The organism is Streptomyces sp. LUP47B (genome assembly GCF_001746295.1).
GTDB lineage: Bacteria > Actinomycetota > Actinomycetes > Streptomycetales > Streptomycetaceae > Streptomyces.
On the sequence record NZ_MJAH01000035.1, the window covers coordinates 1 to 51,854 of the forward strand.

Here is a 51,854-nt window from a genome sequence, read left to right on the forward strand (position 1 = left end):
CGGCGGTGCGGGAGCGACGGGCGCCGCGGGCGGTGCCGTAGGAGGAGTGGGCGGCTGAGGGTAGCCGTAGCCGCTCTCCGGGTTCGGGGGCGCGGGGGGGTGCGGGTAGCCGTAACCGCTCTGGGGGTTCGGGGGCGCGGGCGGCTGAGGGTAGCCGTAGCCGCTCTGCGGGGGCTGGGGGGCCGCGCCGGGGTTTCCCGCCCACGGCGGCGGCGGAGGCGTCGCGCCGGCCGGGCCCGCGGGCGGGGCGAACTGCGGGCCGGGCACGGGAGCCGACGGTGCGGAACCGGACGTATCGGGGTAACCGGGGTGCGGTGCAGGCGCGGTGGGGGCAGCGGCGGGCGCGGGAGGTTCCGCCTCGGCCTCGGGCGCCGCGCTCTGCGTGTACCAGGCAGGCGCGGCGTAGTCGATGGTGAACTCGCCCGTCACCTCGGTGGCGGACTCCGCGTCGGACTGGTCGTCGCTGGGCGTGGTCCAGCCCGCGCGCAGCCCGTCCCGATCGCTCTGCACAATTCCTCCTGGTGTGGGGTCGAGCACCCTCGTGCCGTGTGCGCACTCATGTGCCGGGCTGGGGGCGACCGTTCCTGGTGTCCGATCCGTCTGAAGTCCCCTGGACGCGAACAACCCACCCGTGGGTTCTTACGCCGCACCCGCATCAAGCGTAAACGCCACCGGCGTCGGCGGGGCAGGCCCGTCCGCTGTGCGCTCGCGCCCAACGGACCGGTGCCTGCCCTGATGTCGGCCTTGTGACGGTTGTCTGTCTCTTGAGCCCGGGTAGCAGCGCCTGCTCGGCTGCCGCGCTACTCCGCGGTGAGCCCACCGTTGTGCGGTGCGGCCTCCAGGTCGAACTCGCCGTCGCGTGCGCCGAGTACGAAGGCCCGCCACTCCGCCTCCGTGTACCGCAGCACGGTGTCCGGATCCAGGGAGGACCGCATGGCCACCGCGCCCTCGGGCAGGTAGGCGATCTCGACGCGCTCCTCGTGCTCCTCGGTACCGGGCGCGCTGTGCCACTCGACGCCGGAGATGTCCAGGCCGTACAGCTCGTCCCGTTCCCTCGCCTTTCGCGCCTTGACGTCCTCGTCCGGTGTCTTTGCGGCGATGTCGTCCGCGTCGGTCATGGTCGGCGGGCCCTTTCTCATGAGCGAACCTCGTGCACGAGCACCCTACTTGGCCTGGGCCCTCTCACACGGCGCAACGGTTCGGCTACGAACTCGTATGAGGGGCCGACGCCTTGGCCGCGTCACGAGCCCGCCCGTCAGTCCATCCGGCGGGGCGCCCCGAGGAGACCGGTCTCCGCGTCGGTGGGCTGGGTCATCACGTACTGCCGGTGCTTCTGTGTGCACCACAGGGCGACGTTGTCGGCGAGGGACGGCAGGGACGCGGCATCGCCCTGGGGCAACCGCATGGACTTGCCGACCACTTGGGACTCCTGCGGAGAGATCCGCTGGACGCCGACGACGTCCGCGTTGGCCAGCAGCCGCGGCGCGGTGGGGCCGAGGTAGGGGAGCAGGGTCAGCACCGATTGCCAGGGCGCCGTGGTGAGCCGGCTGCGCGGCGGGCGGATGCCCAGGTCGCGGATGATGAGCACCGGGCTGGCCGGGGACGGGCCCTGCGGGGCGATCCGGCCCACCTGGTGCACCGTCACGCACTGCTGGCCGCCGCCGGCCGCCTGCGCCATCGGCGCCCACAGCTGCGGACGTGCCGTCTCCACGGCCACGCGCGCGCCGATCGCCGCCGCCCGCAGGGCGATGACCTGGGCCATCCAGGTACCGCCCACCAGCACCATGTCCAACCGCGTGGGGCGGCACAGCCCCAGCACCGCGGGCTGGTTGTCCTGGTCGATGCCGAGGATCAGACCGTCGTCGCCGACGGGCAGCGTCAGCTGCGCCAGGACGTCGGCGTCGACGAGGTGACGCTCACGCCGGGGGCCGAGCAGACCGAAGGCCTCGCGCAGACGCCGCTCGGGACCGATCCGGGCGGGCTCGGGGGAGCGGGGCAGATGCCCGGGACGCTGTCCGGGGAAGCCCGGCGTCGACGAGGATCCGAAGCCGGAGCGGCCGGAGGGACGGACGGTGGGAGCGGACATCAGCGGGTACCTCCCAGCGGCAGGGTGGCCAGAACTCCGGGCAGCTGCTCACGGTCGAGCCGTACGAGACCGACCTTGAACGCGGACGCCGCCCGCTCCAGGTGCTCGGCCGCCTCGCCCAGTTCGTTCTCACCGCGGCCGGTCAGGCGCACGTGCCCGGACAGGGCGATGACCTTGCCCCGGCGCCTGCTGATGGTGAGCGAGAAGGTGCTGGCCAGCGTGGGCGCGGAGGTCAGGGCGCCGACCAGCCGGGGGAACGCCGGTCCGCCGCCGCCGAACTGCGGCCACTTGGAGATCCAGTACGTGGTGTGCAGCCGGTCGTCACAGCGCCAGGTACGGGTGCTCTCGGCCGTACGGCGGCCCGAGCGACTCCCGTCGAGCGCGGCACCGCCGGTCGTGGCCATCGGGTTGACGCAGCTGGAGGTCGCGATGGCGCCGCAGATGTCCGACTCGCTCAGCACCTTGGCCCGCATGCCGACTCCCATGAGACGGCTGGCCAGTTGGTCGGCGACCCGCAGCAGCGCCCGCCGGGCCCCCTGCATACCGCCGCCGCGGGCCTCCACGGCCTCGGGGCACAGCTCCGGGTCGAACTTGAGCGCGACCCAGGTGATGCGCAGCCCCGGTGTCATGCTCTGGGCCTGCAGCGGCCCGTAGGAACGGACCGCCATGGCCTGCGGAGGCAGATGCGGGGCGGGCGCGGGCTGGGTGTGCTGGACGACCTGGACCGAGGCGAGCCGGATGTCGTCCACCTCCAGCAGGCCCTGCAGCAGATCGAGGGGGATGTCCCCGGTGCCGTAGGAAGGACGCAGGGGGGTGTCGGCGGCCTGCACCTGCACCAGCGCGGTGAGGAAGGTGCCGTCACCGAGCATGCCGATCTCGCGCTGCTCGCGGTCCTGGAAGCTGTAGGTGCGCAGCGCCGGGTCGCACTCGACGGCCGGGGCGAAGCCGGGGTCGGTGCCGGTGGGCACGGGTTCGGCGTTGCGCCTGCGGCGGTCGCGGAGGGCGCGGGCGGTGCTGAACCACTCGGGCAGCGGACGCCCGCGCCGGCGCAGCAGTCCGGCCAGGACGAGCGGTACGGCCAGCACGATGCCGACGGTGAGACCGATGGGGCGCAGCAGCCAGCCGATCAGCAGGACCGCGGCGGCCAGTTCGAAGCCGACCAGGTGCTGGACGCGGATGGGGCCGATGCTGCCGGGGCGCCTGGCGAGCGACGGTGACGCCGGACTCGGGGGCGTGGACGGCTGTGCCGGTTCCGGCACCTGCCCTGGCCCCTGGTTCTCCTGGGTACGACGGCTGCCGTTACGGCGCCGGGACCTGGTCGCAGTGCTCATCCCCCGGTACAACCCCTTTGCATTGTCTGGCCGCGACTTGAGCTGGCGGCGGATCACCGTACCCCGTACCGTACGGTGCGATCGTCACACGGCATAGTAGAGGCCCCTGCAGGAGCAAACGCCACGGACTACCGGGCGGCCCTGGGGAGTTCCGCATTCGGCAACAAAGCGAAAAAACGGGGAGTTGACCCATCGATGGCGACACGTCGGGATGAGCTGAACGCTTACTCCTTCGCGCGCAGGCGCACGGTGGCGGCGTTTCTTCAGCCGTCTCCGCACGGTTCGGAAGAGGCGGCACCGCGGCCCCTCAAGACCGTCCTGCCGAGTCTCGGTGTGGCGGTGCTGGTGCTCATCGGATTCGGCGCCTGGGGCATGCTCAGCCCGACCGCGCCGAAGGGCTGGGACGACCAGGGCAAGAACATCCTCGTCGGCAGCGAGTCGACGACGCGCTATGTACTGGTGAAGACCAAGGGCGAGAACAAGCTCAGCCTGCACCCGGTCCTCAACCTGGCGTCCGCCAAGCTGCTGTTGAACGGCGAGAACCCCCAGGTCATGAAGATCAAGGAGTCGGTGCTCGACAACAGCAAGTACCCGATGGGCGCCACCGTCGGCATCCCCTTCGCCCCGGACCGGCTGCCGTCCGCGTCGGACGCGGAGACGGTGAAGACCTGGGCGCTGTGCCAGTCGCCGGGGCAGGACGGGCAGCCCGTCAGTGCCACGTACGTCCTGGACAAGAGCGACTACAACAAGCTGCTGCACACGAAGGGCGAGCTGAAGCCGGGCCACGTCCTGTACGTCGAGGGCCCGAAGGACCCCACCTCGATCAGCGGCAACGGTCCGCGGTACATGGTCACCGAGGACGGGAGCGCCTACCTGATCGGTGGCAAGGACTGGCGGCTCGACAGCAAGAACACGCTGCAGGACATCGAGCGGGCAGTGTTCGGAGTCGGCAAGCCGCAGAGCGTCAGCCTGGACTTCCTCAAGACGCTGAACACCGCGGGAACCCTTGAGTTCCCCAACATGGGGGCGGAGGCGGGGACGCAGGCGAATGTCGAGGGGCTCGCTCCCAACCTCTCGAAGGTGGGCATGATCCTCGAGGCCGGCTCCGGAGCCGGGGAGCAGAAGTACGTCGTGCTGAAGGACAAGGTCCAGCCGGTGTCCGACTTCGCGGCGCAGATGTGGATGCGCAGTCCTTTCATCAACTCCGTGTACGCGGGCAAGACCCCCGAACCGGTGGAGGTCGGCTTCAACGACATCCACCCGGACACCGGCGAGTGGATGGACGAGATGAGGTGGCCCGACGAGCCGGTGGTCCAGGCCAACACGCACTGGGAGCGGGGCGGCGACAAGATCTCGTGCAGTGTCTGGCACGGCGGTGAGAAGAACCCGAGGACGGGCTCGGAACTGATGACGGTGTGGACCGGCTCGGACTACCCCAAGGACCTCTCCCAGAGCGGTTCCCGGACCTACGTCTCGCCCGGCAGCGGCCTGCTGTTCAAGCGCCTCACGGGTGCCGACGCCGGTGGCGGCAGCACCTTCCTCGTCACCGACACCGGCCTGCGCTACTCGGTCCCCGCACGCAACGACAGCGCGGTCACCGGCGGCGAGAAGGCAGACACCCAGCAGACCAACACCGCCCAGGTCAGGCTCGGTTACGGCAAGATCAAGCCGGTCGCGGTGCCGGCCGCGTGGGCCGATCTGCTGGCGGCCGGGCCGGAGCTCAGCAGCGGGAACGCGGAGCAGGCGCAGGGGTCGTAGCCAGGCGTCCGTACCGAACGAGGGCTCTCCTGCTGGCTGTTGGGGCCGGGGGAGGGCCCTTGTCATGTCTTCTACGGTGTCTTCCTACGTCGCCCTTGTTGGCCGCTCTGTTGGCCGCGCGCGTCGCGCGCGCATAGCAAACATCTTGTGAAAAAGGTGAGTTGAGTTCATCGCGATCTTGCTACAGAACCCTTCGGATGTTCGTTCTGTCGGCGGATGCGTCTAGAGTGGTGCCAGACCAGACTGGCTACGCCTGCCGCCCCTCGGCGGCGGTGTGCCGTGTGTGGGTCTATCTCGAACTCCTACGTCTCATGGGGGACACAACATGGCTGGACAGCAGTTCACCATGACCGAGGAGGAGATGGTCGCGTTCAGCGGCAAGATCTCCTCGGTCAACTCCTCGATCCAGGGCGAAATCTCCCGCCTGCAGACCGTGATCGACACGATCACGGGCGGCTGGAAGGGCTCGGCGGCCACCGCGTACAACAACCTGCAGTCGCAGGTGAACCAGGATGCCAACAAGATCAACCAGATCTTGAACGACATCAAGGAAGCGATCGACCAGAGCACCAAGGCCTATGCGGCGTCGGAAGAGGAGCAGCGCGCGTCCATCCAGAACATCGCGGCCTCGTCCCCCTTCGGATGATCGGACCCGTGCGCCGCGGCGCACGTCCGTGACCGACCATCCACAGATCCGAGGAGACATAGAAGAGATGTCCGGGCAGATTCTTGTAAATTTCGCCACGATCTCCCAGGCCGCGCAGGACGTCCGCAGCACCGCGGGCAAGATCCGTACGCAGCTTGACGAGCTGGAGAGCGGCGTCAAGCGCATCTCCGCCAGCTGGGAAGGCACGGCGCAGGAGTCCTACCGCGCCAAGCAGGCCGAGTGGGACCAGCGCGCCGCCTCCATGCAGCAGACGCTGGAGGCCATCGCCAAGGCCCTCGACAGCGCCGCCCAGAACTACCAGGCGACCGAGTCGAAGAACGCCCAGATCTGGGGCGGCTGACGTGACCGCTTGATGGGGGCGAGTGCGCTGTCGCGCACTCGCCCCCATCGGCAGTTCACGGGGCGTATGGACTTTTCCGCTCATAGCTGGTTCATGCGTCCCGTACAGAAACAAAACGGGAGGACGTAAGACAGTGGGATCCGGGGCATCGCGCACCGCGCGTCGAAGCGCCGCAGGCACCGCCGCCGTCGCGGTACTGGCCTGTGGGCTGCCCTTGGCGGGGGCCACACCGATTGCCGCCGCCGAGCGCGTGCGGACCACCTTGGCCGACGACGACGTGCGCTTCCAGGTCGACGACACCAGCTGCTCGTTCCCGTCCGACATCATCAAGGGAACGCCCTGGTCGCTGCAGCGAGTCGTCCTGGACCAGCTGTGGCAGGACACCAAGGGCAAGGGCGTCAAGGTCGCCGTCATCGACACCGGCGTCGACACCGTCAACGCGCAGCTCAAGAGCGCAGTCGCCAACGGCACGGACTTCCTGCACAAGGGCGGCACCGGCAAGACCGACCCCACGGTGGGCCACGGCACCAAGGTCGCGGGGATCATCGCGGCCAGGAAGCTCGACGGCACCGGTTTCGTCGGCCTCGCCCCGGAAGCGACGATCATCCCGATCCGGCAGAACGACGACAAGGGCAGCGGCAACGTCGGCACGATGATCAAGGCGATCAAGTTCGCGGCCGACGCCGGCGCCAAGGTCATCAACATCTCGCAGGACACCGCGTCGAAGATGGACCCGACGGTCGACACGGCTTTCCGGGGGGCCATCAAGTACGCCCAGGAGCAGCATGACGCCCTGATCGTCGCGGCGGCCGGCAACGACGGTGCGGACGGCAAGGTCAAGGAGACGTACCCGGCGGCGTACCCCGGTGTCCTCGCGGTCGCCGCGACCGACCGCAACAACGCCCGCGCCCCCTTCTCCCAGTCGGGGCCGTTCGTGGGCGTCGCGGCACCGGGCATCGACATGGTCTCGACCGTCCCGGTGGGCGGCAACTGCGTCGACCAGGGCACGAGTTTCGCGGCGCCGTACGTCTCGGGTGTCGCGGCACTGATCCGCGCGAAGCACCCGGACTGGAGCTACAAGCAGGTCATCACCCAGATCGAGCAGACGGCGGACCGGACCAAGGCGGGCCGCGACGACTTCGTGGGCTGGGGCGTCATCGACCCGGCCGCCGCGGTCAACGACGACACGACGGCGCCCTCGGCCGACGGCCCGAAGCCGGACTCGGCCGGCCCCGCGGGCGACTCCGCCGACGTCCAGGCCGCGACACTCGTCCTCGGCGAGTCCGAACAACAACGGACGGAGCGGTACGCGCTGTACGTCCTGGCGGCCGGATTCGCGTTGGTGCTCCTTCTGTTCGGGGGCGGGCGGGTCCTGAGCGACTGGCGACGTAAGCAGGGTGTGGGTAACAACGTGGAGTCAACGGGGAGCTGAGCATTATGGCTGAGCAGTACAAGGTCGATCTCAGTGAGATCGAGGGGACGATCACCAAGCTCAACGGCGTCATCAGGGACATGACGACGTCCAAGTCGAGCTGCATGGGCAACACGTACCTGCCGCAGGGTGCGCTGGGTACGGGCTTCGGCGAGGCGAAGGCGCTGTACGACGCCCACGAAGCGATGAAGGAGCGTCTCTACGAGATCGTCGCGCACCTGGAAGAGGTGCTGGACGACTTCGGGAAGAAGACGAAGAGGACGCATGACGCGTTCAGCGACGCTGAGGCGGAGAACTATGCGGCGTTCAACAGGAAGTAACGGGATGTCCTGCTACGTGGGTTTGAGGGGGCTGTAGACATGGGCGACAAGGACATCGACGACTTCGAGTACGTCGAGACGAATCAGTGCATTTCGGCGAAGCACAGCACGCCGTTCGGGCTCAACTACGACATGGACCAGATGAAGGACATGGTCCGTGACGCCGACCCGGGCACCGTGACGAGGGTCGCGACGGCCTGGGAGGCTCTGAGCAAGGACCTGGTCGGGCCGGGCGGGATCAAGGAGGCCCTTGACGCCGCCGTCGAGCACGTTCTCGCCCACTGGGAAGGACAGAGCGCGGATCTGTTCAGGGAGCGGGCGCAGGTGATCAGCAAGAAGATCACCGACAGCTCCACGTACGCCTCCCACACCTCGGTCTCCCTCAAGGGCGCCGCCGCAACGCTCTCGCAGATCAAGCCCGAGGTCCTGGCGATGGAGAAGCCGGGCAAGGTCTCCAGCGCGCTCGACTACATCGGCAACATGGGCGACCGGGACGACTCAGGCGCGAACAACGCCCTCAAGGGCGGCGCCGGCTCCCAGGAGGCTCTCGACGGCAACGCGGGCAGCCTGTCGGAGGGGCGCGAGGCGCAGCTTCGGATGGCTGTGAAGATGGAGGCGCTCGGGGCGGCTTATAACAGTCGGGCTGCGGAGATGGGGTCGTGGAAGCGTGGCAGCGTGAACGACAGTGAGGACTATCCGGGTGACCCAGGCGGTGTCGCTCCCGCTCCCGTGGTTGTCCCCACCGAGACCGCGACGCGTAGCCCGCAGCGGGTTACGACGGGTACCGCTCGTAGTGGTCAGACCAGCACCATCGGCTCGTCCAAGGCAGTAACTCCCCCCTCGGGCATCACGGGTGGCGCACACAAGCCGACCGTCTCGGAGCCTCAGGTCGGCACGGCCATTGACGGCATCTCTGGTGGTCGTACCGGTGGGCCGACGGTCGGTGCTGGCGGGGGCACGGTTAGTGGTGGCTCTGCTGGTGGCGGTGCCGTCGGCGGCGGAGGCTTCATCGGCGGCGCGGCTGGCGCCACGGCGGGTGGAGCCGGAGCCGCTCGTGGTGGCACGATCGGTCGCGCCGGCGCCGCTGGAGGTGTGGCAGGTCGCGCAGGTGCTGGCGGCGTGGCTGGCGCAGGTGCCGCCAAGGGTGCAGCCGGGCGCGTCGGAGGCACCGCTCGGGGTGGCGTAGTCGGTGGCACGCCCAAGTCCGGTGCGGGTGCGGGCAGGGGCACAGCCGGTGGCTCGGGCCTGCACAGCAGTCGCGGTGCCGCAGGAAAGGGGGCCAGCGCTGTCCGCAAGGGCGGTATTGCAGGCGCCCCCGGTTCACGCACTGGCCGTCGCAAGGAAGACGAGCAGCGCGAGGGCGAGCGTCCCGACTACTTGGTTGAGGACGAGGAGACCTGGACGCCGCAGACCGACGTGGCGCCTCGCGTCATCGAGTAGTCGTTTGGTGCTCACCGGCACGTGACAGGATGCGTGGGCGTGGCTTCCGGGCCACGCCCAGATTCAGTAACGGGATAGGGAAGACGGAATGGCCTTGAAGCGAACGGTGCACGCGTTGAGTGCCATGGCGCTGGGCGGCGCGCTGATTCTTGCCGCCGCCCCTGCTGCTTCCGCTGACCAGACCAGACGTGACCAGTGGGCACTGGACGCACTGCAGGCCGAGTCCGCGTGGAAGATTTCCAAGGGCAACGGTGTCACGGTTGCCGTCATTGATGGAGGAGTGAACGCCAAACACGTGGATTTGGAGAACAATGTCCTCAACGGCAAGGATTTTGTCGACGGGGATGATGATCCTTCACCTGAATCTTCGGAGGATAAACCCACTCACGGCACGCAGATGGCTGCACTCATCGCAGGTCACGGGCATGGCGCAGGTGCCGCAGACGGGGTCATGGGGCTGGCTCCGGAAGCTAAGATCCTTCCCATTCGCGCCGATCTAGCAGGCTTCGCCGATGAGATCCGTTACGCGGTGGATAATGGGGCCTCCGTGGTAAATATTTCTATGGACATCCGCGACCAGTACTCTGACCGCGGCGGATCCTCCGAAGATCTTGACGCGATCTCATATGCGCTAAAACATGATGTCCTCATCGTGGCTGGAACTGGAAACGATGGAAAGCGTCGGGTCGGGTTTCCTGCCATGGCGCCGGGAGTTTTGGCGGTGGGAGGGGTTGATCAGAGTGGATCCATCTGGCAGGACTCCAACTACGGACCCGAAGTTCTGCTGACCGCCCCTGCCACACGCATCGTCAGTGCGGGATGGCCCGGAAATAATCTGCAAATTGGTGACGGGACGTCGGACTCTACGGCCTTCGTGTCTGCTGCTGCAGCTTTGTTGCGATCGAAGTTTCCTGACCTTACGGCAGGGCAGGTTGCTAATCGCCTCGTGAAAACCGCCGTACTCCCGGAATCCGCCAAGGGTATCTCTCTCCCCGATGAGAAGTATGGATACGGAGAAATTCGCCCGCTTGCCGCGCTGACGGAGAACATCCCTGCCGGATCCAAGTACGGACCGCTCGCAGCCCCAGGGTCGGAGAGCCCGTCTGCTGCTGCAAGCACCGGCACCTCCGACAGTGACTCCGCTGCAGAAAAGGAAAACGCAGACCAAAAGCAAATGCTCTTCTTCGTCGTGCTCGGAGTTGTTGCCCTGGTCGTGATCGGTCTCATCGTTCTTCTGATTGTGAAGCTGTCTCGGCGCAACAAGAACAAGAATGGCGGGCCTGGTGGCCCGGCCGCCTACCCGCCGTACGATCAGCAGGCCTTCCCTCCGCAGCAGAACCCGTACCAGCAGCCCGCTCAGCCTCAGCAGAATCCATACCAGCAGCAGCCCACCCCGCCTCACAGCCAGTGGCCGCCGCAGCAGTAGCGGTGCGGGACTCGGTCCCGCTCATATCGAGTTAACCCTGCGTGAGGGGCTTCCGCGGCCATGCCCACGTTCGGTACTGGAAGAGGGACGACGGAATGGCCTTCAGGCGAGCCATGGGCGCGTTGGGCGCCACGGCCGTGACTAGTGCGCTGATCCTGACGGCAGCTCCTGCTGCCTCTGCCGACCAGACCAGAAATGACCAGTGGGCGCTGGAGATACTACAGGCCGAGTCCATCTGGAAAATCTCTGAGGGCAAGGGCGTAACTGTTGCCGTCATTGACACTGGTGTGAATCCCCAACATGTCGACCTCAAGGGAAATGTTCTCGAGGGCAAGGATTTCGTTGATGGTGACGGTGACGCTTCCCCTTCAGCGTCAGATGACGATCCCACCCACGGCACGGGTATGGCTTCGATCATTGCTGGTCACGGTCATGGTTCAGGCGCGGCCGACGGCGTGATGGGTCTGGCGCCTGAGACCAAGATCCTCCCTATTCGGGATAATCTTGACGTAGACCTTAGTTTTGCTGATGAAATTCGTTACGCAGTCGACCGCGGGGCGTCAGTCATCAATGTCTCCGGATTCACAGGTAACGATGACCCTGCCGATCGTGCAGCAGTTGCATACGCTCTAAAGCACGATGCGTTGATCGTTGCTGGTGCCGGAAACCAAAATAAAGATCCAAAAATTGAGTACCCTGCAAAGTATCCAGGTGTTCTTGCAGTCGCTGGAGTGGGGGAGGACGGGACCTTCTGGAGCGGATCAAACTACGGTCCGGAAGTTCTTCTAACTGCGCCCGCGACGCGTATTGTGAGTGCATCATGGCCCGGTAGTAAGCTGCGTATCGGCGATGGCACTTCCGATGCCACTGCATTCGTTTCTGCCGCGGCGGCTTTGCTCCGGTCAAAATTTCCCAATCTTACAGCGGGTCAGGTCGCCAATCGCCTTATAAAGACGGCAACCTTGCCAGACTCGGTTAAGGGTATTTCCCTCCCCGATGAAAAGTATGGATACGGTGAAATCCGTCCGCTTGCCGCGCTGACGGAGAACATCCCTGCCGGATCCAAGTACGGACCCCTTGCGGCCCCAGGGTCGGAGAGCCCGTCTGCTGCTGCAAGCTCTGGTACCTCCGAAACTGACTCCACTGCAGAAACGGAAAACGCAGACCAGAAGCAAATGCTCTTCTTTGTCGTGTTCGGAGTCGTCGCCCTGGTCGTGGTGGGCCTCATCGTCCTCCTGATCGTGAAGCTGTCCAGGCGGAACAAGAAGAACAACAACGGCGGGCCCGGGGGGCCGGCTCCTTACCAGCAATATGGTCAGCAACCCTTCCCACCCCAGCAGAACCCATACCAGCAGTCCGTTCAGCCTCAACAGAACCCGTACCAGCGGCAGCCCACCCCGCCTAACAGTCAGTGGCCGCCGCAGCAGTAGGCGCGACCCCTCGGTTCTCCAGCAGACTGCACGGGCCGCCTTGGGACTGGTGACTATTCGCTGTCAACGCCGCCGAACGGTTCTGTGATCTGCGGCTCTCCGCCACGGAATGTGTCGGCACCGTCGACATCTCGGAGAAGGGTTCCTTCGAGATCATCCGCAAGGGCAACGATATTTGGGCCATGCCTGATTCGACGTTTGCCAAGGGCATGAACTCCGTCTCGGAGACAACGCGTTCTCCACCAAGAAGTGGACCCATGGCACGTCGAGCAACGCACTCATGGCGAAGCTGGCCAGCTGGTGTCACCAGGAGCAGCTCAGTGCCCCCGACACGCTCGACGCCGGCAGCAAGGCGACTAAGGGCAAGGTCACCACGGTGGACGGCCAGCAAGCGGTGCCGGTCGTCCTGGCGAAGAAGGGCGAGTCCGTCACCTGGTACGTCGCGACCACAGGCAAGCCGTACTTCATCAAGCAGGACAGCACCCGAGACGACCTGCTGACCTCACGGACCTCCGACTTCGGCGGGGCGGTGAGCGCGAAGGCGCCTTCCGGGGCGGTCGTTGAGGCACCGGCGGCCTGATCTTCGGCGAGCGGTGAGCAGTGAGCGGCTCGGTGGGCAGGTGCCCGCCGAGCCGTCGCGTTCGCGTTCACTTTCGCGTCCCACAGTGCGGCCAACACTGGGCCGCGCAAAGGAAGATCCGGTATCTTTCGGCCTGCTGATTGGCATGTCCTTGCCTAGGTCGCCGGGCGCGAGGCTCGGCCGGAGTGGGCACCTCACGTCGTACGGGCGCAGCGAAATCCGTGGTCGTGTGAACGAACCGGGCATGTCCACCACTTTTACAACGGGGATGGGACAAGGGATGAGTACTCCCTTCGATGCACCGCAGCACAGCGGATCCACTCGGACGCGGCTGAACTCCGTGCCCGCAGAGGGCGGTGGCGGTGGCGGCACCAACGTCGACACCCAGCGCCTCGACGAGGCCGCCAACGCCCTCGTCGAACTGCGCGGTGACACCGAGAACGTCGACAACGGCGCCGACGACGACTGCCTGAGCGCCTCCAGGGGGCTGAACAAGCACAGCGCCGGGGGCATGGCCGAGGCGGGCTCCTGGGCCACCGCCGGCTCCCTGGTGACCATGGACGTCCGCTGGGGCTCGCAGGTCCTCAACCTCAAGAGCCTGCTCCAGGACATCAGCGACAAGCTCCACACCACCTCCGGCCACTACACCAGCACCGAGCAGGAGGAACAGGCCAGGCAGCGCGCGATCAGCACACCCTTCGGGTGAGCCCGGCCGCCCAGGTCGCCGTCGCAGCACCGCGCCCGGGTGAGCCCATCGAGCCGGACCTGAACCCCCTCACAAGGAGCAGCCGCACATGGTGTCCATTCCCTACCTCGACAAGGCCGACCTCGGCCCGCTGGCCGACGCCGCCGCGTCGTGGAAAGCGTTGCCGGCCAAGTACGACGCGTTGCAGCGGGAGTTCGAGCAGCGGGTCATCAACCACCTCAAGGGTCACTGGGAGGGTGACGCGGCCGACTCCGCCTTCGTCACCATGGGCAAGGCCCGTACGGAGTACGAGAACGCCGCCACCGAGGCGGAGCGCATCGCCAAGTTGTTGCTGGACGCGCACGGCGAATTCACCGCGTCCCAGAAGCAGTTGCACGCACTGCTCGACGAGGCCCGCAACGACCACTACAAGGTCTACGACGACGGGCGCGTCGAGGACGTTGACCCGCGGCAGGACAGCCCGACCGCTTCCGCCTCGCCTGGTCTTGCCGAGGAGCGCAAGAAGAAGCTGGACTCGCTCGTCTCCCGGCTGACGCGGGTCCTGGAAGTGGCCACCGCCGCGGACGAGGCCGCCAGTTCGGCTCTGGAACGCGACGCCAACGGCGACAGCCAGTCTTTCAACACCAGCGTCTACACCACCCTCGACTCCGTCGAGGCCGACCAGGCTGCCGCCCTGATGAACAAGAAGGGCCGGCTCTCCGACGCCGAGATCACCAAGCTCAACCTGCTCCTCTCCGCCAACAAGAACGACCCCGAGTTCTCGAGGGACTTCGCGGTCAAGACCGGTGGCGAGAACATGCTGAGCAAGTACAACGAGCTCATGAGCCCGCCGGCCGGCACCACGCTCTCCAAGGCGCAATTGGCCCAACTCAAGGAGCTCAAGGCGAACCTGGGCACCACCATCGGAACGGCGACCACGTCGGACGACCACCGGAAGGGCGGTCCCGACCCGGAGATCACCAAGTTCCAGAACGACCTGCTCAAGGCGGGCCAGCGCGACTTCAACGCCAACCCCACCGAGTCGCCGTACGGCCTCACCGGCTACCAGCTCACCAGCAGCCTGATGAGCGAGGGCAAGTGGGACAAGGACTTCCTCCAGGGTTACGGCGACGCGCTGATCACCGCGGAGAAGAACGGCGCCAACGCCGGGCAGAACCCGGACGCGTACTGGGGATATCCGCGGACGCTGGGCACGACCAACATCGGGGCGCTCGACCCGATGGCGGGGTACATGGACGCCCTGGGCCACAACCCGGAAGCCTCCACGGAGTTCTTCGGTTCTGAGACCTCGGTCAACGGCGAAAAGGTCGACCACTACGACTACTTGATGAAGGACAGGCACTGGCCCGAGGGCGCGGGCTACACCGGTGACGACAAGAACCCCAACGGCTACAACAACCTCGGTCACGCCCTGGAATCCGCTGTGACGGGACACTCGTACGACAGCAGTCCCTCGGCGGACACCCCAGCGCACAACGAGCAGCAGGCCGCTCTCATGGAGAAGGTCGTGCACGACGTCTCCAAGGACGACGGACTGGCCCACGACGGGATGCAGGACAGTCTGGGGCGCATGGCTGGTGAATACATGCCGGACATCCACCAGTCCCTGACGAACGACCAGTCCGACAACAAGGGCGAGTTCTATCCGCTCTCGGGCACACGAGCAGTGTTCGACGAGCGGGACACTTCCCGCTTCCTGATGACCGTCGGGAAGGACCCGGACGGCTACGCCGCGGTCAACCTCGGCGAGAGCGCGTACACGTCGAATCTCATCGACTACCACCTCCAGCACCCGGACGCTTTCAAGGGGTCCACGGACACTGCGCTCAGAGAGATCGCCAGGTCCTCCGGCGAGGTCCAGGGCAGCATCGCGATCGGCCGACGGGAGTCGGACATCGGCACCGGTGTGGAGGCCGACAAGTCGTACAACGACGCCATGGGGCGGGCGGGCGGATACGCGGCGGGCATCGTGGGCACCGGCATCGGCGTCGGCACTTCCTTCATCGCCACGCCCGCCGTCGGCGCCGGAGTGGGCGGCATCGCCACCACGGTCACCGGAGATCTCATCAACCAGATCGTCCAGGGGTCCGAGCGGGACACCCTGGGTGACACGGTGTACTCCAGCGGCGCGGACTGGGAGAACTCGAAGCACTCCACCACGGCGGTGCTCCAGGACGCCTACCAGAACTCGGCGGCGGCCCAGGGCAAGGGTGACGTCGCCGACTACAACAACATCCTGGCCAACGAGGTCGAACAGGGCTTCCAGTCGGCCGAGAGCAACCTGGATGGTTACGGCCAGGACAAGAGGGGCACGGGCCAGGGCTGACCCGAGAAGCCCGAGGCGGCCCGGCGGTCGCACGCGGTAGATGCAGGTTCGGTCGTTCGTCACGCAGACAGGGATCACGTCGGATGAAGTGGGACTCTCGGGCTCTGTTCCGAGGAAAAGGGAGACGTCGGCTGATCGGCTCCGTGGTGACGCTGGCCGTCCTGGGGGCCGGGTACTACGGATTTCAGCTCCAGTACCCGGCTGCCAAGACCGCACGGGCCTGCAGTGGGATGCTCGCAGTCGACTCGGTGCTGGACCTGGCGGGGAAGTCGAAGCTCTCCCTGCTCGGTCCGGGATTCGACGTCTCCACTCGGCAGTTCGACGTGTCGGGCGATGTGAAGGAGCCCGCTGGCCTGGCAACGCGATGCACGGTCGACGGCATCGAGATCGCCATCGAGACCACGGCCGGTGCCCAGAACGCGTACGGCGCCTACCAGGACGATGAGAAGACTTCCCCGGTACCTCTGAACGGCGGCTGGCAGGGGCTCATGGTCACCAAGAACGAGGAGGCAACCGCGTCGGTGCTCCTCAGCTGCAAGAACTGGTCGCCGAAAGAGGGCAGCGGAATCCTTGTGACGGCCGATTCGCCGTACGACGCCGAGGCCACCGAGTCCATACGTCTCAAGCTCGCTCGAGCCGCCACCGGCACGGCACAGCGCGCGGCGGAAAAGACGGACTGCCAGACGGAATCAGGAAACACGGGCAAGCTCGCCGCCCCCGAGGCCACCGCCCGCACGATGCCGGCCGGCACAGCCACCGGGACCTGCAAGGGCATGACCTCCGCGCAGACCGTGCGGGAGACCGCCGCGGCGAAGTCCCCGGTGGAGGAGTGCATCCTTGTCGGCAGCCTGCGACTCGTCTCCGCGTACGGCCCGTTCAGCGACGCCTCAGACGCGGTCGTCAACGGCAAGTACGGCGGCCACGACACCCCCTCGGGGGTCGACAGGTCCACGGCCTGGACGGCAGCCACCTGCCAGGGCGCCCTGGGCATCGGTTACTACCACGCTTCGCCGGTCGAGGGCAGCGACCGGAAGTTCACCTCGGTTCCGCTCACGAAAGAGGAGCGCGCGGACCTGGAGCACTTCGCGGAGCAGTCGGCGGCCCGCCACGGGTGCGCGGCACCAGCGGCCCTGCCCTCTTGAAGCACGGACGTTGAATCACAGGCACTACGGGGGATTTCAGTGGTCCAGAGGTCTTGGCGGCCGGGCAAGCCGCTGCTCATCGGGTTGCCGCTCGTGTTGTTCGTCGGCGGGGTGGTCGGTCTCTTCCTCGCCCAGGGGCCCGGCGGCGGACATACGGCGACCAACAGGGCGCAGTTGAAGAGTGCTTGCGGCGGACTGCTGCCGTATGACGAACTGAGGAGTCTCGTACCCGACGAGGTCGAGGGCGAGGTGAGCCAGTACGGCACCGTGCTGGAGCCCGGCGAGGAGAGCCGTTCGCTCGTGAACTGCGCCGTGACCTGGCCGGGGCACGGGTCGGTCCGGGTGCGGGCTGCCGCGCTCGTGTCGCCGATGCCGATGACGGTGAAGGTCGAGGACATCATGGCGGGCGCCGAGAAGGAGTCGTACGAGGTGCCCGGCGTCACGGGCAGAGCGGGTGTGGACGGGCCTGCGTGGATCGTCGCCGAGTGTGCCGACGGGCTCGCCCGTCAGGTGCGCGAGGTGTCGCAGATGTATGTCACCGCCGATGTCGACCTGCCCGTACCCGGCAAGGGGAAGCAGGGCCGGGACCTCATGGGGATCCGTACCGCCGTTCATGTCGCGAACGGCATCACCGGCAGACAGAAGTGTGGGGGTTCCCCGCTCATGGAGCCCACGCGGATCATCGACACCTACGAGGCCGACGTCACCGCGGATCCTGACGGCAGCAACATCAGGACCGTACGCGTCGACGAGCCGGGACTGGGTGCGAAGAAGTGCCGTGGGCTGGGCAGGCGCACCGGCTTCCCGGGGAACTGGACCGCTGTCGGCGACCTTCAGAAGTCCCGGCTGCTGAACGTCTGCACGGCCACCATCCTGGACCGTAAGGACTGGACGGAGACCGATCCGATGCCGCCGGACGCGGTCACCGATGTCTCGGCCGCGAGTTGGGCCGGAGAACTGGGCCGGTCGGCCGTCGAGCAGTACGACTACACGGGCGACAGTTACGGCTTCCAGAAAGGGCGCCGTACGAGGGTCATCAGTGAGGGCGAGAGGACCGAACTCGCCCTGTGGGCCAGGTCGACGTGCGCCGCGGGCAGCACCTACCACCGTGTCACGGTGACCATGAAAACCGGCAGTACTGACGAGCGCACGCTCAGCGAAGCGCAGCGGGCCACCTACTCGCACAACGCCCGCGAGCTCATGGACGCCTATCTCACCGATCCCCAGGGCTGGCCCCGACAACAGCGGTGCCACGACAGCGAGGTGCTGGGAGAGGCGGAGGGATGGCAGTGAGACGGATCGTCCTCCGGGTGGTGGCCGCTCTGGCCGCCGCGGCCGTCGCCGTCGCCGGATTCCTGTTCTTACACGGGGATTTCCAGCGCTGGAAGGACGAGTCGGCGCTTGACAGCGCCTGCGACGGCCTGCTCGACCGGGACGTGGTGCGTGACGTCCTCGGTCCGGGAGCGGTAGATGTCGAGAACACTGAACGGGCCGACATAGGCCTGGTGCGGTGTGAGGTGCAGATGGACGGTGGCGGCAGCGCGGACGTCCGAGTCCTCGACACCGCCCACGTGGGGGAGGACCGCCTGGACTCCCTCTACACGGGGTCGCCCGGAGAGGCGGCACTCTCCGTGCCGGTGGGACAGGGCTGGACAGGGCTATTCGGGGCGAGGCCGAAACACGTCGTGGACCCCTTCGACACGGACGAGGCCGAGGACGTCACTGTGAGCCTGGTCCTCGGGTGCGCCGAGGCCGGCCGTACCAAAGGCCTGTCCGTCACCGTCGAGACCACGCTCGACAAGACCCTGGACGACCCGGCGAACCGACCGGAGTTCGCCAGGATCGCCACGTCCACCGCGGCGAAGGCGTCGAAGGCACGCCGCTGCGGTGCCCGACTCGGACAGCCCGTACGAAGTCTCGGCCTGCCGGTGAACGAGACCGAGTACCGGCCGCTCGGCACGGCGGACGGGACCTGTTCCGGCATCAACCCCGGTCAGAGCGTGTCGGTTGCCACTGAGACCGAGCGCGGGGGAGCGCCGTACGAAGTGTGCCGACTGGCGGATACTGACCTCGGCATGCGCCTCGTCCTGGTGGCCAGGTTCGGCCCTTACGCGCAGGAGGAGTTCGCCGACAACCAGGAGTACGACGGGGAGGATGTGCCGTACTCCGGCACTCCCGCGCACGATCGCCGACGCGGCGACCGGACCGGCTGGACGACGGCCAAGTGCTCCGACGGCCAAGCCCTGTTCACCCTTGAGGCCGACGAAACTGTGAGTTCGTCCGAACTCGCCTATGAGCGAGCCGCCCTGAGTGCCTTCGCCGAGCGCTCGGCGAAGGCCCACGGCTGCTCCGTCCCGGTCAGGTCCTGACGACGCTGTCTCCGGGTGAGGCCGGGTCAGCGGGTGGTAGCTGTTTTCGAGGTCGATGGTTCACACCGCGGATCCGGAAGAAGTGGTGGCACCCGGCAAGCAGTTGACGCCGTCCCTCCATCGTGTGCCTGTACGTGACTCTTCGGTCGGCGTGAGGTTGCGGAAGTACACGTCCAAGGTCGTCGAGGGATGAGTGTACGGAGCGGCGCATGTCTGGTGACTTCTCTTTAGATCCGCAGGGACTGGCCAAGCTGGCAGGGGCGTTCGATACGCGGGCGTATGACCTGGCAAGTGCGGTCAGGGTGTTTGAGCGGGCCACGGGGGCGGAGCAGATTCATGACGGTTTCGGGTTTCTGACGGAGTCCGAAGAGGTCACGTCGGCCTATGTCGACTTGGCGGCGGGGATGGCCGAATCGTTGGGGAATCTGGCTCGGCACTTCGAAGAGGTGAGCCAGGCTCTCAAGGGCAACGCGAAGAATTCCGAAACGTCGGACGAGACTCTCGCCGGGCTGTTCAAGGGTGGGAAGACGTGAGTGAGGAGAGCCTCGCCGAGAAGGTGTACGAAGCCGGGATCGAAGTGGTGAATCCCGGTGGCCGTCCTGATGTTTTGCGGGCCGCGGCCAAGGGGTGGCGGACGATGGGGGAGGAGCTGGAGGAGGCATACAGCGGGCTCGACAGGAGGGTGCGGGGCGTTCTCGGTGCGCATTGGCGGGGGGAATCCGCCGAGGCCTTCCAAGAGTATTGGGAGAAGGTCGGGCGAGCGGTCGAGGAGGCCGTGCCGCTTTTCGAGCAGGCGGCGAGAGGACTTGAGGAGGCTGCCGACAATATCGAGGAGATCAATAACGAGATCCATCAGATCTACCTCGAGATCGGTGTCTCGATCGCGGCGTCCGTCGCGCTTTCCTTCGTCACGGTCGGCTTCTCCGCGGCGGCCGGAGCCGCCAATGCCGTACGGCTGGCGGCGCAGGCTGCGGATGCCGCGTCGAAGCTGGGGCGGTTGCTCGGCGCTGCCGCTCGTTTGTTTCGGCAGGTTCGGGGGCTGGTGAGGGTCAGCGGGCGGTGGCGGCTGGCAGTCGAGCTGGGTGTGCAGTGGGGTGCGGGGACTGGCACGGGGATCGCTACCAACCTGGCCATGGGCAAGGATGCCGAGCTCGCCAACAACGCAGTCAATGGAGTGGTAGGGGCGCTGGGCGGGAAGTTCGGGGCTGGTTTGCTGGCTCAGCGGCTGGGTGGAGGTGCGTGGGCGACCGCCGCCGACGGTGCCGCGGTAGGGGCCGCCTCGTCCGTTGTCGGTGACACCGTGAACAACCTTCACAGCGGGGATCGGTTCGATGCCTCTCAGATGGCCCTCGGAGCCGTGGCCGGAGGGCTGACGGGGGGCGCCGGAAGCGCTGCCGTCCACCGAGCCACGGATGGGCGGACGCTCTCAGTGGCACACCAACTCGTAGGGGATGCGGCCACCAACGCTCCCATCAGCTTCGGACTGGGAGCAGGAGGCAACATCTCCAAGGACGTCGACGGGGTGGTGAACGGCAACCCCAACGCCGAAGACGGAAAGGACAGACCCGGCGCGGTCGCAGACGCAAAAAGGGACGCGGGAGACGACGCCGGCGCCCTGCGGGGACGGCCCGACCCACAGAGGTACGGAGCGTTCGGGTGAGCAGTGAATGGACCATGGACAAGGACGCGAACGGAGCAGCCGAGGTCCTCGGTCTTCGTCTTTTCGTCCGTTGCGGGAGATTCGTTGCCGCAGCTGCACCGCTCGCCCTCGCGGCCTTGACCGCCGCGTGGCTCTTCCTGGGAACCACGCAGGTGCGCGCGGTTGTCTCGTGGTGCTCGTTGGTGCTGTTGGCCGCCTGTGTGGTGATCCTGGGCGTGGCGGTGATGTGCGGGGGCGGCCCGTCCCGCCGCGAGACCTACCGGTGGGGTGTGCGGATCGCTTCGATCACGCCTGACTGCGGGCTGGGCACCGTGCCGTTGTCGCTGGGCGGCACGCGCTGGCTGTCGGCCCGCTTCGCCGGCGTGATGGTCGCCGTTCCGGCGATGTTGGCACTCTGGGTGACGCTTGCCGTCGTCGATGCGCGCGGAACCGGCACGAGTGCCGTACTGGCAGAGGCCGGTGCGGTGATCGAGCAGCTTCCCATCGCGAAGATTGAGAATCAGGTTGCCGACAGTCGTCACAGCACTGCTGATGCCACAGCGGACTTCACAGTTCTGCTTCCTTCACGGCCAGGCGAGGGTGTGCCTGCGAGATTCGAAGCGACCACGAACTTCCGTCGGAAAGTCGGCAGTGAGCTCTACGTGGCCTACGTCCCCGACCGGCCCGAACTGGGCGCCATCGGTGACGATCAACGTGAGGACGTGGAGCGCCAACTGGCCGGGAGGGCCGTACAGTTCGGGGACTCGTGGACGATCGGTGGCTTTTGGGCCCTGGTCACCCTCGGTCCGCTCGGCTACTGGTGGAAGAACGAGAGCCTGCGCCGCCCCAGGCGCACCGTCGGCCCCGACTGGAAGGCGCTGCGGGTCACCGTCACCGGAACCGGCGAGCACATCGACGCGCCCCCGCCCGGCAGCCCGGAGGCGGCCGACGAGAAGAAGCGGCGGGAGAACACCCGCACACTGCGATGTCTGCTGCTGGAGGGCCGTGGCCGGCAGGTTCCCTTCCACTCCCAGATGGCCGGCGAAGACGCAGGGGCCGCCCTGACCGGTGCGCAGGGCTGGCTGCTCTGGCATCCACGGCAACGTCGAGGCCGGGATGTCGTCGCCGAACTCGTCGGCGACGACGGCTGGCAGTTGCCGGGCGTGGTACCGGTCCGAGTGGCCGAAGAGGTCGAGGAGACGGGCGTCATGGACCCGCCGCACCCTGACCCCGAGCGCCGGACCCACCTCCTGGACCTCGGCGCCGGCTGGCTGGTCACCGCGTCCGTCCCGGTCCTCGGGGGACTCGCGGTGGCGCTCGGTTGTCTGACCGCCATGCTGCTCGTCCCGGACGGCGGGGCTTGGCGACTGTGGACGGCTGCGGCGGGTGTACTGGCGCCCCTAGCTGGTATCACCGTCCAGGCCGTGGCGCGGATGGACCTCGGCGACGGGAATGCGGCGGGTTGAGAGACGTCAGTGCTCCAGGGAGTCCGGAGTGCGCTGTCGGGGCCGGGTCCGAGACGTCGTTGGGGCACCCTCAAGTACGTCGGTTCCGGTCGATGCCGCCCCGGTCTCTCGCTCATCCCGGCGGACAGAGATGGTGATCCACGCGGAAAGGGCCACTGGTGGTGAGTTGGGGCTCACCGGGTGGCCGTGTGAACTCGCGGCCGTGGTGATGTCCCCGTCCACCGAAATCATCGAGGCGGAGGAGGAGTTCCTGGAACTGGCCACGCTAGTGGCGGCCGCCGGGATCTCCTCCACAGCCCGACGCCGTCCCGCGGACCGAAGACGGCCGTGGCCGCGGCACAGCCCCTTCGGCCGGCCGGCAGGGCGCCTCACTGCTCCCAGAGCACGTCCAGCCGCAGTCGTACGGCATTCAGTCCCTCGGGGTCCCCGATGACGAGCAGGCCCTCGGAGGTCAGCGCAAGGGCGTCGCAGACCTGGAGCCAGGGCAGCACACGCACCCGGCCGCTGAACACATGCCACAGATGCAGTTCGCCGTCGCTCCAGGCCACGGCGAGCACCGGACCGGCGGAGGTGTCCGCGGCGGCGAGCGCGGTGGTCCGGTACCGGCGCTGCTGCACCGGCACCGGCATCGGCTCGGCCGAGGCCTCCCACAGCCGTACCGTGCCGTCCGCCCCGGCACTGAAGGTGAGCGTCAGCCCGTCGGCGGTGTCGACGCAGGTGACGGCCGTGACCGGCTGTTCGTGCACACGGCAGGAGCGCGGGACGTCCTGGTACTCGCCCAGAGACCACACGTGCACCGTGCCGCCCCGGTCGCCGACGACCGCGTACGGACTCCGGGTGCCGCCGCTGCCGAGCGCGGTGACCACCGACTCCTCCCCGGCGAGCGCGGCCGAACCGTGGTGCTCGGCGATGCGCTCGAGCGCGAACGCGGCGGTCGGGTCGTCCTCGGTCACGAGGGGCAGCAGCGCGTCGGACCGGTCGAGCAGCAGCGCCGAGCGGGCGTCACGAGGGGCGACCGAGCGCGGTCGTACGAAGGCGGGGTGGACGGAGGGCGCTGCGGCCTCGTCGGACGCGCCGACGGACGGCGATGCGGTCCCGCCGAGCGCCGCACCGCTCCCCACGTCGTACGTCCGCAGCCGCCCCGTCGGGTCCGAGGCCAGCAGTCCTCGCTCCACGCCCGGCACCAGAGCCACCGCGCTCACGCGGAGGGCCCGCCGGGCCCAGACCGCGGACCACCAGTGCTGGTGGGCGAGCGGTCGCAGGTACTCGGTGAGGTCCGGGTCCGTGTCGACCGCGGCGGCGTGCAGCAGGGCGGCCCGTTCGGCGCTGTCGGTGTGATACGCCGTCAGTTCCGGTGCGGCACGCCTCCACACCTCGCGCAGCCGGCCTGGCACCGGGATGCGCTCGTCGGTGAGGACGGCGGTGAGCGCGGTGGCGGAGCCGTGCACCAGGAACCCGGGGTCGGCCAACAGCCCGCGAACGGCGGCTCCTTGGCCGCCGGGATCGTCGGTGCCCAGCGCCGCGTCGAGGACGCGCCGGAGCACCATGTCAGGGGCCTGAGACCAGTCGGGGCGGCCGTCGGCCGTGCGCGGGACCGCGGCGACGAGCTGGGCGTACGAGGCCTGTCCGTTGCCGCTGCCGTCATCACCGCCCTCGCCCAGGTCGACGATCTCGACGGCCTCGGCGCCGTGCGCGGCCAGCAGCCCCGACGTCCCGACCTCAACGGCCGCGCGCAGATGAGGCAGGGCCAGCAACGGCTCCAGCAGCTCGGCAACCAAGGTCTCCGGTGCCGCCGACGGCAGATCCGCGGGGCCCGCCCCGGCCCGGTGCAGATCGGGTACGAGGATCAGCAGCGGTCGCTCGTCCTGGCTCACCCGATCCAGCAGACGCGCCGGGGAGAGTGGGCCGTAACCGAGCTGCCGCCCCAGGCTCCAGGCGAAGGTCTCGGCCGTCAGCCCTGCCGCCGGGACAGTGGCGTGGACGGTTGTTCGCGGGTGCCCGGCCGCCCCGGCCAGGAACCAGGCCAGCAGATGGCTCTTGCCGCTGCCCTCGGCCCCCCGCACCAGAAACAACTGAGGCCCGACTCCGGCGTCGTCCGCTGCCCAGTCGAGCAACCGCTGTCCGAAGACCCGTTTTTCCTCGTCCAGCGGCGGCCAGGAGGCGATGTCCAATGTGACGGCACCGACAGTCATGGTGTGCTGGGTCCCCTCTTCGCTCTACTGCGGCTGCTCGGCGGCCGCCTCGCGCAGCTGCCGGATGCCCTCCGCGCGAGACTCCGCCGTCTCCCCGTAAGGGAAGTTGTGGGTCAACTGCGCCTCGGGGAAAACCTGCCCGAGCCACAGCGAGCAGTAGTGCCCCGGCATGAAGCAGGCCTCCAACTCGGTGTGGATCCGCAGCACTTGCTCCGGCTGCACACCTGCGGCCCGCAACCGGGCCCACAGCCGCTCCTCCGGGTGCACGCCGATGTCACCGGCCTGCGTGACGATCTGCTTCTCGCCCTGGTCGTTGACCAACTCGAAGGCGGTGAACCACTCCGCGCTCGCGGTGTCCCGGATGTCGTCGAGGACGAGGGGCCACCAGTGCTCCCGCCCCTCGAACGCCCGCGGGTCGAGGGTCCGCAACCGCTGCTCCAACTCCGCGTACGCGGCGGCGGCCTCCTGCGGCACCTCGGTGCCGAGGATCACGGCGAGGGCCTGGTCGAGTGCGGCGAGCGACTGGACGAAGACCTCCGGAGTCGCGTTCACGAACCGCGACTCCTCGGTCCAGTCGAGAAGCACGGCGCGTACGACGCCCTCCTGATCGGCACAGATTTCGAACCCGCGGTCCGACCCGAACCGCGCCCACTCCCGGCACTCCTCCAGCACGACCGTACGCCCGACGGACAGGGCGAACTCCTGCAGCGGAACGGGGTCGGACGCGGCTGTCGCGAAATACGGACCGACGGCCAAGGGGAGGGTGATCTCTCCGATGCGCCGAATATCGCTGTCATTCATCGCCATTACCTCGCCTCGGGTTCGGCGACATACTCCAGGATGTCGTGCCAGCGGGAATCGGTCACGTCAAGAGCGGCCGGGTCGATTTCCCGCATCGGCTCGGTGAGGCGAGCCGCCGCACTCTTCGGGTCGATATTCTCGACTCCCGATTCGAAGTCGTAGTTCGCACGCTCCTTCTCCAACAGATGGAGAAAGTGGGCGAAGGAGGGGAGATCTTTGTTCAGCGGATAGGTCTCGGATGCGTCGCCCGGGAGGCAGTACACGGTTCCGGAGACCCCGTCCAGGGCGATGTCGTCATAGGGCACCATTCCCAGCAGAAGCCAGCCCTCGGCGCCTTCGGGCAGGTCCGTCCACTGCTCACGGAGCTCTTCGTAGGCGTCGCCGAGCGTTCTGACCTGTTCCGGAGAGCCGTCCACGAGGTCGAACCAAGGATTCGGGCTGGCCGGAATGCCGACATTCCGAAGAAAGTCCGCACTCGGCTCGTGCCGGATGCTCGCCACCGCCGCCGCGGAGAAGGTGGTGCGCTCCTCCGGATCGAAACGCCGGACGTCGCCTGTGAGGGCAGTCATGGATGGTTCCGCCTAGTCGATGGACTCGTACACGTTCGAGAGCACAGCATCCCACGGGGGCAGACGGGGAGCGTCGTCGTCATCCCAGTCGAATTCTTCCGACCAAGCAGGCTCTACGCCTTCGAATGGAAGCGGATCTGCCTGGATCATCCGTTCCCGCAGAGAGATCGCCACGGCCTCCGAATCCTCGACGTCCTCGGACACCGAGAAGTCGTAGTTCGGGCGCTCTACCTGGAGCAGATAGGTGAAATAAGCGAAAGAAACGAGGTCGCGGTTGAGCGGGAGGGCCCGGTACTCGCCGTCCGGCAGGCAATACACCATTCCGGACTCGGGATCGAGGACGACGACGTCGTAGAAGATCTCACCGATGACGAGCCAGTTCTCCCAGCCCTTGGGCATGTCCTCGTACGCGGAGAAGTGGTCCAGCTCCGCGCAACGGCGGAACGCGGCCGGGGTGTCCTCGCCCTCGAAGAGCGCGCCGTCCAGGAGGAAGAAGGAGCTGCGGTCATGCGGAAGTCCGACCTCGGTCAGGACCATACGGGCCGAGGCGTGCAGCCCGGCGGGGAGTTTCTCCTCCTCCCACGTCTCGATCTCCTCGGCGGGAAAGACCGACTCCATCATCGCGTGGTCGACGAGCGGGGGCATGTGCTGTTACTACCTCTTCTTCGGGTTCATGCCGTTCAGGTACTTCTCCATCGCGTCGTTGCCCTTCTGCTTCGAATCCGGTGTGTCGCCGTATTCGACGGTATGGGAGACGCGGACGTCCTTCGGGAGGTACTCCGACATCCAGGCGCTGCAGTTCTGAGCGCCCTTTCCGGTCGTGCACGGTTCTCGTTCGGTGTAGAKCTCGGTCAACCCGTCCTTGGTCCCGGCGTTGAGGAACGGTATGCCCACCTGGCGCTCCGAATGCGAGGCAGGCCATTTGCTGCGGCCGACGATGATGAACTCGTCATCCGCGCCAGGCTTTCCGTACCGGCCCGCGGCGTAGTTCCGGCTGGAGAACTTCCCCTTCGACGTCCTTCCGTAGTCACCGTTGGCCTGCCGGGCCGTCTTGGTGGCCTGCGAGAGATCAGTGCTACCGAAGGCTACCTGCTGGGAGGGTTTGCTCTCCCGCTTGCCCTTGGGCAGTGGGTACTTGCCCGCCTTGCGTTCGGGGACGCTGTCGCCCTGGAGGTTCAACGAGGTCAGGCGGGTGCGGTCGTCGTCGGTGAGGTCGTGGTGCCCCGCCGAGGTGATGCGGGTGACCTTGCCCTTGTCGTCGAGGTGGTAGACGGGGATGTCGCGTCCCGGCGACTTGGTGATGCCCTGGAGCTGGGTCGCGATGTCGTCGTCGTTGGCCTTGTGACGCTTGGCCATCTTGCTCAGGCCGCTGGTCATGCTCTCGTCGAGGTGGGACGCGGAGCGCTTGACACCCTTTCCGATGCCTTCCATGAGCTCGTCGACCATGGGGTCGAGGAGATTGGTGAGCGCATCCTTGCCACGGGCACGGCCGTGTGAGGACTTCGCGCGGGTCAGCTTGCTGCCGGCACCGTCGCGGATCTTGCCGCCCGCGCTCTTGAGCCCGTTGCTCGCGCGGTCGTACGACTCCAGGTCCATGCTGAACTGACCGCCACCGCCACCGCCACCGCTGCTCGACCCGCTGTCCCCGCCCGCGCCGGCCAGCTGCATCGAACCGCCCGTGCCCCCGCCGGCGCTGGCCAGTTGCATGCCCCCGCCCGACTTCAGGCTGTCGACGCCGTCGTCCAGGCCCTCCCGGCCCGCTTTCGCGGTCTGACCGAGATCGACGCCGTTCTGCATCCCCAGGGCGTTGCCGCCCAGTTGCAGGACCAGGTCACCCGCCATCGCGCCGAGAGCCTGGAATATCGGACCCGTGGCGACCTCGATGATCCGCGAGGCGATCTCCTCGCAGACCTCCTGGAAGATGCGTTTCACCGCGATCCGGGTGGCCTGCGTACCGGCGATACCGCCCAGCGTCGACAGGCCCAGGGTGACCGGGGCAGCCGCGATGGCGGCCACGATCTCCGCTGCGAGGATGCCGAGTTGGGCGATCGCCGCGATCTTCGCGCCCTCGATCAGCACGGCGACCGCGTCCAGTGCGGTCGCCGCCACTCGGCCCGCTTCGGAGAGGTTGGTCAGATGCTTGCCCTTGACGAGGTCCCAGTGCTTCTCCAACGCCTGGATCGCGAGGCCCTCGTTGCCGCCGATCAGGTCGGTGATCGCCTGGTGCGCGTCCGCGGCACCGTCCTCGATGTCGTCGGCGAACTCCCGCATGGCCTGGGCCATGTCGCGGTAGTCGTCCTCGTCGACGTTGGGCCAACTGATGCCTATCAGGTCCAGGGCCGCATCCAGCTCGCTCGGCAGGACTACACCCACAAGGACCCCCGTTCGAAAGTTAGTTGGGAAAACGTAACTTTGATCGGATCATGAGGACAAGTTCACCCGGCGTCACATGACCTGAACCGAGGCTCAGTTGGCGCATACCTTTCCGAACGGAACCCGGGGGCACGTAAATCCGTCGCGCCCTCCGCGGACAGGCCGTTAGCCTCCGCCTGGACGGGACCTGAGGGGAGCCGGGCATGGAGACGGGACGCATACGGACCGACCGACTGGGCGTACTGCTCGACCAGTTCGACTGCGTCAGGGAGCGGGCGCAGATACGGCTCGAAGGGCTCGGCGACGAGGAGTACCTCTGGGAGCCGGTCCCCGACTGCTGGTCGATCCGGCGCCGGAACGAGGCGGTGACGCCCCGGGCGTACGGTCCCGGCGAGTGGGTCCTCGACAAGGGCGCCCCGGACATCCCCTCGGGCGAGTACACCGAGGTCGCCCGCCAGGCCGCCGACGGCATGAGCGTCGCCAAGATCGCCGAGGACTGGAGCGTGAGCGTCGAACGGGTCGAGGAGGTCCTCGCCCACACCGGCCCGGTGCAGCCCGACATCTCCCCGGTCACGACCATCGCCTGGCGACTGGGGCATCTGCACTCCTGTTTCGCGGGCGAGTGGGAGTGGACCTTCGGCGAACGCCGCACGGATCCTCACCAGTTGGTCGACTTCACCCCCTCCGCGGCCCTGGCCCAGGAACGCCTCTGGTCCCTGCTCGACCGCTGGCGCGAAGCCGTCGGCCGGGTCACCGAGGAACAGCTCGACACGATCGGCTTCTCCCAGTACCCGTACGGCTCCGCGCCCGACGAGCCGTACATCTCCGTGCTGTGGGGGTCCAACCTGGAACTCATCCACCACATGGCGGAGATCGCGCTGCTCCGCGACTTGTGGCAGGCCCGCTTCAACGCTCGCGGGTAGGTCTGCCGCGACCGGTCTGAGGGGCGGGCGCGAGTCGGGTGCGGGATCAGAGGCGCGGGGGGCCGGGAGGAGCCACCCGCGTCCTCTGGTGCGCCGCGTCCGTGAAGGCCGAGGAGCCCGGCGTCCTTGCCGAACTCGGGCGACTGCTCCAGCACGGGCTTCCGGCGCCCCGACCCGGGTCTGGAAGCGAACGAGGAAATCTCGTGGACGTTCTGTGTACGAGTCGCATCCGGGCCGGTCGACACCGACCGCCCCGCGACATCGCCGACCCACTTTTGAGAGTCTGTCGACCGTCATCGTCAACCTCATCGACAGTTGGGCGGCCATGAACCACAGCAGCCAGGAATGGGCCTCGCAGGCCCAGCAACCGGGGCAGCCGCAGTACCCACCGCAGACCCCGAACCCGTACGGGCAGGCCGCCGCTCCGGTGGAGACCGTCATCGCGGTCCCCAACAAGCGGCTGCACAAGTACGACAAGGTCAAGCCGGGGGAGCAGACCGTCACCATCCGGCAGGCCGGCCCCGGCACCAACGGCGAACCGCTCGCGTACGTCCACGTCCCCCAGGACGCCCCCAAGGGCGGGCGCCAGGCGCGGCCCCCGTTCACGGTGAGCGGCCCGAACGGCGAACCGCTCAGCTCGGTGCGGTCCGTCGGCGAGGGCGTCTACGAGGTCTACGGCGGTGACGGCGTCCCTATCGGCCGGATCACCCGGCGCGGCGGGCGCACTCTGCCCTGGCCGCGCCGCGTGCACTGGAGCGTGCAGCCCGCTCAGGGCGGCGAACCGCTGGCCGCCGAGGTCGGGACCCGCAAGGCGTGGACGGTGTTCGTGCTGATCTCCCCCCTGTACTTCGTGTGCTGGGCGGTCATGGCCGCTCAGGGAGCGATCTGGCTGCTCCTCGGTGAGAAGGACGAGGCGAAGAAGGAAGCCGCCTGGGAGATGGAGCCGCCGACGTGGACGCGGTGGCGTCAGCCGGGTGGGCCGGAAACCGTCATCGAGTACCAGACGGGCCGTAAGTACCGTCTCGCGTCCTCCCGACTGGACCACCGGCTGGCATACGCGCAGGCCGTCCTGCACGTGTGGGACCGTGCATAGCATGCGCATGCCACAAATTGGCGACAGCGAACACCGCCAGGTAGGCCGGAAGTTGCTGCTCCGATAGTCTGACCGGCGATCACTGACCACGCTACGGGGAGGCACACGGCGATGGCGGACTTCCAGATCGATGTCGATCGTATGAAGACCCTGATCAACAGGCTCGACCAGGTGGACGACCGCATGCGGGGCGCCCAGGAGCGGCTCAACAAGGTCGGTCCCAAGGGTCTGGGCACGGACGGTCTCGACAACGCCTGCGACGACTTCCAGGACGACTGGGGCGACGGCATCAAGCGGATCGCCGACGGCGCCAAGCAGCTCCACGAGGGACTGCAGAAGACGCTCGAGGCGTACCGGACGACGGACCAGGATTTGCAGAAGGGCTTCAGTCAGAAGTAGCCCGCACCACCGCTCCGACAGCTCGCACGCGCACACGCATACGCACACAACGGGGAGAAGACGATGGGAATGTTCGACGATCCCAGCTGGCCAGGACTGACGTTCAACCCGGCCAAGGGCGACCTGCACACGATCGAGTCACTGGCCTACGACGTGAAGACGGTCGGCGACGAACTCGACGAGATGCGCGAGATGCTGGTGGGCATCGGCAAGACGGACGGCATCTGGGACGGCGAGGCCGCCAAGAAGTTCCAGGACAAGGTCGGCGAACTGCCCAAGTACCTTCAGCAGGGCCACGAGTCGATGAACGCCTGCTCCAGGGCGCTCAAGGGTTGGCACGACGAGCTCGAGACCATGCAGCGCCAGGCCAGGAACCTTGAGGAGCGCGCGGTCGAGGCCCGCAAGCGGCTCGACCAGAAGAACGCCGACGTCGACAAGGTCAACGTCAAGATCGAGGGCGCACAGTTCCAGCAGCTCACCGAACAGCAGGCCAAGGCCCTCTCGGAAGAGGCCGACTCCGCCACGCGGGCAGCCCAGGACGCCGCGACCGACCTCAAGCTCCTCATCCAGAACGCCGAGGCGCTGCGCAAGTACTGGGAAGAGCAGGCATCCAAGGCCGAGAAGGCCATCCGTGAGGCCGCGAACAACCGGCCGCCGGACATCAGCATCTGGGACAAGATCACGGACGGTCTGAAGGGCGCCTGGGACGGCTTCAAGAACTTCCTGATCGACAACGCCGACCTGTTCTCCACGATCTCCGCCGCGCTCGCCGCCGCCGCCATCGTCGTCAACGTCATTCCGGTCGGCGGTCAGGTCGCCTCGGCCATCCTGGGCGCGGGTTCGGTGGCGTTCGCCGGCGCGGCGATGGCCGGACACTGGATGGGCGGCGCGCCGATGTGGAAGGTCGGCCTCGACGCGCTCGGTGTGATCCCCGGTGTCGGTGGCGCGGGCAAGGCACTGTTCTCCGGAGGCAAGGCGCTCTTCACCGGAGCGCGGGAAGCCGGGGCGATCGCCTCCGGCGCCAGGACCATGATGAACCAGATCAAGAACCCCATGAGCACGAAGGTCATTAACTGGGGACTCGGCAAGTTCGGCAAGGCCGTCGACCCGTCGCTCATCACCGGCGGCGTCAAGGGCTTCTCCACCGGCTTCGGCATCGGCCACCTGATCTCCGGCGGGGACGACGGCGGCAGCGGCCGGCCCGCGGTCTCGACCCAGCCGGCCCCGGCCACCGGTCAGCCCCGGCCCACCCCCGAGGTCACGACGATGCCGTGGCCCGCTTCGGGTGACAAGTTCCACCAGACCCTGGCGGCCTGAGCATCATGACCGAACTCACCAACGCCGCCCCGGCCACGGAGGCGGAGAAGCCAGGGCTCCACGTGGGATGGGTGGTCCCGCCGTTCTTCCATGAACTCCCCCTCGGGACGGACGACGTCGACGAGGCGGGCGAGCAGCTCTACGCGACGGTCCAAGAGGTCCTGCCGGGCGGCACGGACGAGGACCGGCTGCGTATGTTCGTCACCTACGCCGGCATCCTCGACGACCTGCGGGACGCCGGAGCGGTGTACGCGGGCTTCTGCAACCTGGACTTCGACGGCCGCCCCAGCACCGCCACCGTCGCCGTCTACCGCATGCCGCTGCACGACATCACCGCCGAGGACGTGCTCTCGGAGGCCCTCACCGGCCTCCAGCGGGCCTACCCCGACGACGACGTCCGGATCAGCACCCTGCCCTCCGGCAAGGGCGACGCCCGGGCCGTCGTACGCATCGGCCAGGCCCCCTTCACCCTCGCCGCCGAGGCCTCTCCCACCGGCGAGCCCCTGGAGGTGCCGCGCGGACAGATCCAGGTCTACATCCCGCTGCCCAACGACGCGGACCTGCTGGCGTTCGAGCTCTCCACGCCCTGCATGGAGGACTGGGACTTCTACTCGGAGCTCTTCGCGACGATCGTCCGGACCCTGGACTGGGCGACGGAGGAGCAGGCCGAGATGGAGGCTGCTCTCTCCCAGGCCCAGCCGGTCCCGGACGTGACGCCCGATCCGGCCATGGTCCAGGAGCTCTACTCCTTCTCCAGCCGCGTCCTGGACGGCCTCGGCGTGCGGGGCAGGATGGACGAGGGCAATGCGGTGTCCTCGGTGACCTGCGCCGACTGCTGGTCCAAGGGCCTGACGACGGTGTGCACGGCCCGCCATCGCTGGCAGATCGACGGCGTCCCGGAGGAGCAGCTCACCGCCGCTGTCGACCGGTTGGACGCGACCTTCCAGAGTCAGGGCTGGCTCAAGCTGGCGGGGACACCCGGGGAGAGCGTGTCCTTGGCCGCGGACAGCGGCTCGGGCCACCGTGTCAACGTCACGTTGCTCCACGGCCGGCAGAGGCTCGTCGTCGAGGTCGTCGCCCCGTGCACCCGCACGGTGCGCGGTCCGGGCGACTCCGTGTTCGGATAGCGGGGGTGGTTCCAGCATGAACGAGAACACCGGCCACCTTCTGCCGATCGGCGCCCACGCGCTGTCCGCGGACCCCCGACTCGCCGCCGCCGTAAGGGACTTCGGCAGCACCTACGGCTACGACTACTTCGACGACGAGACGGTCGGACGGACCCTCGCCGAACATGAGGCCTCCCTGCGCCGGGTCGCGCGCGGAGGGCTCGTCTGGGTCGGCTCCCTGGCGACCGTCGTCGGGATCGTCTGGCTGGTGTGGGCGGCCTCCCGCAAGCCGGACGACATGGTGGTCGCCGTGGCACCCCCGGCCGCCGTGCTGGTCCTGGCGCTCGCCGCTTTCGTCCAGGTCAACCTCCAGGGCAGGCGCAAGCTCCGCCACCCCTTCCTGGAGGGGTACCGCCACGTCCTCGCGGCGGCGCTGGCGCACGGCGCGCCCGTGACCTACGTGCCCGCGTGGCTGACCGGCCGAGGCGGCGCGGCACTGGACGTGGCCCCGCTGCCGTCGTACGCCGCGCCGGCCGGGGCGCAGGCCACCGGCGTGCGAGCCACCCCGGTGGCCCCGCCGCCCAAGCCGGCCGAGGTCGAGGAGTACGAGCGGATCGCCGACCAGGGAGGCTGGCACGACGAGGCGGGCGGGATCCTCGTCGTCGCGGGAGCCGTCGGCGTGGGCTACGCCGTGGTCAAGGACCTGCCCGCAGCGTACGCGGCCGTACTGCTCATCGCCCTCGGTATCTGGACCTGGCTGGCCGGGCACCGCCTCGGCAGACGCCAGAAGGAACTGTCCGGCGAGGCCCTCCGTTACCTCGACGAACTGACCAGGTCCCAGGCCGCGGGAGCACCCGTGCACGAGCTCTCGCCACCCCTGCGCAAGCTCCTGGACACACGGCTCTGACACACAGCACGCATACGGCGGTGGCGGCACCCYCCCCSGGCGCCGCCACCGCCGTATCCGCAACCGCTCAGCCCCTCAACCGACCCGCGCCCCCGCCGCCTTGGCCCGCTCCCGCGCCTCGGCGTTGACGCCGCGTCTGCGGGCCGACATCCGGTCGTCCACGGCCGTACGCTGATCGACTCCGAACAGCCGTCGCGGTCCTGGTACGGCGACGACGCCCAGGAAACGCGGGTCGCCCGCGAACCAGACCTCGCCGACCTCGCCCGACCTGACCCTGCGGACCCAGAAGGTGTATCCGCTGCCCAGGAAGCTGCCGTAACCGAGGGAGACGGTCTTGTCCGGGCGCTCGGGATCCGCGAAGGAGAACCTGGTGGTGCCGTTCTTCGCGAGCGAGGCGGCCCCGGGGACCGACTGCCATGGATAGACCCGCAGGACCCGGCGCAGCGACCGGATGCCCAGGACCCTCGCCGTGTTCAGCATGGCCAGGTAGATCAGCACGAACAGGGCCGGGAAAAGGACCCAGAGAGTCCACACGGGCGTCAGGAGCACCGCGTACAGCCAGGCCACGAAGGACCCGAGTGAGAGGAGGAAGGCACTGAGCCGGAACGCGGCCGTGCGGCGCCAGGCCCGCCGGGTGGCCGGGTCCTCGTAAGCCGTTTTCGTCAGGGGAACGTCCACTGCGTTTCGCTCCATCGAGGTCAGCCGAAGACCGCGCGCACGGACGCCTCGACCGCGGACTCGGGAATCCGGGCGCACACAAACAAAGAGGGGCGGCCCGCAGACGCGGCCGCCCCTCCACCCGAGCCGGCTCAGCTCTCCGGCAGGTATCCCGTCTGGACGAGCTGGCCGCTCGTCCGGCGTGAGATGAACTGGCCACGGCCCGGAGGCATCGGGGCGGCCTTGATGTTGTTGAACACCGGGCCCTCCGAGGGGTCACCGGACAGCACGATGCCCTGCGCGCCGAGCTCCTTGATCCGGGTGAGGACCGGCTCGAAGGAGGAGCGCGAGGCGCCGGAGGTGCTGCGGGCCAGGATGATGCGCAGACCCAGGTCCCGCGCGAACGGCAGGTACTCCAGGAGCACCGACATCGGGTTACCCATCGACGTGGCGACGAGGTCGTAGTCGTCGATGAAGATGAACGCGTCCGGCTCGTTGTACCAGGAGCGGTTGCGCAGCTGGTCCGGCGTCACGTCCGGGCCCGGCATACGGCGGCTCATCGAGCCGGCCAGCGACTCCATGACCTCCTGGAGCTGCGGACCCGAGGCGCAGTACTTGTACATGTGGCTCTCGGGAACCTGGCCGAGCAGCGCGCGCCGGAAGTCCGAGACCACGAACAGCGCCTTGTTGGTCGCGTACCGCTCCGAGACCTGCTTGGCGATGAACCGCAGCAGCGAGGACTTGCCGGACTCGCTCTCGCCGTAGATGACGAACAGCGGGTCGGTCTCGAAGTCCACGAAGACCGGCGAGAGGGTGAGCTCGTCGACACCGACCGCGATACCGCGGCTGCCGAAGTCGCCGCCGCCGGGCAGCTCGGACGCGTGCAGCATCGTCGGCAGCATCCGCACCTTCGGTGCCACCGGGCCCTGCCAGGCGTTGTTGACGCTCTGGACGAGGTTCGCCATGCCGTCGGCGAGGTCCTCCACCGCGGTCGCCCCGTCGATCCGGGGCGTGGCGGCGAGGTAGTCCAGCTTGTCCGGGGACAGACCACGGCCGGGCTTGCCCATCGGCACGTTGTCGGCCCGCTTGCGGTCGAACTCCGACTCCATCGCGTCACCGAGCCGCAGTTCGAGGCGGCTGAGGATCTGGTCGCGCAGCGCGGGCCGCATCTCGGTGTACCGGGTCGCGGTGATGATCAGGTGGATACCGAAGCCGAGACCACGGGTCGCGATGTCCGCGATGACCGGGTCGAGCATCTCGTAGTCGTTCTTGAACGTCGCCCAGCCGTCGATGATCAGGAAGACGTCGCCCCACTGCTGGTCGGGGTAGTGACCCTGCGCCCGGCGGTTTCGGAACGTGCCCATGGAGTCGATGCTCTTGGAGCGGAAGAACTCCTCACGGGCGTTGAGGATGCCGTGCACCTCCGCGACCGTACGGCGGACCTTCTCCTGGTCCAGACGGGAGGCGGCGCCGCCCATATGGGCCAGGTTCTCCAGCGCGAGCATGCCGCCGCCACCGAAGTCGAGGGCGTAGAACTGCACTTCGGCCGGGGTGTGGGTGAGCGCGAACGACGTGACCATCGTGCGCACGAGCGTCGACTTGCCGGACTGCGGGCCACCCACGATCAGCGCGTGACCGGCCGACCCCGACAGGTCCGCGTACATCACGTCACGGCGCTGCTCGAAGGGCTTGTCGACCAGGCCGACCGGGACGATCAGCTTGCTCTGGGCGTGATAGCCCTCGGCGTGCAGACCGCGCTCCGCGCTGATGCCGAGGGCCGGCAGCACCTGGTCGAGGCTGAACGGCTCGTCCAGCGGCGGCAGCCACACCTGGTGCGCGGGCGGGCCCTGACCGTCCAGGCGGCTGACGATGACGTCGAGGACGGTGTCGGCGAGCGCGTCGTCGACCTGGTTGCTCCGGGTCTCCGGCTCCGGCTCGGCGAGGATGCGCACCGGCACCGGCGCGGCGGTGAACAGCACGGGGGAGCGGTCGATCCGGCCGCCGCCCTGGGCCATCGGCCCGTTCGGCCGGTAGGTACCCGAGACGTAGGCGGCCTTGAACTGCACCATCGTCTCGGTGTCGTACTTGAGGATGCCCGCACCGGGGACGTTCGGCAGGTGATAGGCGTCGGGCACACCGATCGCCGTACGGGACTCGGCCGCGGAGAAGGTGCGCAGACCGATGCGGTACGACAGGAAGGTGTCCAGGCCGCGCAGCTTGCCCTCCTCGAGGCGCTGCGAGGCGAGCAGCATGTGCACACCCAGTGAACGGCCGATACGGCCGATCTGGATGAACATCTCGATGAAGTCGGGCTTGGCGGCGAGCAGTTCGCTGAACTCGTCGATGATCAGGACGAGCGAGGGCAGCGGGTCGAGCGCGGCACCGGCGGCGCGGGCCTTCTCGTAGTCGGTGATGTTGGCGTAGTTGCCGGCCTGCCGCAGGAGTTCCTGGCGGCGGGTCAGTTCACCGGTGATGGAGTCACGCATCCGGTCCACGAGGGTGAGCTCGTCGGCCAGGTTGGTGATGACCGCGGAGACGTGCGGCATGTTGCCCATGCCGGTGAAGGTGGCACCGCCCTTGAAGTCCGCGAGGACGAAGTTGAGCGTCTCCGACGAGTGCGTCACCGCGAGGCCCAGGACCAGGGTGCGCAGCAGCTCCGACTTTCCGGAACCGGTGGCGCCGACGCACAGGCCGTGCGGGCCCATGCCCTCCTGTGAGGCCTCCTTGAGGTCCAGCATGACCGGATCGCCGCTCTCGCCGAGACCGATCGGCACCCGCAGCCGCTCGTGCAGGGTGCGCGGCCGCCAGGTGCGCGAGACGTCCACGCTCGCCGCGTCACCGATCTGCATCAGGTCGGTGAAGTCCAGGTTGGCCAGCAGCGGTTCGTCCGCGTCGGCGGCACCGAGCCGCAGGGGCGCCAACTGGCGGCCCAGTGACTCCGCCTGGGCCTGCGACAGCACGTCGGGGACACCGGTGAAGACACCCGTGCCCGCCTCCAGCTCCATGGCGTCGGGCCACACCCGCACCGACAACGAGCCACGCGCCTCGTCGAGTTCACCGGGCACCACCTCGACGATGGTCACGCCCTGCAGGCCCTCCGCGGAGGCGAGCACCGAGTCGGCGGGGACACCGCCGCCATCCAGTACGACGACCACGTGCGGCTGGTCGAGCACCGGCGAGCCGTCCCGGCTCCAGCGGGGGCGGCCCTCCAGCTGGTGGGCGATCATCTCCTCCAGCTCGCCGAGGTCGAAGCAGAGCAGACGGCGGCTGCCGGCGCCGTCGGACTCCTTGTGCTGCATGTGCGGCAGCCACTTGGTCCACTCCCAGTCCACCGCCGCGCCCGGCGAGGCCACGACCGCGATCACCACGTCCTCGGGCGAGTGCAGCGAGGCCAGTTGACCGACGACCGACCGGGTCTGGCCGTAGACCGTCTCCGCGTCCCCGGAGATCGTCACGTGGTAGAAGGAGCGCAGCCCGATGGCCAGCGGGAGTTCACCGAGCGTGCCGTAGCTCGCGATGAACTGCTGCATCGCGTGCGCGGTCAGCGGCTCCAGCTCGTCCACCGGCGCGGTGTCGGGCGCGACCAGCGGCGTCGCCAACTGCTGCGGGCCCAGGCCGATCCGGACCTGGACGAAGTCCGGGTCCATGGCACGCCGCTCCCACAGCCGCGACCCCTCCGCGACCAGCGCCCACAACTGCTCCGGCGCCGGGTGCAGGTAGTACTGGGCGTCGCGCTGCTTGTGCACCGTGCGCCGCACCTCACGGCGCTTCTGCGCCAGGTACTTGAGGTAGTCGCGCCGGGCCTCGGCCATCTGACCGGACGGTCCCTTCCGGGCCCGCACGATCTGGGCGACCAGCATGGCGACCGTGGAGACCATCATGAGGCCGCCCATGATCTTCATGAAGCCCTGGGCGCCGGGCATGAAGAAGAACGCCGCCGACGAACCCATGCCCAGCATGGGCAGCAGGTTCATCAGGAGGCTGTCGTCCTCGGTACGAGGGAGTTCGGGAGGGGACTCGAGCTTGACCTCCTCACTCGGCACCTCCGGCGGGTAAACCCGCGGCGGGCGCTTGACGATGACAACGCTCACCGATCCACCAGTCCTTCACGCAGTCGCAATGTCGAACCGCCCCCGTCGTGACGGCCCCCGTATGTTCGTCAACTCATGGGGCTTTGCCAACACATGAGTCGGGCGTTGATCCTACTGTTCTGCGGGGCCCTTGAGCCGGGAGGGGATGGGGAGAAGCCGCAAGAGGACGGTAGGGTGACGCTCCAAACGAAGCGCGGAGCGGGAATCGCCCTGGCAAACCGCGACGAATCACCGAGTACTGGACTAGGGGGAACCGTCAGGTGAGTACGGTTTCAGCAACCGGATTCTGCCGGGTCACGGTGGCGGCACCGAACAGCCGGATCGATGTGGCACTTCCCGAGGACGTGCCGCTCTCTGACGTCTACCCGGAGATCCTGCGGCTGTCGGGGCAGACACCCGAAGAGGCCGCGCCCACCGGGTACAACCTCGTACGCAGGGACGGCTCCGTCCTCGACGACGGCCGCTCGCTGTCCGAACAGCAGATACGCGATGGCGAATTGCTGCTCCTGCGGCCGTTCGCGGACTCCCTGCCGCCCGCCGTCTTCGACGACGTCGTCGACGCCGTGGCCGCCGTCGTCGAGGCCGACCGGCGCAGCTGGAACGACGGCATGATGCGCGTCGTCGGCCTGACCGCCGGCGCACTGCTGCTGACGATGATGGCGCTGGCCCTGTGGTTCTCCGAGCCGCTGCGCCACGACATGCACGGACTGCCGGGCGTCATCGCCGGAGTCACCGGTGTCGTCCTCGTCGCGCTCGCCTCCGTCCGCGCCCGGGTCTACGACGACCACCACGCGGCCGTGGCCCTCGGCCTCGCCGCGCTGCCGCACCTGATGGTGGGCGGCTCCGGCATCATGGCCCTCGACGCGGGCGAGGGTCCCGGACGGCTGAACCTCCTCGTCGGCTTCGCCGTCGTCCTCGTCGCCGCGGTGCTGCTCGTCCTGATGCTGCCCCAGAAGGACGCGCCCTTCATCGCCGCCGCGTTCGGCGCCGGCATCGGCGTACTCGCCACCTTCGCCGCGATCGTCTCCGAGGCCGAGCCGCGCGAGACGGCCGCCGTCACCGCCGTGGTCATGGTCGCCGTCATCGGCTTCCTGCCCGGCTGGTCCGCCCGCTTCTCCCGACTGCCCATCGGCTTCCGCTCGCCCGACCAGATCGCCAAGCGCGGGCGCGCCGAGGACCAGCAGGAGCAGGAGCCGGTCGACTACCAGCTCATCACCGACCAGGCCCGCCGCGGCCACGAACTGCTGCTCGGCCTCGTCGGCGGCGCCGCCGTCACCGGTGTCGCCTCCGCGGGTGTCGTGCTCGGCTTCTCCAGCAGCGGCTGGGCCCAGCTGCTGTCGCTGGCGGCCGGCCTCGCCATGCTGATGCGGGCCCGGCTCTTCCTGTACACGTCCCAGGTCGTGACCCTGATGATCTCGGGCATCATCACCGTCAGCCTGCTGGTCCTCGGCCTCGCCCTGAACCCGCCGGCCGACATCATCAAGGACCTCGTCTACGACCACAACAGCGCCCCGCTGGACATCCGCACCGTCTGGCTGTCCGCCGCGGTGGCCCTGGGTGCCACGCTCCTGGTGGCCATCGCCCTGATCGTGCCGCGCAAGGGCGTGACCCCCTTCTGGGGCCGGATGCTCGACCTGAGCGAGGGCGCGGTGCTCCTCTCCCTCGTCCCGCTGTGCCTCGCGGTCCTCGACCTGTACGCGGCGGCCCGCGGCATGACCAGCTGAGCCCCGCACACCTCACGGCGGCTGTCACCCACACGGGCGGCAGCCGCCGCGGCATGTGTACGCCGCCGGCGCGGGCCGGGGCACTGCCGCCGGGCTGATACGCTGACTGACGGCCGTTTGTGTACGCACCCCCGGAGCTCACCGCTCCGGAGGCCGCGCCCAGCGGATCCCCGCCTCCCGAGTTACGGAAGCTCCCCTGAGAAGTGGACCAGGGGCACTCGGTGGCTACCCAAGAGACTACGAGGAGTACGCGTGTCGCTCGACGCCGCTACGAAGAAGCAGATCATCACCGAGTTCGGTACCAAGGAGGGCGACACCGGCTCCCCCGAGGTCCAGGTCGCGATGCTGTCGCGCCGTATCTCGGACCTGACCGAGCACCTCAGGACCCACAAGCACGACCACCACTCCCGTCGTGGTCTGCTGATCCTCGTCGGTCAGCGCCGCCGCCTTCTCCAGTACCTGGCGAAGAAGGACATCCAGCGCTTCCGTGCGCTGGTCGACCGCCTCGGCATCCGCCGCGGTGCGGCGGGCGCCAAGTAGGACGCCGTGAAGGGAGCGGTTCCCGAAACGATCGGGGACCGCTCCCTTTGCCGTACGTGCTCGACGTGCGTGCGGAAACGTGCGCAGTGTCACACCCACTTTGTAGTGTGGTAGCACAACGCAGTACCACGAGGAGAAGTGCACCTCGCCGCCGCCGGTCCTCGGTAGTGGCCCCCGGGCCTTGCGAACCCGGGTGCTTCGATCGAAGACCGGCCCGCACCAGACGGAGCGCTTCTCCGCTCACGTCCCCCCGCCACACGGGCGGATCGGGACAAAAGACGCAACGCAGACGAAAAGTAACGGAGAAAACGCTAGTGGAGAACGAGACCCACTACGCCGAGGCCGTCATCGACAACGGCACTTTCGGCACCCGCACCATCCGCTTCGAGACGGGCCGCCTGGCCAAGCAGGCCGCCGGCTCCGCCGTGGCGTACCTGGACGACGACACCATGGTGCTGTCGGCCACCACCGCCTCCAAGAACCCCAAGGACCAGCTCGACTTCTTCCCCCTGACGGTGGACGTCGAGGAGCGGATGTACGCGGCCGGCAAGATCCCCGGCAGCTTCTTCCGCCGTGAGGGCCGCCCCTCCGAGGACGCCATCCTCACCTGCCGCCTGATCGACCGCCCGCTGCGCCCGTCCTTCAAGAAGGGCCTGCGCAACGAGATCCAGGTCGTCGCCACGATCATGGCGCTCAACCCCGACCACCTGTACGACGTCGTGGCGATCAACGCCGCCTCCGCGTCCACGCAGCTGGCCGGCCTGCCCTTCTCCGGCCCGATCGGCGGCGTCCGCGTCGCGCTGATCAACGGCCAGTGGGTGGCCTTCCCGACGCACTCCGAGCTCGAGGACGCGGTCTTCGACATGGTCGTCGCGGGTCGCACCCTGGAGGACGGCGACGTCGCGATCATGATGGTCGAGGCCGAGGCCACCGAGAAGACCATCCAGCTGGTCAAGGGCGGCGCCGAGGCTCCGACCGAGGAGGTCGTCGCCGCCGGTCTGGACGCCGCGAAGCCCTTCATCAAGGTGCTCTGCAAGGCCCAGGCCGACCTCGCGTCGAAGGCCGCCAAGCCCACCGGCGAGTTCCCGATCTTCCTCGACTACCAGGACGACATCCTGGAGGCGCTGTCCGCCGCCGTCCGCCCGGAGCTCGCCTCCGCGCTGACCATCGCGGGCAAGCAGGAGCGCGAGGCCGAGCTGGACCGCGTCAAGGCGCTCGCCGCCGAGAAGCTCCTGCCGGAGTTCGAGGGCCGCGAGAAGGAGATCTCCGCCGCGTACCGCTCCCTGACCAAGCAGCTCGTCCGCGAGCGCGTGATCAAGGAGAAGAAGCGCATCGACGGCCGTGGCGTGACGGACATCCGTACGCTCGCCGCCGAGGTCGAGGCCATCCCGCGCGTGCACGGCTCCGCGGTGTTCGAGCGTGGCGAGACCCAGATCCTGGGCGTCACCACCCTCAACATGCTCCGCATGGAGCAGCAGCTGGACACCCTCTCCCCGGTGACCCGCAAGCGCTACATGCACAACTACAACTTCCCGCCGTACTCCACCGGCGAGACCGGCCGCGTCGGCTCCCCGAAGCGCCGCGAGATCGGCCACGGCGCCCTCGCCGAGCGTGCCCTGGTCCCGGTCCTGCCGACCCGCGAGGAGTTCCCCTACGCGATCCGCCAGGTGTCCGAGGCGCTGAGCTCCAACGGCTCGACGTCCATGGGCTCGGTCTGCGCCTCCACGATGTCGCTGCTGAACGCCGGTGTGCCGCTGAAGGCCCCCGTCGCCGGTATCGCCATGGGTCTGATCTCCCAGGACATCGAAGGCGAGACGCACTACGTCACCCTCACCGACATCCTCGGTGCGGAGGACGCCTTCGGTGACATGGACTTCAAGGTCGCCGGCACCAAGGAGTTCGTGACCGCCCTCCAGCTCGACACCAAGCTGGACGGCATCCCCGCCTCCGTCCTGGCCGCCGCTCTCAAGCAGGCCCGTGACGCCCGCCTCCACATCCTCGACGTGATGATGGAAGCGATCGACACGCCGGACGAGATGTCCCCCAACGCCCCGCGGATCATCACGGTCAAGATCCCCGTGGACAAGATCGGTGAGGTCATCGGCCCGAAGGGCAAGATGATCAACCAGATCCAGGAGGACACCGGCGCCGACATCACGATCGAGGACGACGGCACCATCTACATCGGTGCGGTCGACGGTCCCTCCGCCGAGGCGGCCCGCACCACGATCAACAGCATCGCCAACCCGACGATGCCGGAGGTCGGCGAGCGCTACCTGGGCACGGTCGTCAAGACGACCACCTTCGGCGCGTTCGTCTCGCTGCTCCCGGGCAAGGACGGGCTGCTGCACATCTCGCAGATCCGCAAGCTCGCCGGCGGCAAGCGCGTGGAGAACGTCGAGGACGTGCTCGGTGTGGGCGCCAAGGTCCAGGTCGAGATCGCCGAGATCGACTCCCGCGGCAAGCTCTCCCTGATCCCCGTGATCGAGGGCGAAGGCGACGATGAGAAGAAGGACGACACCGACCAGTGACGTCGAGTAGCTCCACGGCGACGGCCCGCACCTCCTCGGAGGCGCGGGCCGTCGCCCGTACCCAAACCCTGATCAAGGGCACCAACGGCATCGGTGTCGTCCGCAAGACCACCCTCCCCGGCGGCCTGCGCATCGTCACCGAAACCCTGCCGTCGGTCCGCTCGGCGACCTTCGGCATCTGGGCGCACGTGGGCTCCCGCGACGAGACGCCCGCGCTGAACGGCGCCACCCACTACCTGGAGCACCTGCTCTTCAAAGGCACCTCGAAGCGCAGCGCCCTGGACATCTCCTCCGCCATCGACGCGGTCGGCGGCGAGATGAACGCCTTCACGGCGAAGGAGTACACGTGCTACTACGCGCGCGTGCTCGACGCCGACCTGCCGCTGGCCATAGACGTCGTCTGCGACATGCTGACGGGCTCGCTCATCCTCGAAGAGGACGTCAACGTCGAGCGCGGCGCGATCCTCGAAGAGATCGCCATGACCGAGGACGACCCGGGCGACTGTGTGCACGACCTGTTCGCGCACACCATGTTCGGCGACAACCCCCTCGGCCGCCCGGTCCTCGGCACGGTGGACACGGTCAACGCCCTCACCGCCGACCGCATCCGCCGCTTCTACAAGAAGCACTACGACCCGACCCATCTCGTGGTCGCGGCCGCCGGCAACGTCGACCACAACAAGGTCGTACGACAGGTCCGTGCCGCCTTCGAGAAGGCCGGTGCCCTCAAGAGCCCCGACGCCCTGCCCATCGCCCCGCGCGACGGCAGCCGCGCCCTGCGCACCGCGGGCCGCGTCGAGCTGATCGGCCGTAAGACCGAGCAGGCCCACGTCGTCCTCGGTATGCCCGGCCTGGCCCGCACGGACGAGCGCCGCTGGGCTCTCGGAGTGCTCAACACCGCCCTCGGCGGAGGCATGTCCTCGCGCCTCTTCCAGGAGGTCAGGGAGAAGCGCGGACTGGCGTACAGCGTCTACTCGTACACCTCCGGCTTCGCCGACTGCGGTCTGTTCGGCGTGTACGCCGGCTGCCGGCCCTCGCAGGTCCACGACGTGCTGAAGATCTGCCGCGACGAACTCGACCAGGTCGCCGAACACGGCCTCTCGGACGACGAGATCGGCCGCGCCATCGGCCAGCTGAGGGGCTCCACGGTCCTGGGCCTGGAGGACACCGGCGCGCTGATGAACCGCATCGGCAAGAGCGAGCTGTGCTGGGGCGAGCAGATGTCCGTCGACGACATGCTGACCCGCATCGCGTCGGTCACCCCGGACGAGGTGCGTGCGGTCGCCCGCGAGATCCTGGGACGGCGCCCGTCGCTGTCGGTCATCGGCCCGCTGAAGGACAAGCAGGCGGCCCGGCTGCACGAGGCCGTCGCCTAATCCACCCCGGTCGCATCGGTTAAGGAAGCAAGAAGATGAGCAAGCTGCGCGTGGCGGTCCTCGGAGCCAAGGGCCGCATCGGCGCCGAGGCGGTCAAGGCCGTCGAGGCCGCCGAGGACATGGAGCTGGTGGCCGCCCTCGGCCGGGGCGACACACTTGAGACCCTGGCCGAGACCGGCGCGCAGGTCGCCGTCGAACTGACCACGCCGGCCTCGGTGATGGACAACCTCGAGTACTGCGTCGGCCACGGCATCCACGCCGTCGTCGGTACGACGGGCTGGACCGACGAGCGCCTCGCGCAGCTGAAGGGCTGGCTGGACGCCTCCCCGCAGACGGGCGTCCTCATCGCGCCCAACTTCTCCATCGGGGCCGTCCTGACGATGAAGTTCGCGCAGATCGCCGCGCCCTGGTTCGAGTCCGTCGAGGTCGTCGAGCTCCACCACCCCAAGAAGGTCGACGCCCCGTCCGGCACCGCCACGCGCACGGCTCAGCTCATCGCCGAGGCCCGGCGCGCGGCGGGCACGGCCCCGGCGCCGGACGCCACGGAGAGCGCCCTGGACGGGGCGCGCGGCGCGGACGTCGACGGGATCCCCGTCCACGCCGTGCGCCTGCGCGGTCTGCTCGCCCACCAGGAGGTCCTGCTCGGCGGGGAGGGCGAGACCCTGACGGTCCGCCACGACTCGCTCCACCACAGCAGCTTCATGCCGGGCATCCTGCTCGGCGCCCGCCGCGTGGTCACGACCCCGGGCCTGACCTTCGGCCTGGAGAACTTCCTGGACCTGGGCTGATGCGCGCCAAACTGTCCTACACCGTCACGGCCGCCGTCCTGGTCTTCTACTTCGTCCTGGTCGGCAGCCGTGGCGTCATGCTGATCCAGTCCGGCACTCTCATCACCGTCACCTTCGGCGTCGCGGTGCTGATCCTGCCGGTGATCGGAGTGTGGTTCCTGTGGAAGAACACCCAGTTCGTCCGCAGGGCCAACGCTCTCGCCGCGGAACTCGACGCCGAGGGCGGCCTGCCCGTCGACGAGCTTCAGCGCACGCCCGGCGGCCGCATCGACCGTGACTCGGCCGACGAGGTCTTCGCCAAGCGCAAGGCCGAGACGGAGGTGGCTCCCGACGACTGGCGCAGCTGGTTCCGCCTCGCCGTCGCCTACCACGACGCCCGCGACACCCCCCGGGCCCGCAAGGCGATGCAGCGCGCGATAGCCCTCCACGACGGCAGGCCCGTCCAGCAGCTCTGAAGCCCGACATGGCGAAGGGGGCCGGTCCTGGTGCGGACCAGCCCCCTTCGCTATGCGTCCCTGCCGGGCTCAGGCCCGCCCGTACTCCGCGGCCCACGCCTCGACCGCGTCCGCGGCCCGCTCGAACGCCTGGCCGCGCGCGAGGAAGTCCGCGTTGTGCGTGGTCAGCAGCGGCGACACGTCCTGCGGTGCCTGGCCCTGCCGTACGAGGGTCAGCGCCTGCCCCTGGACCGTGCGGGGCAGTCCGAGCCAGCGCACCGGCTGCTGTGCCGTCCGCACGGCGACGACCTGCTCCCAGGACACCGTACGAGTGAAGAGGAAACCCACCCGGCGCACCCCGCGAGCGCTGACCCACACACCCATGCGCAGCAGCCGCAGCGCACCGACGATGACGAGCGCCGCGATGCCGAACACCACACCGGCCTCGGACGGCGAGTCCGTCAGCGCGATGATCACAGCCGCGAACAGCACATACGAGGCGAGCAGCAACAGGATCGCGGCCACGCCCACCCGCCACGGGCCGGGCCGGTACGGCCGACGCCAGCGGTCACGGTTGTCGAACGGCAGCGCGACGTCGTCCGTCGTCTCGAATGCGCGGTCGGCCGTCAGGAAGGGCAGGGGCACGGCGGGTCCTCACTCGATCCATGCGGTGGGCTGTGCCCGGTGAGGCTATCCGCCGGTAACCCTGTCGGCCACCTCAGGGGGCCCATGGGGGTACTTCCCAGGCCATCAGGGCGGCGGGGAGAGTCAGTGCCCCTGGGAGGCCTGCGACTGCTGGTTCGGTGAGGGCGCCTGATCCTGTGACAGCGCCGGCATCCCGAGGACCAGGGATCCCACGAGTCCGGCGACGATGGTGAGTCCCGTCAACCAGCGTCCGGCCACCTCACCGGCGGACGCCCTACGGCGGGGTGGCGGGGTGACATTGCTGCGGAACCTGTCGGCTTCGGCGAGAAATGCGAACGGAACGGGCTCGCGCCGACGCAACAGCATGGGGGTACTTCTCCCTTCGGGGATCGAACGAATCGCTGCTGTCTGTACAGACGAGCGGTTGCCGCAAAAGGTGCCCGGTTTCGCCGACTTAACTCGGTCACGACAGTGAAAGTCCCGTTTGGCGGGTCGTAGAGTGGCGTCGCCATACGACGAGCTGGGAAGGACCCCCCGAACCGTGACCCCCACCCCCGACGACGATTTCAAGATCGAGCTGCGTGACGACGTCACTGTCGAACTGGTCAAGCACAGCGCGGCCGACTCCGACGTGCTGTTCGCCGCCAGGGTGTCGACCGTCGGAGAGCAGTCCCTGGAAGAGCTGACCAAGGACCCGGAGCGCTCCAAGGGCCTGATCAACTACCTCATGCGGGACCGGCACGGCAGCCCGTTCGAGCACAACTCCATGACCTTCTTCATCAACGCCCCGATCCTCGTCTTCCGCGAGTTCATGCGGCACCGCGTGGGCTGGTCGTACAACGAGGAGTCCGGCCGCTACCGGGAGCTCCAGCCCGTCTTCTACGTCCCCGGCCCCGACCGCAAGCTCGTCCAGCAGGGCCGCCCGGGCAAGTACGTCTTCGTCGAGGGCACCCCCGAACAGCACGAGTCCGTCGGCAACGCCATGGAGGAGTCGTACCGCCAGGCGTACCGCGCCTACCAGGAGATGCTCGCGCAGGGCGTCGCCCGCGAGGTCGCCCGCTCGGTCCTGCCCGTCGGCCTGTTCTCCTCGATGTACGCCACCTGCAACGCCCGCTCCCTCATGCACTTCCTCGGTCTGCGCACCCAGCACGAGCAGGCGAAGGTGCCGTCCTTCCCGCAGCGGGAGATCGAGATGGTCGGCGAGAAGATGGAGGCGGAGTGGGCGAAGCTCATGCCGCTCACCTACGCCGCCTTCAATGCGAACGGCCGTGTGGCGCCGTAACGGACGCCTGTTTCCCCGCTGAGTACAGATGTGCGGGTCCCCCCGGCGAAGTGTCCGTATTGCGGCATTTGGAGAAGTTCACTTAGCCTGATCAAACGGACCCGGCACTGCTTGAACCCCCGAGCAGGCAGTGCCGGGCTCCGCATTTGTCACCACTTGTCGCGTCCCCCTAGGGCAGACCCCACCTTGAGCAACGAGTAGCGTGTTACCCATGGCTCCGACCTCCACTCCGCAGACCCCCTTCGGGCGGGTCCTCACCGCCATGGTCACGCCCTTCACGGCGGACGGCGCACTCGACCTCGACGGCGCACAGCGGCTCGCCACCCACCTGGTGGACGCAGGCAACGACGGCCTGGTCATCAACGGCACCACCGGCGAGTCCCCCACCACCGGTGACGCGGAGAAATCGGACCTGGTACGAGCCGTACTGGAGGCGGTCGGCGACCGCGCCCACGTGGTCGCCGGCGTCGGCACCAACGACACCCACCACAGCATCGAGCTGGCGCGGGCCGCCGAGAAGGTGGGCGCGCACGGCCTCCTGATCGTGACGCCGTACTACAACAAGCCCCCGCAGGAGGGCCTGTACCGGCACTTCAAGGCCGTCGCCGACGCCGCAGAACTGCCCGTCATGCTGTACGACATCCCGGGCCGCAGCGGCGTCCCGATCAGCACGGAGACGCTGGTCCGGCTCGCCGAGCACCCACGGATCGTCGCCAACAAGGACGCCAAGGGCGACCTCGGCCGCGCCAGCTGGGCCATCGCCCGCTCCGGCCTCGCCTGGTACTCCGGCGACGACATGCTGAACCTCCCGCTGCTCTCCGTCGGTGCGGTCGGTTTCGTCTCGGTCGTCGGCCATGTGGTCACCCCGGACCTGCGCGCCCTGGTCGAGGCGTTCGTCTCCGGCGACGTACAGAAGGCCACCGAGATCCACCAGAAGCTGCTCCCCGTGTACACCGGGATGTTCCGCACCCAGGGCGTGATGACGACCAAGGCCGCGCTCGCCCTCCAGGGTCTGCCCGCCGGGCCCCTGCGCGCCCCCATGGTGGAGCTTTCCGCCGACGAGATCGGGCAGCTCAAGATCGATCTTGCCGCCGGCGGGGTACAGCTCTAGCACCAGACTTCGCGCGCCCGGCGCGCAACGGACTCAACAACTGAATACGCGGGCCACCGGTGCCCGCACCACAACGACAACTGCTGCACGCACAAACGTCACGCACGCCATGTGCCCCACCGGTACATGGCGTGCGTGGTGAGGAGAGTCTTTTGAGTCATCCGCATCCTGAACTGGCCCCGCCCCCGCCGCTCGCCGAAGGCGCCCTGCGGGTCACCCCACTCGGTGGTCTCGGCGAGATCGGCCGAAACATGACGGTCTTCGAATACGGCGGCCGCCTGCTGATCGTCGACTGCGGGGTGCTCTTCCCGGAAGAGGAGCAACCCGGAATCGACCTGATCCTGCCGGACTTCTCGTCCGTCAGGGACCGCCTCGACGACATCGAGGGCATCGTCCTCACCCATGGCCACGAGGACCACATCGGTGGCGTCCCCTTCCTCCTCCGCGAGAAGCCGGACATCCCGCTGATCGGCTCCAAGCTGACCCTCGCTCTCATCGAGGCCAAGCTCCAGGAGCACCGCATCCGGCCCTACACCCTCGAGGTGGCGGAGGGACACCGCGAGCGCATCGGTCCCTTCGACTGCGAGTTCGTCGCGGTCAACCACTCCATCCCCGACGCCCTGGCGGTCGCCATCCGTACGCCCGCCGGCATGGTGGTCCACACGGGCGACTTCAAGATGGACCAGCTCCCGCTGGACGGCCGTCTCACGGACCTGCACGCGTTCGCGCGGTTGAGCGAGGAGGGCATCGACCTCCTTCTCTCCGACTCCACGAACGCCGAGGTCCCGGGCTTCGTCCCACCGGAGAAGGACATCTCGAACGTCCTGCGGCAGGTCTTCGGCAACGCCCGCAAGCGGATCATCGTGGCGAGCTTCGCCAGCCACATCCACCGCATCCAGCAGATCCTGGACGCGGCCCACGAGTACGGCCGCCGGGTCGCCTTCGTCGGCCGGTCGATGGTCCGCAACATGGGCATCGCACGAGACCTCGGCTATCTGAAGGTCCCCCCGGGCCTGGTGGTCGACGTCAAGACGCTCGACGACCTCCCGGACCACGAGGTGGTCCTGGTCTGCACGGGCTCCCAGGGCGAACCGATGGCAGCCCTGTCCCGCATGGCCAACCGCGACCACCAGATCCGGATCGTCAACGGCGACACGGTGATCCTCGCGTCCTCGCTGATTCCCGGGAACGAGAACGCGGTCTACCGCGTGATCAACGGCCTGACCCGCTGGGGCGCCAACGTCGTCCACAAGGGCAACGCCAAGGTGCATGTCTCGGGCCACGCGTCCGCGGGCGAGCTCCTGTACTTCTACAACATCTGCCGGCCGAAGAACCTGATGCCGGTCCACGGCGAATGGCGGCACCTGCGCGCCAACGCCGAGCTGGGCGCCCTGACCGGCGTCCCGCACGACCGGATCGTCATCGCCGAGGACGGCGTGGTCGTCGACCTCGTGGAGGGCAAGGCGAAGATCTCGGGCAAGGTCCAGGCGGGATACGTCTACGTCGACGGCCTCTCGGTGGGTGACGTCGGCGAACCGGCCCTCAAGGACCGCAAGATCCTCGGCGACGAGGGCATCATCTCGGTCTTCCTGGTGGTGGACTCGTCCACCGGCAAGATCACGGGCGGCCCGCACATCCAGGCCCGCGGCTCCGGCATCGACGACTCGGCGTTCAGCGACGTGATCCCGAGGATCACCGAGGTCCTGGAGCGCTCGGCGCAGGACGGCGTGGTCGAACCCCACCAGCTGCAACAGCTGGTGCGGCGAACCCTGGGCAAGTGGGTCTCCGACACCTATCGCCGCAGGCCGATGATCCTGCCTGTGGTGGTGGAGGTCTGACAGACCGTCGGACTCTCGTCCGAGTGAACAGGGAGCGGGGCGCCTCGATTTGCATCGAGGCGCCCCGCTCCAGTACGTTTACGGCTCCGCCCGAGGGGGAACCCGGCAGCTTCGTGCTCCGGAGCCAACCTCCAGGGGCGGGGGAATTCCGACTCAGAACTTCTGATARAGTCGGAACCGCCGGAAAGGGAAACGCGAGAGCGGGAACCTGGAAAGCACCGAGGAAATCGGAACCGGAAACGGTCTGATAGAGTCGGAAACGCAAGACCGAAGGGAAAAGCCCGGAGGAAAGCCCGAGAGGGTGAGTACAAAGGAAGCGTCCGTTCCTTCCTTGAGAACTCAACAGCGTGCCAAAAATCAACGCCAGATATGTTGATACCCCGTCCATCGGACTTGCTCCGATGGCGAGGTTCCTTTGAAGAAAACACAGCGAGGACGCTGTGAGCGACCGCCTTATTCCGGTGGTCGCTCCGCTCTCGTGATGTGTGCACCCGATTACGGGTAAACATTCACGGAGAGTTTGATCCTGGCTCAGGACGAACGCTGGCGGCGTGCTTAACACATGCAAGTCGAACGATGAACCACTTCGGTGGGGATTAGTGGCGAACGGGTGAGTAACACGTGGGCAATCTGCCCTTCACTCTGGGACAAGCCCTGGAAACGGGGTCTAATACCGGATACCACTACCGCAGGCATCTG

Annotated in this window: 45 protein-coding genes and 1 rRNA gene; 33 read left to right on the forward strand and 13 right to left on the reverse strand. The window is 68.1% G+C overall.

Annotated elements, in window-relative coordinates:
- The 4 genes from BFN33_RS51640 to eccE form a co-directional block, all read right to left on the reverse strand.
- A partial coding sequence (locus BFN33_RS51640; RefSeq protein WP_256123094.1) for an SCO5717 family growth-regulating ATPase occupies positions 1–510 on the reverse strand: 510 nt, incomplete at its 3' end.
- Positions 511–800: 290 nt separating this feature from the next.
- Complete coding sequence (locus BFN33_RS48060; RefSeq protein ID WP_069766548.1) at positions 801–1,118, reverse strand: DUF397 domain-containing protein; 318 nt, start codon at positions 1,116–1,118, stop codon at positions 801–803.
- Positions 1,119–1,255: 137 nt separating this feature from the next.
- Positions 1,256–2,086, reverse strand: a complete 831-nt coding sequence (locus BFN33_RS48065; protein WP_069766549.1) for a hypothetical protein — start codon at positions 2,084–2,086, stop codon at positions 1,256–1,258.
- On the reverse strand, positions 2,086–3,417 hold the full coding sequence (gene eccE / locus BFN33_RS48070; protein WP_370743399.1) for a type VII secretion protein EccE: 1,332 nt from the start codon (positions 3,415–3,417) through the stop codon (positions 2,086–2,088). Before eccE ends, BFN33_RS48065 begins: the two co-directional genes overlap by 1 nt.
- Before the next feature lie 195 nt (positions 3,418–3,612).
- Between eccE and eccB the strand changes: the two genes are divergently transcribed.
- From eccB to BFN33_RS48155, 17 genes are all read left to right on the forward strand, one after another.
- The gene (eccB, locus tag BFN33_RS48075) at positions 3,613–5,175 is read left to right on the forward strand and encodes a type VII secretion protein EccB (protein WP_069766551.1); all 1,563 of its coding nucleotides are present in this window, start codon (positions 3,613–3,615) and stop codon (positions 5,173–5,175) included.
- A gap of 325 nt (positions 5,176–5,500) precedes the next feature.
- Entirely contained in the window at positions 5,501–5,821 is a 321-nt protein-coding gene (locus BFN33_RS48080; RefSeq protein ID WP_007385064.1) for a WXG100 family type VII secretion target, read from the forward strand.
- Positions 5,822–5,888: 67 nt separating this feature from the next.
- Positions 5,889–6,182 (forward strand): WXG100 family type VII secretion target, encoded by a 294-nt coding sequence (locus BFN33_RS48085; protein WP_057616722.1) that lies wholly within the window; start codon positions 5,889–5,891, stop codon positions 6,180–6,182.
- Between the two features lie 250 nt (positions 6,183–6,432).
- The gene (mycP, locus tag BFN33_RS48090) at positions 6,433–7,614 is read left to right on the forward strand and encodes a type VII secretion-associated serine protease mycosin (protein WP_256123095.1); all 1,182 of its coding nucleotides are present in this window, start codon (positions 6,433–6,435) and stop codon (positions 7,612–7,614) included.
- Positions 7,615–7,619: 5 nt separating this feature from the next.
- A complete protein-coding gene (locus tag BFN33_RS48095; RefSeq protein ID WP_069766552.1) occupies positions 7,620–7,934 on the forward strand; it encodes a WXG100 family type VII secretion target in 315 nt (104 codons plus the stop codon).
- 39 nt (positions 7,935–7,973) lie between these two features.
- Positions 7,974–9,374 (forward strand): WXG100 family type VII secretion target, encoded by a 1,401-nt coding sequence (locus BFN33_RS48100; protein WP_069766553.1) that lies wholly within the window; start codon positions 7,974–7,976, stop codon positions 9,372–9,374.
- An 88-nt stretch (positions 9,375–9,462) separates the two neighbouring features.
- Complete coding sequence (locus BFN33_RS48105; RefSeq protein ID WP_079141433.1) at positions 9,463–10,800, forward strand: S8 family serine peptidase; 1,338 nt, start codon at positions 9,463–9,465, stop codon at positions 10,798–10,800.
- A gap of 113 nt (positions 10,801–10,913) precedes the next feature.
- Positions 10,914–12,230, forward strand: a complete 1,317-nt coding sequence (gene mycP, locus BFN33_RS48110; protein ID WP_176742661.1) for a type VII secretion-associated serine protease mycosin — start codon at positions 10,914–10,916, stop codon at positions 12,228–12,230.
- A gap of 280 nt (positions 12,231–12,510) precedes the next feature.
- A complete protein-coding gene (locus tag BFN33_RS48115) occupies positions 12,511–12,810 on the forward strand; it encodes a hypothetical protein (protein ID WP_069766554.1) in 300 nt (99 codons plus the stop codon).
- A gap of 280 nt (positions 12,811–13,090) precedes the next feature.
- Positions 13,091–13,516, forward strand: a complete 426-nt coding sequence (locus BFN33_RS48120; RefSeq protein WP_256123096.1) for a hypothetical protein — start codon at positions 13,091–13,093, stop codon at positions 13,514–13,516.
- Between the two features lie 88 nt (positions 13,517–13,604).
- On the forward strand, positions 13,605–15,842 hold the full coding sequence (locus BFN33_RS48125) for a hypothetical protein (protein ID WP_069766556.1): 2,238 nt from the start codon (positions 13,605–13,607) through the stop codon (positions 15,840–15,842).
- An 83-nt stretch (positions 15,843–15,925) separates the two neighbouring features.
- Positions 15,926–16,984, forward strand: a complete 1,059-nt coding sequence (locus BFN33_RS48130; RefSeq protein WP_069766557.1) for a hypothetical protein — start codon at positions 15,926–15,928, stop codon at positions 16,982–16,984.
- Between the two features lie 39 nt (positions 16,985–17,023).
- The gene (locus tag BFN33_RS48135) at positions 17,024–18,277 is read left to right on the forward strand and encodes a hypothetical protein (RefSeq protein ID WP_069766558.1); all 1,254 of its coding nucleotides are present in this window, start codon (positions 17,024–17,026) and stop codon (positions 18,275–18,277) included.
- Positions 18,268–19,353 carry a hypothetical protein gene (locus BFN33_RS48140; RefSeq protein ID WP_141758087.1) on the forward strand — a complete coding sequence of 362 codons (1,086 nt, stop codon included), beginning with the start codon at positions 18,268–18,270 and terminating at the stop codon, positions 19,351–19,353. The genes BFN33_RS48135 and BFN33_RS48140 overlap by 10 nt, the downstream gene beginning before the upstream one ends.
- 209 nt (positions 19,354–19,562) lie before the next feature.
- Complete coding sequence (locus BFN33_RS48145) at positions 19,563–19,886, forward strand: hypothetical protein (protein WP_069766560.1); 324 nt, start codon at positions 19,563–19,565, stop codon at positions 19,884–19,886.
- Positions 19,883–21,013, forward strand: a complete 1,131-nt coding sequence (locus BFN33_RS48150) for a WXG100 family type VII secretion target (protein WP_069766561.1) — start codon at positions 19,883–19,885, stop codon at positions 21,011–21,013. The genes BFN33_RS48145 and BFN33_RS48150 overlap by 4 nt, the downstream gene beginning before the upstream one ends.
- Positions 21,010–22,458: a hypothetical protein gene (locus tag BFN33_RS48155; RefSeq protein ID WP_069766562.1), complete on the forward strand. Its 1,449-nt coding sequence runs from the start codon at positions 21,010–21,012 to the stop codon at positions 22,456–22,458. The genes BFN33_RS48150 and BFN33_RS48155 overlap by 4 nt, the downstream gene beginning before the upstream one ends.
- 368 nt (positions 22,459–22,826) lie before the next feature.
- On the opposite strand, the gene BFN33_RS48160 is transcribed toward BFN33_RS48155, so the two are convergent.
- From BFN33_RS48160 to BFN33_RS48180, 5 genes are read right to left on the reverse strand one after another with little or no spacing between them, the layout of a single operon-like run.
- Entirely contained in the window at positions 22,827–24,650 is a 1,824-nt protein-coding gene (locus BFN33_RS48160; protein ID WP_069766563.1) for a hypothetical protein, read from the reverse strand.
- A gap of 24 nt (positions 24,651–24,674) precedes the next feature.
- The gene (locus BFN33_RS48165; RefSeq protein WP_176742662.1) at positions 24,675–25,451 is read right to left on the reverse strand and encodes a nucleic acid/nucleotide deaminase domain-containing protein; all 777 of its coding nucleotides are present in this window, start codon (positions 25,449–25,451) and stop codon (positions 24,675–24,677) included.
- Between the two features lie 5 nt (positions 25,452–25,456).
- On the reverse strand, positions 25,457–26,020 hold the full coding sequence (locus tag BFN33_RS48170) for an SUKH-4 family immunity protein (protein ID WP_079141434.1): 564 nt from the start codon (positions 26,018–26,020) through the stop codon (positions 25,457–25,459).
- A 12-nt stretch (positions 26,021–26,032) separates the two neighbouring features.
- On the reverse strand, positions 26,033–26,665 hold the full coding sequence (locus tag BFN33_RS48175) for an SUKH-4 family immunity protein (protein ID WP_069766565.1): 633 nt from the start codon (positions 26,663–26,665) through the stop codon (positions 26,033–26,035).
- 9 nt (positions 26,666–26,674) lie between these two features.
- Positions 26,675–28,393, reverse strand: a complete 1,719-nt coding sequence (locus BFN33_RS48180) for a nucleic acid/nucleotide deaminase domain-containing protein (RefSeq protein WP_069766566.1) — start codon at positions 28,391–28,393, stop codon at positions 26,675–26,677.
- Between the two features lie 203 nt (positions 28,394–28,596).
- Here BFN33_RS48180 and BFN33_RS48185 point away from each other — a divergent pair, with 203 nt between their 5' ends.
- The 6 genes from BFN33_RS48185 (at position 28,597) to BFN33_RS48210 (ending at position 34,138) form a co-directional block, all read left to right on the forward strand.
- On the forward strand, positions 28,597–29,316 hold the full coding sequence (locus tag BFN33_RS48185; RefSeq protein ID WP_069766567.1) for a DinB family protein: 720 nt from the start codon (positions 28,597–28,599) through the stop codon (positions 29,314–29,316).
- 325 nt (positions 29,317–29,641) lie between these two features.
- Entirely contained in the window at positions 29,642–30,409 is a 768-nt protein-coding gene (locus tag BFN33_RS48190; RefSeq protein ID WP_069766588.1) for a hypothetical protein, read from the forward strand.
- Positions 30,410–30,520: 111 nt separating this feature from the next.
- The gene (locus BFN33_RS48195; protein WP_069766568.1) at positions 30,521–30,808 is read left to right on the forward strand and encodes a hypothetical protein; all 288 of its coding nucleotides are present in this window, start codon (positions 30,521–30,523) and stop codon (positions 30,806–30,808) included.
- A gap of 63 nt (positions 30,809–30,871) precedes the next feature.
- Entirely contained in the window at positions 30,872–32,125 is a 1,254-nt protein-coding gene (locus BFN33_RS48200) for a putative T7SS-secreted protein (protein ID WP_069766569.1), read from the forward strand.
- A 5-nt stretch (positions 32,126–32,130) separates the two neighbouring features.
- The gene (locus BFN33_RS48205; protein ID WP_069766570.1) at positions 32,131–33,252 is read left to right on the forward strand and encodes a hypothetical protein; all 1,122 of its coding nucleotides are present in this window, start codon (positions 32,131–32,133) and stop codon (positions 33,250–33,252) included.
- Between the two features lie 16 nt (positions 33,253–33,268).
- Entirely contained in the window at positions 33,269–34,138 is an 870-nt protein-coding gene (locus BFN33_RS48210) for a hypothetical protein (protein WP_069766571.1), read from the forward strand.
- Between the two features lie 75 nt (positions 34,139–34,213).
- Here the strand turns inward: BFN33_RS48210 and BFN33_RS48215 are convergent, their stop codons facing one another.
- Positions 34,214–34,816, reverse strand: a complete 603-nt coding sequence (locus tag BFN33_RS48215; RefSeq protein WP_069766572.1) for a hypothetical protein — start codon at positions 34,814–34,816, stop codon at positions 34,214–34,216.
- Positions 34,817–34,947: 131 nt separating this feature from the next.
- Entirely contained in the window at positions 34,948–38,886 is a 3,939-nt protein-coding gene (gene eccCa / locus BFN33_RS48220) for a type VII secretion protein EccCa (protein ID WP_069766573.1), read from the reverse strand.
- Between the two features lie 260 nt (positions 38,887–39,146).
- Between eccCa and eccD the strand changes: the two genes are divergently transcribed.
- The 6 genes from eccD to BFN33_RS48250 all read left to right on the forward strand — a co-directional run bounded on the left by eccD (position 39,147) and on the right by BFN33_RS48250 (position 46,300).
- On the forward strand, positions 39,147–40,610 hold the full coding sequence (eccD, locus tag BFN33_RS48225) for a type VII secretion integral membrane protein EccD (protein ID WP_256123097.1): 1,464 nt from the start codon (positions 39,147–39,149) through the stop codon (positions 40,608–40,610).
- A 252-nt stretch (positions 40,611–40,862) separates the two neighbouring features.
- Positions 40,863–41,150, forward strand: coding sequence for a 30S ribosomal protein S15 (gene rpsO, locus BFN33_RS48230; protein WP_069766575.1), 288 nt, complete (start codon positions 40,863–40,865; stop codon positions 41,148–41,150).
- A 314-nt stretch (positions 41,151–41,464) separates the two neighbouring features.
- Positions 41,465–43,681 carry a polyribonucleotide nucleotidyltransferase gene (locus tag BFN33_RS48235; RefSeq protein ID WP_069766576.1) on the forward strand — a complete coding sequence of 739 codons (2,217 nt, stop codon included), beginning with the start codon at positions 41,465–41,467 and terminating at the stop codon, positions 43,679–43,681.
- Positions 43,678–45,057 carry a pitrilysin family protein gene (locus tag BFN33_RS48240; RefSeq protein WP_069766577.1) on the forward strand — a complete coding sequence of 460 codons (1,380 nt, stop codon included), beginning with the start codon at positions 43,678–43,680 and terminating at the stop codon, positions 45,055–45,057. The genes BFN33_RS48235 and BFN33_RS48240 overlap by 4 nt, the downstream gene beginning before the upstream one ends.
- 35 nt (positions 45,058–45,092) lie before the next feature.
- Positions 45,093–45,845 carry a 4-hydroxy-tetrahydrodipicolinate reductase gene (dapB, locus tag BFN33_RS48245; RefSeq protein ID WP_069766578.1) on the forward strand — a complete coding sequence of 251 codons (753 nt, stop codon included), beginning with the start codon at positions 45,093–45,095 and terminating at the stop codon, positions 45,843–45,845.
- Complete coding sequence (locus BFN33_RS48250; protein WP_069766579.1) at positions 45,845–46,300, forward strand: tetratricopeptide repeat protein; 456 nt, start codon at positions 45,845–45,847, stop codon at positions 46,298–46,300. The genes dapB and BFN33_RS48250 overlap by 1 nt, the downstream gene beginning before the upstream one ends.
- Positions 46,301–46,369: 69 nt before the next feature.
- Here the strand turns inward: BFN33_RS48250 and BFN33_RS48255 are convergent, their stop codons facing one another.
- Complete coding sequence (locus tag BFN33_RS48255) at positions 46,370–46,924, reverse strand: PH domain-containing protein (RefSeq protein WP_069766580.1); 555 nt, start codon at positions 46,922–46,924, stop codon at positions 46,370–46,372.
- 123 nt (positions 46,925–47,047) lie between these two features.
- On the reverse strand, positions 47,048–47,287 hold the full coding sequence (locus BFN33_RS48260; RefSeq protein ID WP_069766589.1) for a hypothetical protein: 240 nt from the start codon (positions 47,285–47,287) through the stop codon (positions 47,048–47,050).
- Between the two features lie 178 nt (positions 47,288–47,465).
- On the opposite strand from BFN33_RS48260, the gene thyX reads away from it, so the two are divergent.
- From thyX to BFN33_RS48280, 4 genes are all read left to right on the forward strand, one after another.
- On the forward strand, positions 47,466–48,206 hold the full coding sequence (gene thyX, locus BFN33_RS48265; protein ID WP_069766581.1) for an FAD-dependent thymidylate synthase: 741 nt from the start codon (positions 47,466–47,468) through the stop codon (positions 48,204–48,206).
- Between the two features lie 211 nt (positions 48,207–48,417).
- On the forward strand, positions 48,418–49,317 hold the full coding sequence (gene dapA, locus BFN33_RS48270) for a 4-hydroxy-tetrahydrodipicolinate synthase (RefSeq protein WP_069766582.1): 900 nt from the start codon (positions 48,418–48,420) through the stop codon (positions 49,315–49,317).
- Between the two features lie 152 nt (positions 49,318–49,469).
- Positions 49,470–51,155, forward strand: coding sequence for a ribonuclease J (locus tag BFN33_RS48275; protein WP_069766583.1), 1,686 nt, complete (start codon positions 49,470–49,472; stop codon positions 51,153–51,155).
- Positions 51,156–51,663: 508 nt separating this feature from the next.
- Positions 51,664–51,854 (forward strand): 16S ribosomal RNA (locus BFN33_RS48280); the annotation flags it as partial.

What these genes read in the sequence shown, in the direction of transcription:
- eccB (WP_069766551.1), top strand. Translation starts at nt 3,613, where the DNA reads ATGGCGACACGTCGGGATGAGCTGAACGCTTACTCCTTCGCGCGCAGG.
- BFN33_RS48105 (WP_079141433.1), top strand. Translation starts at nt 9,463, where the DNA reads ATGGCCTTGAAGCGAACGGTGCACGCGTTGAGTGCCATGGCGCTGGGC.
- dapB (WP_069766578.1), top strand. Translation starts at nt 45,093, where the DNA reads ATGAGCAAGCTGCGCGTGGCGGTCCTCGGAGCCAAGGGCCGCATCGGC.
- BFN33_RS48130 (WP_069766557.1), top strand. Translation starts at nt 15,926, where the DNA reads ATGAAGTGGGACTCTCGGGCTCTGTTCCGAGGAAAAGGGAGACGTCGG.
- BFN33_RS48250 (WP_069766579.1), top strand. Translation starts at nt 45,845, where the DNA reads ATGCGCGCCAAACTGTCCTACACCGTCACGGCCGCCGTCCTGGTCTTC.
- BFN33_RS48125 (WP_069766556.1), top strand. Translation starts at nt 13,605, where the DNA reads ATGGTGTCCATTCCCTACCTCGACAAGGCCGACCTCGGCCCGCTGGCC.
- BFN33_RS48060 (WP_069766548.1), bottom strand. Translation starts at nt 1,118, where the DNA reads ATGACCGACGCGGACGACATCGCCGCAAAGACACCGGACGAGGACGTC.
- dapA (WP_069766582.1), top strand. Translation starts at nt 48,418, where the DNA reads ATGGCTCCGACCTCCACTCCGCAGACCCCCTTCGGGCGGGTCCTCACC.
- BFN33_RS48185 (WP_069766567.1), top strand. Translation starts at nt 28,597, where the DNA reads ATGGAGACGGGACGCATACGGACCGACCGACTGGGCGTACTGCTCGAC.
- BFN33_RS48195 (WP_069766568.1), top strand. Translation starts at nt 30,521, where the DNA reads ATGGCGGACTTCCAGATCGATGTCGATCGTATGAAGACCCTGATCAAC.
- BFN33_RS48065 (WP_069766549.1), bottom strand. Translation starts at nt 2,086, where the DNA reads ATGTCCGCTCCCACCGTCCGTCCCTCCGGCCGCTCCGGCTTCGGATCC.
- BFN33_RS48160 (WP_069766563.1), bottom strand. Translation starts at nt 24,650, where the DNA reads ATGACTGTCGGTGCCGTCACATTGGACATCGCCTCCTGGCCGCCGCTG.
- BFN33_RS48115 (WP_069766554.1), top strand. Translation starts at nt 12,511, where the DNA reads ATGGCGAAGCTGGCCAGCTGGTGTCACCAGGAGCAGCTCAGTGCCCCC.
- BFN33_RS48165 (WP_176742662.1), bottom strand. Translation starts at nt 25,451, where the DNA reads ATGAATGACAGCGATATTCGGCGCATCGGAGAGATCACCCTCCCCTTG.
- BFN33_RS48100 (WP_069766553.1), top strand. Translation starts at nt 7,974, where the DNA reads ATGGGCGACAAGGACATCGACGACTTCGAGTACGTCGAGACGAATCAG.
- eccE (WP_370743399.1), bottom strand. Translation starts at nt 3,417, where the DNA reads ATGAGCACTGCGACCAGGTCCCGGCGCCGTAACGGCAGCCGTCGTACC.
- mycP (WP_176742661.1), top strand. Translation starts at nt 10,914, where the DNA reads ATGGGCGCGTTGGGCGCCACGGCCGTGACTAGTGCGCTGATCCTGACG.
- BFN33_RS48120 (WP_256123096.1), top strand. Translation starts at nt 13,091, where the DNA reads ATGAGTACTCCCTTCGATGCACCGCAGCACAGCGGATCCACTCGGACG.
- BFN33_RS48210 (WP_069766571.1), top strand. Translation starts at nt 33,269, where the DNA reads ATGAACGAGAACACCGGCCACCTTCTGCCGATCGGCGCCCACGCGCTG.
- BFN33_RS48190 (WP_069766588.1), top strand. Translation starts at nt 29,642, where the DNA reads ATGAACCACAGCAGCCAGGAATGGGCCTCGCAGGCCCAGCAACCGGGG.
- BFN33_RS48140 (WP_141758087.1), top strand. Translation starts at nt 18,268, where the DNA reads ATGGCAGTGAGACGGATCGTCCTCCGGGTGGTGGCCGCTCTGGCCGCC.
- BFN33_RS48145 (WP_069766560.1), top strand. Translation starts at nt 19,563, where the DNA reads ATGTCTGGTGACTTCTCTTTAGATCCGCAGGGACTGGCCAAGCTGGCA.
- BFN33_RS48170 (WP_079141434.1), bottom strand. Translation starts at nt 26,020, where the DNA reads ATGACTGCCCTCACAGGCGACGTCCGGCGTTTCGATCCGGAGGAGCGC.
- BFN33_RS48175 (WP_069766565.1), bottom strand. Translation starts at nt 26,665, where the DNA reads ATGCCCCCGCTCGTCGACCACGCGATGATGGAGTCGGTCTTTCCCGCC.
- BFN33_RS48200 (WP_069766569.1), top strand. Translation starts at nt 30,872, where the DNA reads ATGGGAATGTTCGACGATCCCAGCTGGCCAGGACTGACGTTCAACCCG.
- BFN33_RS48085 (WP_057616722.1), top strand. Translation starts at nt 5,889, where the DNA reads ATGTCCGGGCAGATTCTTGTAAATTTCGCCACGATCTCCCAGGCCGCG.
- BFN33_RS48095 (WP_069766552.1), top strand. Translation starts at nt 7,620, where the DNA reads ATGGCTGAGCAGTACAAGGTCGATCTCAGTGAGATCGAGGGGACGATC.
- BFN33_RS48205 (WP_069766570.1), top strand. Translation starts at nt 32,131, where the DNA reads ATGACCGAACTCACCAACGCCGCCCCGGCCACGGAGGCGGAGAAGCCA.
- BFN33_RS48080 (WP_007385064.1), top strand. Translation starts at nt 5,501, where the DNA reads ATGGCTGGACAGCAGTTCACCATGACCGAGGAGGAGATGGTCGCGTTC.